The organism is Mesorhizobium sp. B3-2-1 (genome assembly GCF_006439515.1).
Taxonomy (GTDB): domain Bacteria; phylum Pseudomonadota; class Alphaproteobacteria; order Rhizobiales; family Rhizobiaceae; genus Mesorhizobium.
In genome coordinates this window covers 114542-160467 of record NZ_VFTI01000013.1, presented here as the reverse complement: position 1 = coordinate 160467, position 45926 = coordinate 114542, and the positions used below count along the sequence as shown (strand labels likewise).

Genomic DNA, 45926 nt, shown 5'->3' with positions numbered 1-45926 from the left:
CTCCGAATCATGGGACCCCCATGGAATCAGATCAGTCGCAATCCCCAAAGCGCGTTAACCCGAGTTCGCAGCCCTGCTTTTGGCCGGTTGGGACTTGAAACACCAGCCCGGATCGTTTATATCGACCTCAAATTCTTGGTCGGTATGACGAAGAGTGGGTCCACCCGGTCCCGCTCTTTTTTATTACCTGCCGATAGGTTCGAAACGAACGACAGGCAATTGATGACTGCAACGGCAAGCGAAGGTGACGACCGCATCATCCGCGAAAGCGGCATCGATGCGCGCATTGCGCTGATCGTCCAGCCGGTGCTGCGCGGCATCGGCTTTCGCCTCGTGCGCGTGCATCTGTCCGGCCAGAACGGGCTGACGCTGCAGATCATGGCCGAGCGCGAGGACGGCACCATGACCGTCGAGGATTGCGAAGAGGTCAGCCGCGCGGTGTCGCCGGCGCTCGATGTCGATGATCCGATCGAAAAGGCGTATCATCTCGAAGTTTCCTCGCCCGGTATCGATCGGCCCTTGGTGCGCAAATCGGATTTCGTGACCTGGACCGGTCATCTGGTGAAGATGGAGACGTCGGTCGTCGTCGCTGACCGCAAGCGCTTCAAGGGCAAGATCGCCGAGGCCGGTGAGAACGACGTGCTGATCGAGCGCGACAAGGCGGCCTATGGTGAGGAGCCGACGGTGCGCGTGCCCTACGATGCCATTGCCGATGTCCGGCTGATCCTGACCGACGACCTCATTCGCGAAGCGTTGTCGAAGGACAACCGGGCGCGTAAGGAAGCCAAGAAACGCCGCGGTGAACCGGACGACGATGTGTCCGAAGGTGCGGAGCCGGACGCCACGGAAGAACACGAACAGGAAATTTGATTGAGCTGCCGGGCGCAAAGGTCCGGCGAACAAGCTCGGGAGAAAGAACATGGTTGTAAGCGCCAACAGACTTGAACTGCTGCAGATTGCCGATGCGGTCGCGCGTGAAAAGTCGATCGACAAGTCGATCGTCCTCGCTGCCATGGCCGATGCGATCCAGAAGGCGGCGCGTTCGCGTTATGGCCAGGAGACCAACATCCGCGCCGACATCAACCCGAATACCGGCGAGATGAAGCTGCAGCGGCTGATGGAAGTGGTCGAGAAAGTCGACGACTACGCCACGCAGATCGCCATTTCCTCGGCCCGAGAGCGCAATCCCGACGCCCAGCTTGGCGATTTCATCGCCGAACAGCTGCCGCCGATGGATTTCGGCCGCATCGCCGCCCAGTCGGCCAAGCAGGTCATCGTCCAGAAAGTGCGCGAGGCCGAGCGTGACCGCCAGTATGACGAATACAAGGACCGCATCGGTGAAATCGTCAACGGCACCGTCAAGCGCGTCGAATATGGCAATGTCATCGTCGATCTCGGCCGTGGCGAGGCGATCATCCGCCGCGACGAGCTGATCCCGCGCGAAAACTACAAATACGGCGATCGCGTCCGCGCCTATGTCTACGATGTGCGTCGCGAGCAGCGCGGTCCGCAGATCTTCCTGTCGCGTACTCATCCGCAGTTCATGGCCAAGCTCTTCACCATGGAAGTGCCGGAGATCTATGACGGCATCATCGAGATCAAGTCGGTCGCCCGTGACCCGGGCTCGCGCGCCAAGATCGCCGTCATCTCGCGTGATAGCTCGATCGATCCGGTCGGCGCCTGCGTCGGTATGCGCGGCAGCCGCGTCCAGGCCGTCGTCGGCGAATTGCAGGGCGAGAAGATCGACATCATTCCGTGGTCGCCTTCGGCCGCCTCCTTCATCGTCAACGCGCTGCAGCCGGCGGAAGTCGCCAAGGTCGTGCTCGACGAGGATGCGGAGCGCATCGAAGTGGTGGTTCCCGACGATCAGCTGTCGCTGGCCATCGGCCGCCGCGGCCAGAATGTGCGCCTTGCCTCGCAGCTCACCGGGTGGGACATCGACATCCTGACCGAGGCCGAGGAATCCGAGCGCCGTCAGAAGGAATTCGTCGAGCGCTCCGCGCTGTTCATGGAAGCCCTCGATGTCGACGAGATGGTCGGCCAGGTGCTGGCCTCCGAAGGCTTCACCAGCGTCGAGGAAGTCGCCTATGTCGATGCCGGCGAAATCGCCTCGATCGACGGCTTCGATGAGGATACCGCCTCTGAAATCCAGACCCGCGCCCGCGAATATCTGGAGAAGATCGAAGCCGAGCATGACGAGAAGCGCAAGGCGCTGGGCGTTTCGGATGATCTGCGCGAAATTCCCGGCGTCACCACCGCCATGATGGTGACGCTCGGCGAGGACGGCGTGAAGACGATCGAGGATTTCGCCGGCTATGCCGCCGACGACCTCACCGGCTGGAAGGAACGCAAGGACGGCGAGACCAAGGTCTATCCCGGCGTGCTGGCCAATCACGGCGTTTCGCGCGCCGATGCCGAGCAGATGGTTCTGGCCGCTCGCCTCAAGGCCGGCTGGATCACAGAAGACGAGCTTGCGGCCGAAGAAACGGCTGACGAAGCCGTTGGTGCGTGAGGTGAAACCGCATCGCACACAACCCGCCCTTGGACGAGATGAACGATCGCACCTGCATCGTCACCCGAAAACAGGCCGAACCGGATGAACTGATCCGGTTCGTCGTCGGTCCGGATTCGGCCGTCGTTCCCGATCTCAAGAGAAATCTGCCCGGCCGTGGTTGCTGGGTGAGTGCCGACCGCCTACATATCGAGAAGGCGGCGGCCAAGAACCTTTTTGCCCGCGCCTTCAAGGCACAGGTGGTCGTGCCGGCCGATCTCGGCGGCATGGTCGACGGGTTGCTCTCCAGATCCGCTCTGGGCATGCTGGGCCTTGCCCGCAAGGCAGGCGCGATTTCGCTCGGCGCTACCAAGGTCGAGAGCGCGGTGCGCGGCGGGCTGGCGCTTTTCGTGCTCCACGCAACCGAAGCGTCCGAGGATGGCGTACGCAAGATCAGCCAGGCGCGGCGGGCGACCGTCCATATAGGCGGCCCTTCCATCCTTGCCTACAAACTTTTCTCCGAGGCCGAGTTGAGCTTGGCATTGGGGGGTACAAATGTGATACATGCTGCCGTCCTCGCGGGAGACGCGGGTAAGGCGGTCCAGAAGCGCATGGTTGCGCTCGACCGATATCGGGGCGGAACCCCGGACGATCTTGCAATGCTTGCGGCCGTTGCTGACGAAGATGATGCTGCAGAGGATATGGAATGAACGATACGAAATCGGGCGACGACAAGACGTTGAGTGTTACGCCGAAGAAGACCTTGACGCTGAAGCGCCCCGGCATGGAACAGGGCACTGTGCGCCAGAACTTCTCGCACGGCCGTACCAAGTCGGTCGTGGTCGAGACCAAGAAGCGCAAGTTCTCGCTGCCCGGCGACAAGCCGGAGCTGGCTGCGGCTCCGCCTGCGCCCGTCTTCACGCCGAAGCCGGCGGTCGTGGCGGCACCCGTCGTGCAGGAAGCGCCCAAGGCGCCTCCGCCTCCGCCGCCTCCGGTCGAGCGCAGCGGCATGGTGCTGAACGAACTGTCGCGCAGCGAAATGGAAGCGCGCCGCAGGGCGCTCGAGGGCTCGAAGGTCCGCGAGGTCGAAGACCGTCAGCGCGCCGCCGAAGAGGCCAAGCGCCGCGCCGAGGACGAAGAGCGCCGCAAGCGCGAACGCGAGGACTCCGCGCGCCGCCAGGCCGAGGAAGAGGCACGGTTGCAGACCGAGGCCGAATCGCGCCGTCGCGCCGAGGAAGAGGCACGCCGTCGCGCGCCGCAAGCCGCTGAGTTGGCGACCGCCGACGAGGAGGAAGAGGCCAAGCCGAAGCGGGCGACCGCCGGTGCGCCGGTGCGCCGCCTGGTCACGCCCGAAGTGGCGCGCCCGGCCAAGCCCACCAAGAGCGAGGAAGACCGCCGCCGTGGCAAGCTGACGCTGAATTCCGCGTTGTCCGACGAGGATGCGCGGGCCCGTTCGCTGTCGTCGATGCGTCGCCGCCAGGAAAAATTCAAGCGCGCGATGCACAACGAGCCGCGCGAGAAGGTCATGCGCGAAGTGATCCTGCCCGAGACCATCACCATCCAGGAACTGGCGCAGCGCATGTCCGAGCGTGCTGTCGACCTGGTCAAGTACTTCATGAAGCAGGGCCAGATCCTGAAGCCGGGCGACGTCATCGACGCCGACACGGCCGAACTGGTGGCCACCGAATTCGGCCACACGGTCCGCCGCGTCGCCGAGTCCGACATCGAGGAAGGCCTGTTCAACATCGCCGACCGTCCGGAAGACCTCGTGTCGCGTCCGCCGGTTGTCACCATCATGGGCCACGTCGACCACGGCAAGACGTCGCTGCTCGATGCCATCCGCAACGCCAATGTCGTTTCCGGCGAGGCGGGCGGCATCACCCAGCATATCGGCGCCTATCAGGTCGAGAAGAACGGTCAGAAGATCACCTTCATCGACACGCCCGGCCACGCCGCCTTCACGGCGATGCGCGCCCGTGGCGCCCAGGCGACCGACATCGCCATCCTGGTGGTGGCCGCCGACGACAGCGTCATGCCGCAGACAATCGAATCGATCAGCCATGCCAAGGCGGCCGGCGTTCCGATCATCGTGGCGATCAACAAGATCGACAAGCATGATGCCGATCCGCAGAAGGTGCGCTCGGAACTCTTGCGCCACGAGGTGTTCGTCGAATCGATGGGCGGTGAAGTGCTGGACGTCGAGGTGTCGGCGACCAAGGGCACCAATCTCGACAAGTTGCTCGAAGCGATCCTGCTGCAGGCCGAAATCCTCGATCTCAAGGCCAACCCCGACCGCACCGCCGAAGGCGTCGTCATCGAGGCGCAGCTCGACAAGGGTCGTGGTCCCGTCGCCACCGTGCTGGTGCAGACCGGCACCTTGATGCCGGGCGACATCCTTGTCGCCGGCAACGAATGGGGCCGTGTGCGCGCGCTGGTCAACGATCGCGGCGAGCAGATCAAGGAAGCGCCGCCGGCAATGCCGGTCGAGGTGCTCGGCCTTCAGGGAACCCCGCAGGCCGGCGACCGCTTCGCCGTGGTCAACAACGAGGCCCGCGCCCGCGAGATCACCGAATATCGCCAGCGTCTGGCACGCGAGAAGGCGGTGGCCAGGCATGCCGGCCAGCGCGGCTCTCTCGAACAGATGATGTCGCAGTTGCAGACGAGCGGGTTGAAGGAATTCCCGCTGGTGATCAAGGGCGACGTGCAGGGTTCGATCGAAGCGATCAATGCTGCCCTGGACAAGCTCGGCACGGACGAAGTGCGTGCGCGCATCGTCCATTCCGGCGCCGGCGCCATCACCGAAAGCGACGTCTCGCTGGCGGAAACGTCCGGCGCGGCGATCATCGGCTTCAACGTGCGCGCCAATGTGCAGGCGCGTGCCGCGGCCGCGGCCGCTGGCATCGAAATCCGCTACTACTCGATCATCTACAACCTTGTGGATGATGTGAAAGCGGCTCTGTCGGGCCTGCTGTCGCCGGAGCGTCGCGAGACCTTCATCGGCAATGCCGAGATCCTCGAGATCTTCGACATCACCAAGGTCGGCAAGATCGCCGGCTGCCGTGTCACCGAAGGCAAGGTCGAGCGTGGCGCGGGCGTGCGCCTGATCCGCGACAACGTCGTCATCCACGAAGGCACGCTGAAGACCCTGAAGCGCTTCAAGGACGAGGTTTCGGAAGTCCCCGGCGGCCAGGAGTGCGGCATGGCCTTCCAGAACTACGAGGACATGCGCGTCGGCGACGTCATCGAGTGCTTCCGCGTCGAGATGGTGACCCGCACGCTCTGAGTTCGAGTGGCTTGTCGATATCGGGCGGCGGTCGAACGACCGCCGCCCCAGTGCTATTGAGAATGACCGTTTGAGACATGCGGCACGGTCCTATCCCGCGCCTCACGCTTTCAGGATTGAGAACAATGCCCCGTTCCACGACATCAAGCCCATCCCAGCGCATGCTGCGCGTCGGCGAGCAGGTGCGTCATGCGCTCTCCGAAACCTTGCAGCGCGGCGAGATCATCGACCCGTTGATTGAAAACTCGGTCGTTTCGGTCTCCGAAGTGCGCATGTCGCCCGATCTCAAGATCGCCACCGCCTTTGTTTCGCCGCTCGGCGCCAAGGATGCCGACGCGGTAATCGAGGCGCTGAACAAGCATGCCAAGTTCGTGCGCGGCCGTGTCTCGGGCGCGCTCAGGCAGATGAAATACATGCCGGAGTTCCGCTTCCGGCTGGATACCTCCTTCGACAATTTCGCCAGGATCAACGACCTCTTGAAGTCGCCCGAAGTGGCGCGCGATCTGGATAGCGACGACAACAAGGAAGAAGAATAATGGCGCGTCGCGGCAAGAAGAAGGGCCGGCCAGTCTCCGGCTGGGTGGTGCTGGACAAGCCGGTCGGCATGGGCTCAACCGAGGCCGTCTCCAAGATCAAATGGCTGTTCCAGGCCGAAAAGGCCGGCCACGCCGGCACGCTGGACCCTCTTGCCTCCGGCATGCTGCCGATCGCGCTCGGCGAGGCCACCAAGACCGTGCCCTACGTGCAGGACGGCGCCAAGGTCTATCGTTTCACCGTTGCCTGGGGCGACGAGCGCTCCACCGACGATCTTGAAGGGCCGGTGACGAAGAGCTCCGACCTGCGTCCGGCGGAAGCCGAAGTGCGGGCGCTGCTGCCGAAATACACCGGCGTCATCATGCAGACGCCGCCGCAATTCTCGGCCATCAAGATTGCGGGTGAGCGCGCCTACGACCTCGCCCGCGAAGGCGAGACGGTCGACATACCCGCACGCGAGATCGAGATCGGCCGGCTCGATATTGTCGAGCACAAGCCGGACCAGACGATTTTCGAAGTCGAATGCGGCAAGGGCACCTATGTGCGTTCGCTGGCCCGCGACATGGGCCGCGACCTCGGCTGCTTCGGCCACATCAGCGAGCTGCGCCGGGTCGAAGTCGAGCCGTTCACGCCGGACGACTTCGTCACCATCGCCGAACTCGAGGCCGCCCGCTTCGGCGCCACTGGCGATGAGAATTTGGAAGCGGCCGACGAAGCCGACCCGGCTGACGCGGTGGCCAAGCCGATCGACTTCGGCGCCATCGACACGCTCCTAGTCGACACCTCGGCTGCTCTCGACTGCCTGCCGCAGATCGCCATAAGCGACGATGCGGCGACAAAGATCCGCCTCGGCAATCCGGTCATCATCCGTGGCCGTGACGCGCCGGTGGAGGCCGAAGAGGCCTGCGCGACGTCACGCGGCAAGCTGGTCGCCATCGGCGCCATCGAGCAAGGCATGTTCAAGCCCAAGCGGGTCTTTGCCGGGTGATGCCACTCATCTAGTGTCGGTGCGACATCGCGGCAGAGGGCTCCATGGCAAAGGCTGACACGGTCAAGAAACGCGCGCCGGTGAAGACGAGGCGGCCGCCTGTCGGCGCCTCGCCGGGCACGTTGATCGCCGACCCGGCGGCGCGGCGCTCCGAATTGCGGCTGACCCTGATCTCGCCGCAGAAGGTCAAGACCATCGAGAATGCCAGCATCGACGATGTCGCGGCCAATTGCCGGAAATGGCCGGTCATCTGGCTCGACTGCACAGGCCTCGCCAACATCCAGTTGATCGAGGAGATCGGCCGCATCTTCAGCCTGCATCCGCTGGCGCTGGAGGATGTCGTCAACACCGGCCAGCGGCCGAAGGTCGACTTCTTCGAGGATCATGCCTTCGTAGTCATGCGCATGATCGACGATGTCACGTCGCATCGCTACGAACAGATCGCTCTCTTCCTCGGCGAGAACTTCGTCGTCACCTTCCAGGAGCGCGAGGGCGATCCGTTCAATCCCGTGCGCAAGCGCATCGAGAGTTCGGCGCCCAACCGGTTGCGCACGCGCGGCGCCGACTATCTCGCCTACGCGCTGATCGACGCCATCGTCGACAGCTATTTTCCGCCGATCGAGGCCACCGGCGACCTTGTAGACAGCATCGAGGACGAGATGCTGCATTCGACGCACAAGCACCAGATGCGGCAGCTGCACGAATTGCGGCGCGACGCCAATGTCCTGAAAGGCGTGCTGTGGCCGATGCGCGATGCGCTGGCTACGCTGATCCGCAACGACGTGTCCTATGTCAGAGCCGAGACCAAGGTCTTCCTCAACGACACGCTCGACCATTCGCTCAGGCTGATCGAGTTGGTCGAGACCCAGCGCGACATGCTGACCGGCCTGATCGAAATGCACCTGTCGCTGAGCCAGGCCCGCACCAACGACGTCATCTCCTATCTCACCATCGTCTCGGTCATCTTCATGCCGCTCACCTTCCTGGTCGGCATCTGGGGCATGAACTTCGACCCCGCGAGTTCGCCGTGGAACATGCCGGAGTTGAAGGCGTACTACGGCTATCCCTTGTCGCTGCTGTTCATGGCTGCCATCGTTGTCGGACTGATTGCATTCTTCAAATGGAAGAAGTGGCTTTGACTGGGATTGAACCTGCCATTTGAGCGTCAAAAGCCGGCTTGTGAATTGGGCTGGTGTTTTTCGGGGAATTGCACTATATGCGCCGCAGCATTGCGCCTTGACGCTTTGCATGCACGGCCCCTGCTGGACGACATCCCGGCTGTGGGCGACCCGTTTCCTCAAACAGATAAGGAAAAACACGATGTCGATTACTGCCGAGCGCAAACAGGAATTGATGGGTGAATTCGCAACCGCCAAGGGCGATACCGGGTCTCCGGAAGTCCAGGTGGCCATCCTTTCCGAGCGCATCAAGAACCTGACCGACCATTTCAAGGACCACAAGAAGGATAACCATTCCCGCCGTGGTCTGCTCGCTCTCGTGTCCCAGCGCCGCAGCCTGCTTGATTATCTCAAGCGCAAGGACGACGCGCGCTATCAGACACTGATCGAGAAGCTCGGTCTGCGCCGTTGACGAATTGACCGGCGGACTTTCCCAGGGAAGTCCGCCGGTCACGCATTCTGCCAGTCATATCGGCTGGCCAGACCCGGTTTCGAGCGTGCAGAGGGCCACTCGAAACCGCCCATGGACGGTCATGGGGCAGGATTGCAGGACGCTCGTGCGCGCTCGTCGCGCCCAAATCACCCGAGCTTCCCGTTGTCTTGCCCGTGGCTGCCCGAGAAAGGAAGCCAGGGAAAGGGCATCCGCGCACCGTGAAACGGCGCGCCCCTTTCCGCTTATTAAGGACAAGACATGTTCAATCACCACAAAGTGGAAATCGAATGGGGCGGCCGTCCGCTCATCCTCGAAACCGGCAAGATCGCCCGCCAGGCCGACGGCGCAGTGCTCGCCACGTACGGCGAGACCAAGGTTCTGGCCACCGTCGTTTCGATGAAGGAGCCGAAGCCCGGCCTCGACTTCTTTCCGCTGACCGTCAACTACCAGGAAAAGACCTATGCCGCCGGCAAGATCCCGGGCGGCTATTTCAAGCGCGAAGGCCGTCCGAGCGAAAAGGAAACGCTGGTTTCCCGCCTCATCGACCGCCCGATCCGCCCACTCTTCGCAGCAGGCTACAAGAATGACACGCAGATCGTCGTCACCGTCGTCCAGCATGACCTCGAAAACGACCCGGACATCCTGTCGATCGTTGCCACCTCGGCCGCTCTGACGCTCTCCGGCGTTCCGTTCATGGGCCCGGTCGGCGGCGCCCGCGTCGGTTACATCAATGGCGAATATGTTCTGAACCCGCATGTCGACGAGATGCAGGAATCCAAGCTCGACCTCGTTGTCGCCGGCACCGCCGACGCCGTGCTGATGGTCGAGTCCGAAGCCAAGGAACTTGGCGAAGAGCTGATGCTCGGCGCCGTCATGTTCGGCCACAAGGGTTTCCAGCCGGTCATCGACGCCATCATAAAGCTGGCTGAAGTTGCGGCCAAGGAGCCGCGCGACTTCACCGCGCCGGATTATTCCGCGCTCGAGGCCGAGATGCTGAAGATCGTCGGCGACGAGCTCAGCGATGCCTACAAGAACGTCGACAAGCAGAAGCGTTACGCCGCGGTCGACGCTGTCAAGGCGAAGGTCAAGGCAGCGTTTGCCCCGGCCGAAGGCGAGGACGCAAAGTACACCTCCGAACAGATCGGCTCGGTATTCAAGGAACTCCAAGCCAAGGTCGTGCGCTGGAACATTCTCGACACCGGCTCGCGCATCGATGGCCGCGACCTGAAGACGGTTCGCAAGATCGTCTCCGAGGTCGGCGTCCTGCCGCGCACCCACGGCTCGGCGCTGTTCACCCGCGGCGAGACCCAAGCGCTGGTCGTTGCCACGCTCGGCACCGGCGAGGACGAGCAGTACGTCGATTCGCTGACCGGCATGTACAAGGAGAAGTTCCTCCTTCACTACAACTTCCCTCCCTACTCCGTTGGTGAGACCGGCCGCATGGGTTCGCCGGGCCGTCGCGAAATCGGCCACGGCAAGCTCGCCTGGCGCGCTATCCGTCCGATGCTGCCGACCTCCGACCAGTTCCCCTACACGCTGCGCGTCGTCTCGGAGATCACCGAGTCCAACGGCTCGTCGTCGATGGCCACGGTCTGCGGTACCTCGCTGGCGCTGATGGATGCCGGCGTGCCGCTGGCCAAGCCGGTCGCCGGCATCGCCATGGGCCTGATCAAGGAAGGTGAGCGCTTCGCCGTGCTCTCCGACATCCTTGGTGACGAGGATCACCTCGGCGACATGGACTTCAAGGTCGCCGGCACCGAAGGTGGCATCACCTCGCTGCAGATGGATATCAAGATCGACGGCATCACCGAGGAGATCATGAAGATCGCCCTTGGCCAGGCCAAGGACGGTCGCCTGCATATCCTCGGCGAAATGGGCCACGCGCTCTCCGGCGCGCGTTCGGAACTCGGTGAGTTCGCGCCGCGTATCGAGGTCATGCACATCCCGACCGACAAGATCCGCGACGTCATCGGTTCGGGCGGCAAGGTCATCCGCGAGATCGTCGAGAAGACCGGCGCCAAGATCAACATCGAGGACGACGGCACGGTCAAGATCGCTTCCTCGAACGCCAAGGAGATCGAGGCGGCGAAGAAGTGGATCCACACCATCGTCGCCGAGCCGGAAGTCGGCGAAATCTACGAAGGCACGGTCGTCAAGACCGCCGACTTCGGCGCCTTCGTCAACTTCTTCGGTCCGCGTGACGGCCTCGTCCACATCTCGCAGCTCGCCAACGACCGGGTCGCCAAGACCTCGGACGTCGTCAAGGAAGGCGACAAGGTCTGGGTCAAGCTGATGGGCTTCGACGAGCGCGGCAAGGTTCGTCTGTCGATGAAGGTCGTCGACCAGGCCACTGGCAAGGAAATCGCCCGCGACAAGAAGACCGAAGGCGAAGAAAACGCCGCCTGAGCGATCTGACTGAACAATAAGACGGGCGCGGCTTAGGTCGCGCCCGTTTTTGTTTATGGAGCACGGCTATGTCCGCTGAAGCGCTGAAGACGCTTTTTCACCCGTTCGAGGCCGAGGCTCTTTCCTTGCCGCGGAAGGGCGAGCGCGTTCTCTTCCTTGGCGCCGAACCCGGCCTGCGCCTGGCGCCGGCTTTCGAGGCGACGCTCGATCTCGTACAGGGCTTCCGGCCGCATTTCCGTGCATTGCAGGCGGCGGGCTTCACGGTCACGCCGCAATCGACCGGCGATGGTCTTGATGCCGCACTCGTGCTTGCCGGCCGCCATCGCGGCCAGAACGAACTGCGCATCGCCGAGGCCCTCGAGCGCGTGGCCGAGGGCGGATTGATCCTCATTGCCGGTGGCAAGGAGGATGGCATCGCCAGCCTGCGCAAGCGCGTCGGCGATCTCGTGCCGATCGAAGGCCACATGCCGAAATATCACGGCATTGCCTTCTGGCTGCGCCGCCCGGCCGCCATGCAAGCCGCGGCCGCGCTTCGCACCGCCAATCCCGCCTTGCTGGTCGGGGACCGGTTCCACACCGCACCCGGCATGTTCTCCTTCGACCGCATCGACGCCGGTTCGAAACTGCTGGTCGACAACCTGCCCGGCGACCTGCGTGGCAGTGCGGCCGATTTCTGCGCCGGCTGGGGCTATGTGGCGGCCGAGATGGCTGCCCGCTCGCCGGGCTTGTCGGCCCTTGATCTTTACGAGGCCGATTTCGATGCGCTGGAGGCAGCCAGGGGCAATCTCGGCAACACCGTGGCGCGGGGCTTCTTCTGGACGGATCTGCTCGCCGAGCCTGTCGAGCGCCGCTACGACGTCATCGCCATGAACCCGCCCTTCCATCGCAGCCGTGCGGCGGAGCCCGAGATCGGTGCCGGCATGATCCGCGCGGCCGCCAAGGCCCTGAAGCCCGGTGGACGCCTGTTCATGGTCGCCAACCGCCAGCTTCCTTATGAGCAGGTGCTGTCGGCCGCCTTTGCCAGTCATGCGGAGCTTGCCCGCGATGGCATGTTCAAGGTGTTTGTCGCGCGCCGGTAATACAGCGCCGCGGGTTATCAATGCAGATTGGCGACGCGCCTCATGTCGTTGGCGACATGCCCGTCACCAACGCCGATATCGAGCGGTGCTGGCCGGCCGAACAGGTAGCCTTGCACCACCTCGCAGCCGGCGGCCCGCAGCAGGGTCGCCTGGCTTTCGGTCTCGACGCCTTCGGCGATGATGCTGACGCCGAGCGCCCGCGACAGCCCGACAATGGTCGACACGACCGCGCCGGAGCTGGCATCGGTATCGATGCGGCTGACGAAGGAACGGTCGATTTTCAGCTTGCCGAACGAGAAGTCGATCAGATAGCTGAGGTTGGAATAGCCGGTGCCGAAATCATCGACGGCGACCGAGATGCCCATCTCGGCAAGCTCTTTCAGGATGGCGGCCGCGCGGTCGCGGTCCTGCATCATCGCCGTCTCGGTGACTTCCAGCTCCAGCCGTGACGGCTTGATGCCGGTGGCCCGCATCGTGTCGCGCACAATGCCGACGAAGTCCTTGGTCATGAACTGGACCGGCGAAATGTTGACGGCGACGAAGCAGTCGTCCGGCAGGTGGCGGGCATCGCTGCAGGCCTTGCGCAGAACCCATTCGCCGATCGGGTTGATCATGCCGGTCTCCTCGGCGATCTGGATGAACTCCATCGGCGGGATCATGCCGCGTTCGGGATGCTTCCAGCGGATCAACGCCTCGTAGCCGACGATGCGGCCGGTCGGGAGGTCGAGCTGCGGCTGATAGTGCAGGTCGAAATCGCCGCGTTCAAAGGCGCTATGCAGCTCGGCTTCGACCCATTGGCGATGGTCGGCCACGCGTCCCATCTCGCTGTCGAAGACCGACCAGTTGCCAACCCCCCTGGCACGCGCATTCTGCAGCGCCAGGTTGGAGCGCCGCAGGATGAGGACCGGATCGACACCGTCCTTGGGCATCGCCACGATGCCGACCGACAGGCTCACCGATTGCTGGTGACTGCTGAGCTCATACGGCTCCATCATCTCGTCGATGAGTCTCTCGACCATGCTTTCCAGGGTCCCCTGAATCAGATTGTCCGGGAGCAGCACCGCGAACTCGCCGGCCCCGATGCGGCCGATCAGGGCGCGGGCGGGCACGCAACTGCGCAGCCGCTTGGTGAAGGCGCGGATCAATTCATCGCCCTGGGTGTAGCCAATCGCGTCGTTGATCTGCTTGAACCGGTCGATGTCGATGTCGATCAGGAACACCGGTTCCCCGGTGCGGCTTGTCGCGCATGCCGCCTCGGCGATCTTGCCGACCATGGCCGGGCGTGCCAGCAGTCCGGTCAGCTTGTCGAAATGGGTTTCGTTGAAGACGAAATCCGCCGATTCATCGACGCCGGCGAAGAACGACATTGCCGCCACCGATGCCGCCAGCGCGCAAAGCGCGGCCATCACCGACACCATCATATCAGCCGATATGCCGGCAAACCCGTCGCCGAGACCGTGCTTCAGGCCCCAGATGCCGAGGACGAAACTGCCAATGCCCGAACTTGCTATCGTGAGCAGTCGGAACATAGGTGTTCGCTTCGGGTTGCTGACGGCAGGCATGACAAGGTCCCCCAGATCGGGGATCTCTATAGCGGAAACCTCCTTAAAATGAGTTTCCGCGAATGAATCCAATTTTACTGGAGAGGATTATTTTCTTTACTGGCAAAGACCCGGTTGGCGGACCCGCTTTTCAGTCGCGCCCGCCATCCGTCTGCTTCAACTCGTCGAGCGTCGGCATCGAGACGATATGGTAGCCGGAATCGACATAGTGGATTTCGCCGGTGACACCGGAAGCAAGGTCGGACAGGAGATAGAGCGAGGAGCCGCCGACCTCGTCGATCGTCACGGTCCGGCGCAATGGCGAGTTTCGCTGCTGGTAGGAGAACATGTGACGGGCGTCCGAAATGCCGGCGCCGGCCAGTGTGCGCACCGGACCGGCCGAGATGCCGTTGACGCGGATGCCGCGCGGACCGTAGTCGTTGGCGAGATAGCGCACGCTGGCCTCGAGCCCAGCCTTGGCGACGCCCATGACATTGTAGTTCGGCATGACGCGGACCGCGCCGGCATAGGTCAGCGTGATCATCGAGCCGCCATTGGTCATCAGCGGCGCGGCATTGCGGGCCACCTCGGTGAAGGAATAGCAGGAGATCACCATGGTGCGGACGAAATTGTCCCGGCTGGTGTCGGCGTAGAGGCCCTTCAACTCGTTCTTGTCTGAGAAACCGATGGCATGGACGACAAAGTCCAGGCCGCCCCAGGCCTTGCCAAGCGTCTCGAACGTGGCTGCGACCGAAGCGCTGTCCTCGACGTCGCAAGGAACGACCAGCGAAGCGCCAAGCTTGTCGGCGAGCGGCTTGACGCGGCGACCGAAAGCCTCGCCCTGGTAGGTGAAGGCGAGTTCCGCCCCATGTTCGGACAATTTCCGGGCGATGCCCCAGGCGATCGAATGATCGTTGGCGACACCCATGACAAGCCCGCGCTTGCCTTTCATCAATCCGTCCATGGCCGGCAAATCCTTGTATAAAAAACTTGGCCCTATGCGGAATAGCGCTGGAAAACGAGCGTTGCGTTGGTGCCGCCGAAACCGAAGGAATTCGACAGGACAGTGTCGATCCCTGCGTTGTCGATGCGCTTGCGCACGATCGGCATCCCCTCGAATTCCGGATCGAGCGTCTCGATATGGGCGCTTTCGCCGATGAAGCCGCCTTGCATCATCAGGATCGAATAGATGGATTCCTGCACGCCAGCCGCGCCCAGCGAATGGCCGGTCAGCGACTTGGTCGACGTGATGAACGGCATCTTCTCGCCGAACACTTCACGGATCGCGCCCATTTCCTTTGAATCCCCGACCGGCGTCGAGGTGCCGTGGGTGTTGATGTAGTCGACCGGCGTGGAGACCGTCGCCAGCGCCTGGCGCATGCAGCGGACCGCGCCTTCGCCCGAGGGCGCCACCATGTCGTAGCCGTCCGAGGTCGCGCCATAGCCGACGATCTCGGCGTAGATCTTGGCGCCGCGCGCCTTGGCATGCTCCAGCTCTTCCAGCACCAGCACGCCGGCGCCGCCGGCAATGACGAAGCCGTCGCGATTGGCGTCATAGGCGCGCGATGCGGTCGAGGCCCTGTCGTTGAACTTCGACGACATGGCGCCCATGGCATCGAACAGGTCCGACATTGTCCAATCGAGATCCTCGTGGCCGCCGGCAAAGACTATGTCCTGCTTGCCCCACTGGATCAACTCGTAGCCGTTGCCGATGCAATGCGCCGAGGTCGAGCAGGCCGACGAGATCGAATAGTTGACGCCATGGATCTTGAACCATGTGGCCAGCGTCGCCGACGCGGTCGACGACATAGCCTTCGGCACCGCGAAGGGACCGATGCGCTTGGGGCTGCCGTTCTTTAGCGTGGTTTCGGCCGCCTCGACGATGGTGCGGGTGGAGGGGCCGCCCGAACCCATGACGATGCCGGTGCGCTCGTTGGTGATGTCGCTTTCGTCAAGGCCGGCGTCCGCGATCGCCTGGTCCATGGCGACGTGATTCCAGGCCGCGCCCTGGCTCAGGAAGCGCATCGCGCGGCGGTCGATCATGGCGGTAGGGTCGAGCGTCGGCGCGCCCCAGACTTGGCAGCGGAAGCCATGCTCGGCAAAGGAATCGGAAAAGCTGATGCCGGATCTGGCGTCATGCAGCGAGGTCTGCACCTCGTTGGCATTGTTGCCGATCGACGACACGATGCCGAGGCCTGTGACTACGACACGTCTCATTCGCAACTCCTTCCAGGGATACTGGCCAATGGGCGGGCCAGGGCTGCGGTCAAGCGACCGCCGACTGCTTCGACAGGCCGACCTTCAGGTCTGTCGCCGCATATATGGGCTCGCCATCCGCCTTCATCCAGCCATCGGCGATGCCGAGCACCAGCCGGCCGCGCATCACACGCTTGAAATCCACGCCGTACTCGACCTTCTTGACCGACGGCGTGACCATGCCCTTGAACTTGACCTCTCCGGTCGACAGCGCCATTCCCTTGCCGGGTTCGCCTAGCCAGCCGAGATAAAAGCCCGTCAATTGCCACAGGGCGTCCAGGCCGAGGCACCCTGGCATGATCGGATTGCCGATGAAATGGCAGGCAAAGAACCACAGGTCGGGCTTGATATCGAATTCCGCGCGAATGAAACCCTTGTCGAAGGCACCGCCGGTCTCGCTGACCTCGGTGATACGGTCGAACATCAGCATCGGCGGGTAGGGCAACTGGGCATTGCCCTCTCCGAACAGCTCGCCGCGGGCGCAGGCCAGCAATTCTTCGTAGTCGTAGCTGGATTTCGAACCCGCCATCAATTTCTTCCCCATATCGTCCGGGCGGTAGCGCGCCCTTGTCGTTGGTGTCCTAACACAATCTGTTTCAGGCCGGAAACCGGCGTTTGCGCTTAACCCGCCAGTCTGCCCGGGTCAATGCGCGCTATTGATCGCATTCGGGCGACAGAATATATGTCAACAGGGGTCCGGTTTCGGCAGACATTCATTTTTTTGCCATTCTGGGCATGTCTTGAAGCGGGACTGTGAGCTTGGAAGACCAGATGGACCGGGGCTGCCGGAAGGAAAATGTCGCTGTGGACAAGCGGGTACGTGAAGCCGGCCTGAGGCCGACGCGTCAGCGTATTGCGCTGGCCGACCTGCTTTTCGCCAAGGGCGACCGCCATTTGTCGGCTGAGGAACTGCACGAGGAGGCGCAGGTCGCCGGCGTGCCGGTGTCGCTGGCCACCGTCTACAACGCGCTTCACCAGTTTACCCAGGCGGGGCTGCTGCGTATCCTCGCCGTCGAAGGTTCCAAGACCTATTTCGACACCAATACCTCCGACCACCATCATTTCTATATCGAAGGCGAAAACAGGATTTTCGACATCGCCGACGGTCCGGTAACGGTCTCCAATCTGCCGGACCCGCCCGAGGGTATGGAAATAGCCAATGTCGATATCGTGGTGAGGCTCCGTCCCAAGCGTCCGGAATGACCGGCGAGGCCGGAATAATTGGCCGGGGCCAGGGTAACCGGTCTGGCCCGAATAATCGGGCTGGGATAAAACCCCTCGATTGGATAGTCCGGCTCGAATGGGCCGTCGTGGCGGTTGCCGCAATCGTCTTCTATGGCGCGACAGGCGTCTCCTGGTGGTTCTTCGCATTGCTCATCCTGGCGCCGGACCTGTCGATGCTGGGTTATCTCGGTGGCCCGCGCCTCGGCGCCATTGCCTACAACGCCTTGCACACCCTGCTCGTACCGGTGCTTCTGCTGCTTGCCGGGCATCTCGCCGGCAGTGCGGTCGGCAGCGCCATCGCACTGATCTGGATCGCCCATATCGTGATCGACCGTGCACTCGGCTACGGCTTGAAGCTGTCGACGGGGTTTCAGGACACCCATCTTGGCCCCATCGGGCGCAAACGCGAGACGTTCAGTCCTTGACCCGCTCGCCCGGATAAGCACCCCAGACGACCGACTGGGCAAGCCAGCCGGTGTGGCCGTCGAGTGTCATTTCGCACCACTGGCCGTCGCAGGACTTGATCGTGCCCATCACGCCGGGTTCGACGATCGCCACCACCCTTGCATCCTTGTCGGGACCTTTCAGGAGATTGACCTGGCCGCCCTTGCCGCGCTGCCAGGGCGCGATGATCGCCGTGCGCCGGCCCGACAGCAGCGACTGGTTGATCCATCCTTCCGAGCCGTCGGCGTCGCGCACGCGCCGCCACGTGTCGAATTCCTGGATGATCTCCATCGGCAGGCCAGCCTTCATATACATCCAGTCGACGGAATAGTTGGCGCCGGGGCCGACGCGCGAGTTGACGCGGCCGGATTTCAGGCTGACGAATCGCGGCAGTGGCAGGCCGCTCGGTCCGAGCGTGATGGCGCTCTGGGCAGGGGCGGCCGCGCTCTGCGCGCCGGCAAGCGGAGAATAGAGGAAAGCGCCGAGAAATGCTGCGCTGAAGGCCAGGCGAAGCGACGCGAAACCAGACACTTTCGTTCCTTTCGGCGCCGGCCCGACGGCTGCGGCACCCCTTTTTCTTTGTCTTCGGCGGCACCGCTTGTTACATGGGTAAATCGGCTGCCGCGACCAGCTTTCAGTTTCGCCGGTCTTGGTTAAAGAGGTCTCAACGAGGGAAACAATGCCAGGCAAAAAGAAGCCTCTCGTGGTCATCACGCGAAAGCTGCCCGACCCGGTCGAGACCCGCATGCGCGAACTGTTCGACGCAAGGCTGAATGTCGAGGACAGGCCGATGACGCAGCCGGAACTGGTCGCAGCGGTCAAGGAAGCCGACGTGCTGGTACCGACCGTGACCGACCAGATCGATGCCGCGCTGATCGCCCAGGCCGGCGACAACCTCAAGCTGATCGCCAATTTCGGCAACGGCGTCGACAAGATCGACGTGACGGCGGCGGCCAAGAGAGGCATCACGGTCACCAACACGCCCAATGTGCTCACCGAAGATACCGCCGACATGACCATGGCGCTGATGCTTGCGGTGCCGCGCCGGTTGGCCGAAGGCGCCAGCGTGCTTACCGGCGACAAGAAATGGGCCGGCTGGTCGCCGACCTGGATGCTTGGCCGGCGCATCTGGGGCAAGCGGCTCGGCATTGTCGGCATGGGCCGCATCGGCACGGCCGTTGCCCGGCGGGCCAAGGCTTTTGGCCTGTCCATCCACTACCATAACCGCCACCGCGTGCTGCCGGCGGTCGAGGACGGTCTGGAGGCGACCTATTGGGAGAGTCTCGACCAGATGCTGGCCCGCATGGACATCATCTCGGTCAATTGTCCGTCGACGCCTGCGACCTTCCATCTTCTGTCGGCACGGCGGCTGGCGCTGCTGCAGCCCACCGCCTATATCGTCAACACCGCCCGCGGCGACATCATCGATGAAGAAGCGCTGGTCAAGCTGATCCAGGACGGCAAGATCGCCGGTGCCGGCCTCGACGTCTACGAACACGAGCCGGCCCTGAACGGCAAGCTCTTGAAGCTCGCCGCCAGGAACAAGGTCGTGCTTCTGCCGCATATGGGCTCGGCCACGCTCGAGGGCCGTATCGACATGGGCGAGAGGGTCATCATCAACATCCGCGCCTTCGTCGACGGCCATCGCCCGCCGGACCGCGTGCTGCCGCTCAGAACCTGAAACCTTCCAGGCTCAGCCGCCGTTTACGAGATCGTTTTGCGCATGGTGATGGACGTCGGCCTGTCATAGCCCTCATGCGCCGTCCGTTCGGTCTCATGAAAGCCGAGCCGTGCAAAGGCGGCATGGTTGGCGGTGAGCTCGATCCTAGTCTCGAGCTCGATGGCCGCCTTGCCGCGGCTGCGGGCCAGATCCTCGGCCGCTTGCATCAGCCGCCGGCCAATGCCTTGCCCCTGGAGGTCCGGGGCGACGGCGAGCTTGCCGACATAAAAACCGTCAGTCCTTTCGAGAGCAAAAACGCAGCCGACGATCCTGTCGCCGTCGAGTGCCAGAAAGCCTGTCTCCCGCAGGGCCTTGGCGCGCAGCGCATCGACTGTGAGCAGGTGAGCCGACGACGGCGGGTCGATGATGCCGTCCATGAAGGCGAAGGCACGCGTGATGACGGTAAGCACATCGCCCCAGCGGCCGAAATCGGCGGGGATCCGCGTGATCGAAACACGGCATTGTTCCAAGGTCAGCGTCTCTTGTAGCGGATCGTCTCGAAGCGCGCGGCCAGCGCATCATAGAGCAGCAGCCGGCCGATCAGCGGCTCGCCTATGCCGGTCACCAGCTTGATCGCCTCCATCGCCTGCAGCGTGCCGATGACCCCGGTCAACGCGCCCAGCACCCCGGCCTCGGCACAGGACGGCACCAGACCCGGCGGCGGGGCTTCGGGAAACAGATCTCGATAGCTCGGATTCGGCTTGCCGTCGTTGCCGTCCTCGAAAGGCTTCAGCACGGTCACCGAGCCGTCGAAACGTCCGACCGCTGCATGCACCAGCGGTCTCCCTTCGGCCGCGCAAGCATCGGCCACCACATAACGCGTCTCGAAATTGTCGGACCCATCGACGACGATATCGTACTTGGCGACCAGGGCGGGGGCGTTCTCCGCCGTCAGCCGGAATGTGTGCGTTTCGACTGATATGTTGGGATTGATACGGGCGATCGCCGCTCCGGCGCTCTGGGTTTTCGGCATGCCGATCGTATCGGTGCCATGGATGACCTGGCGTTGCAGGTTGGAGAGCGAAACTGTGTCGTCGTCGACAATGCCGAGCGTGCCGACACCGGCCGCAGCGAGATATTCAAGCACCGGCGCACCGAGCCCGCCGGCGCCGATCACCAGGACCCGCGCCTGCTTGAGCTTCTGCTGGCCCGCGCCGCCGACCTCCGGCAGCACGATGTGGCGGGCATAGCGTTCGATCTCGTCGGCGGTGAGCGCGTTGGTCATATCAGGACCATATAGCGGTCGAAAAACCTTGTCAGGGGTCTTCGGTTGGCCCAACCGTGCCATGGTCGACCGTGAGGAACTGCGCGCGGCCATGCAGGCTGGAAAACAGCGCCGCATCGGTTCCCGTCATGAAAGCCTGGCAGTTCAGGTCCTCCAGGATCGAGAACAGCGCCGCGCGCCGACCGCCATCGAGGTGCGCCGCGATCTCGTCGAGCAGCAGGATCGGCGTCAGGCCGGACATTTCGCCGGTCAGCCGGGCATGCGACAGCACGATGCCGACCAGCAGTGCCTTTTGTTCGCCGGTCGAGCAGAGTTCGGCCGGCATCGCCTTGGGCCGGTGCCGGACCATGAGGTCTGAGCGGTGCGGGCCTTCGAGGGTACGTCCGGCGGCGCGGTCACGGTCTCGGCCATCGGCAAGCGCCCGGCGAAACCGCTCCTCGACATCGACCGCCGGTGCACCGGCGATCTCGGCCTCCAGGTCACCCGAAAGGCCGATATCGGCCTGCGGAAACGGCCCCGTGTCGGGCAGCCTGTCGATCATGGCGGCCAGCAGCCGCACCATCTCGGCGCGCGCCGCGGCGATCGCCACGCCGGTCTCCGCCATCTGCATCTCTATCGCCTCGAACCAGCCGACATCGCGTGAGCCTTCCGTCAGCAGACGGTTACGGCCGCGCATCGCCTTCTCGTAGTCGAGCGCACGCTGGCCGTGTCCGGGATCGATCGCCAGCACCAGTCGGTCGAGAAAGCGCCGGCGATCCGCGGCCGGTCCGGTGAACAACGAATCCATCGTCGGCGTCAGCCATACGACCCGCAGCCATTCCAGCATGTCCTCGGCCCGGGCGGCGGCTCCGTTTATACGCACCCGCCTGCCGCTCTCCGCCGTGTCGCTCCCGGAGATGCCCGTGCCGATCTCGACCTCGCCGTCAGGTCCGTCGAGCCGGGCATGCAGGGCAAAACCGCCATCGCCACCCTCGCGTGCCACATCCCCGTAAGGTGCGCGGCGCAATCCGCGCCCCGGCGTCAAAAAGGAGATCGCTTCGAGGAGATTGGTCTTGCCGGCACCATTGTCGCCGGAAAAGACCACGGCGCCCGGAGCAACATCTATCGCCAGGGTCGCATAATTGCGAAAATTGGTAAGCGTAAGCTTACTTATGTGGGTTTGTGCCGGCAACCGCTATCCGCCTGTGGAAGTCACCGCAACCAATGCCCGCCGGCCGTATCGTTAGGCGACGCCGCGCCGGCTATACCCGCATCGGCATCAGCACGTAAAGCGCGGTCTCGTCGGCCATGTCGTGGATCAGCGTTGGCGAACCCGCATCGGCGAGCATGAATTTGGCTTCCGTGCCGGTCAGCTGCGCGGCGACATCGAGCAGATATTTCGCGTTGAATCCGATCTCGATCGGGTCGGACGAATAGTCGGCCGCCAGTTCTTCCGTCGCGCTGCCCGAATCCGGATTGTTGACGGCAAGCGTCACCTGGCCTTCGCTGATCGAGAGCTTCACAGCGCGGCCGCGTTCGGAAGAGATGGTCGAGACGCGGTCGACCGCGGCCGCGAAGCTCTGGCGGTCGAGGATCAGCTTCTTGTCGTTGCCGGTCGGAATGACCCGCTGATAGTCCGGGAAGGTGCCGTCGATCAGCTTCGAGGTCAGGACGACGCTGCCGATGGTGAAGCGGATCTTGGTGTCGGACAGTTCGGTCGTCACTGCGACATCCGGATCGTCGACCAGCTTCTGCAGTTCGCTCACCGTCTTGCGCGGAATGATGATGCCAGGCATGCCCTCGGAGCCAGCCGGCGCGTCGATCTCGGCTCGCGCCAGGCGATGGCCGTCGGTCGCCACCGAGCGCAGCTTCAGCTTGCCGCCGACTTCATGCGTGTGCAGGTAGATGCCGTTGAGATAGTAGCGCGTCTCCTCGGTGGAGATGGCGAACTGCGTCTTCTCGATCAGGCCCTTCAGCGCCACCGAGTCGAGACGGAAGATATGCGAGAAGGATCCGGCCGAAAGCTCGGGAAAGTCGGATTGCGGCAGGCACTGCAGGCGGAAGCTCGAGCGGCCCGACGTCACCGTCATGGCGTTGCCGTCCTCATCCGTCTTCAGCATCACCTCGGCGCCGTCGGAAAGCTTGCGCACGATGTCGTAGAGCAGGTGCGCGGGCACCGTCGTCGCGCCGCCGCGCTCGACCTTGGCGGGCGTCGCTTCCGTCACCTCCAGGTCGAGGTCGGTGGCCTTCATTTCGAGGCTGGCGCCTTCGGCGCTGAGCAGCACGTTGGACAGGATCGGTATGGTGTTGCGCCGTTCGACCACGCGGTGCACGTGGTTGAGCGACTTCAGGAGATTTGACCGTTCCAGGATAACACGCATGACGAAACAGGCTCGCTTGAATGAATGAACGGGTCTCCGGCTGACGGCGTCCCGCAAAAGGTCTGAACAGGCTTCAGAATCTACGCAAACTGACAGGAAAAAACCAGTGAACGCAAGCCCGCGCCACCGGTTCGGGCCGGTTACGCGGGCTTTCTGGGGATAAAGCTGGCCAACCCTGCAAGCGGGCCGTTTCTGGCCGGTCAGGCCTGGTCGTTGATCAGCCTTCTCAGCAATTCCAGTTCCTGTGCCAGTGTGTTGTCGGCGCCGGAAAGGTCTTCGATCTTGCGCACGGCGTGCAGCACCGTCGTGTGGTCGCGGCCGCCGAAGCGCCGCCCGATCTCCGGCAGCGAGCGCGGCGTCATCACCTTTGACAGGTACATGGCGACCTGCCGCGGCTTGACGATGGTGCGCGTGCGCCGGTTGGACAAGAGTTCCGTCTTCGAGACGTTGTAGTGGCGCGCCACGATGCGCTGGATGTCCTCGATGCGGACCCGCTTCGGTTCGCCCGTGCGATAGATGTGGCCGAGGATCTCGTCGATGCGGTCGATGGTGATCTGCGGCTCGAACGACTGGCGAAACAAGAGTTGGTTGAAGGCGCCTTCCAGTTCACGTCCGCTGCCCGTCACGGTGCGGGCAACGTGGTTGAGGATCTCTTCGGAAATGTCGAGCGACGCATCGTCGACCCTGGCTGTGGCCAAGCGCAGTTTGAGCATGCCGAGCCGCATGGCGAAATCGGGTGCCGACATTTCGAGCGCGACGCCGCCATTGAGGCGCGAACGGACCCGCGGTTCGAGCGATTCCAGCTCCGACGGTGGCCGGTCGGCCGCGACGACGACCTGCTTGGCGCTGTCGAGCAGCATGTTGATCAGATGGCAGAATTCGTGCTGGATCGACTTGCCCTGCAGGAACTGCATGTCATCGATGATCAGGAGGTCGATGTCGCGCAGCTGCTCCTTGAGCGTCAATGCATTGTTGTCGCGGATCGCGGTGGCGAAGCGCCACATGAAATACTCGGCGGTGAGATAGACGACGCGCGACTTCGGATTCTGCTTCAGCGATTCGGCGGCGATGGCCTGCAAGAGATGCGTCTTGCCGAGCCCGACGGTGGCATGCAGGAAAAGCGGATTGAAGCGCACCGCGCTCGATTGAGATTCCGCCACGGCCTTGGCGGCGGCGAAAGCCACGCGGTTCGAGGGCCCTTCGATGAAGGAGCCGAACGTGTAACGCGGATCAAGCGGTGACCCCAGCACATTGTGGCGGAACTCGCTCTCGACCGGCGCACCCGGACGCGGCACGGGAGACCGCTCGACCCTGCCTGGGCTGACGGTGCCGGCGGCCAGCGCCGTCTGCGTCTGCCGCGTCATCTTGCGCGCCGGCGCCAATTCCGGTTCGGGCTGGCTGCGCCCCTGACGGGTCGCGGTGCGCACGACGATTTCGATCTTGAGAAGCTCGGGATCCTCGTGCTTCCACAGCTCGGAAATGAGATCGTGATAGTGGCCGTTGATCCACGAGCGCAGGAACGCGGTGGGCACGGAGATGCGGACAATGCCCTTGGAAGCTTCCGCGACCTTCATGCGGCCGAACCAGCTTGAATAGACTTCGGTTCCCAGGCGCGCCTTCAACTGGGCCTTGACCCGGTCGAACTTCTGTTCCGCGTCGCTGGAGACCGCCATCTCGTTTGCTCCGACCAAAGTTCCAGGAAATGGGAGGTCGCCCGTAAGCTCCCTTTCGATGCCGCTCTGCATGATCGAGTTCCTTGCCTTTCTGTACCTGTTTTTCGCCGGCGATGCGCCTCCTGCATCTTCTTCCAGCGACCGTGTCTTCGCTACGATGCCCGTTGCCGCCGCCGGCAATGAACGTCGCCCACCATCCAAGGGAACCGGTGCCGGCCCATGGAAGCCAGTCCGCGTTGGGTATGTCAGGGCAATACGACACCGTCCGGCGAAAGAGCGCCGGCGCGCCGTCTACCTGCCATGTCTAGTTACGCCAGTCCCCTACCGTATCGAAAAAGAGCAAACCATACCCGTCCGCGGACTTGATCCGCGTCGCAAATCCCGCCAATTTAAGCTTGCCGCGTCAGGCTGGGTTAGGGCCAGAGGCCCGTCCCTTTCGATAGATCGACATTACCGAAATCGCTGTGGATAGGGCAAGGCCACGTCTAACGGATTTTTAAGGAATCTGGTTACCTCGGGCGCGTCGGAGCGCCATGCCGCAGTGGCGTATTTTGACAAAGCCATTGTGATTCAAACCCTTTTCCGACGAATATGAAAAAGCCGGGCCGGCGTGAAATTTTCTGAAATAATTCTCTTGACAGCCGGTTGTCCTCCCGTCCCTTCGGCGCGTTGTGGACAAGTTGTGGATGACTGTCGCTAACCATTTGAAAAGCTGCAGCTATTTCTGCAGGGCATGGTTTTTTAAGTCGACGCTTTTCATGCGTATCGATCATCAGTGGGCATGAATGTGCCGGCAAACCATTTCAAACTGTTGAATCTGCATTTGCAGCTGTTTTCGGCTATTCTTTTTAAGTACTTGCCGGCAAACGAAAAAACCCGGCACGATCGGCCGGGTTCGAAGAAGATCGTCCTGAGAAGGCGATGTCAGGCCGACAGCACCTTGAGGCGCTGGGCGAGACGCGACACCTTGCGTGAGGCCGTGTTCTTGTGGATCACGCCCTTGGTCGCGGCGCGCATCAATTCCGGCTCGGCTGCCTTGAAGGCGGCCTGTGCGGCAGCCTTGTCGCCCGAGGCGAGTGCCTCCTCGACCTGGCGGACGTAGGTGCGGACGCGCGAGCGGCGGTTCTTGTTGATCGCTGCGCGGCGAGCGATCTTGCGCGTTGCCTTTTTGGCCGAGGATGTGTTGGCCATGATGCCTCTCTTCTGATCTGGTCGGCGCACGCGGCGTGCCGCAGGGCGCAAAAAACAAACGGGCAGCCACGGGGCCGCCTCGGTTGGTGCGGCTTATAGTTCAGCTTTTCCGGCGCGTCAACGCCGCCTGGCGTTCTTTTTGGCCGATGCCACGGGTTTCGGTCGCTGGCCCGCAATGCCCTACCGGTTGGTGAAATTCGGCTTCCGTTTTTCGGCGAACGCCGCCATGCCTTCCTTCTGGTCTTCGAGCGCGAAAAGCGAATGGAAAAGGCGGCGTTCGAATCGCAATCCCTCGGCAAGCGTCGTCTCATAGGCCCGGTTGACGGCTTCCTTGGCCATCATCACCGAAGGCAGCGAGAAATCGGCGATTTTGGCCGCCGCCTTGACCGCCTCCTCGACCAGTTCGCCGGCCGGGACGACCCGCGACACGAGGCCCGAACGTTCGGCCTCGGCGGCATCCATCATCCGTCCGGTCAGGCACATGTCCATCGCCTTCGATTTGCCGACGAACCGGGTCAGGCGTTGCGACCCACCCATGCCGGGAATGACACCGAGCGTGATCTCGGGCTGGCCGAATTTCGCCGTGTCGGCGGCAATGATGAAATCGCACATCATGGCGAGTTCGCAGCCGCCACCGAGCGCATAACCGGCCACCGCCGCGATGATCGGCTTTCGCGCCCGCGTGAACTCTTCCCAGCCGACGAAGAAGTCCAGGCTGTAGGCATCCGCGTAGGAGATTGCCTGCATTTCCTTGATGTCGGCACCGGCGGCAAAGGCCTTGTCGGAACCGGTAACGACCATGGCGCCGATGCCAGGATCGGCGCAGAAAACGTTCACGGCTGCGACGAGTTCGGCAAGAATCTGGGAATTCAACGCGTTGAGCGCCTTTGGCCGGTTCAGCGTGATCAACCCGACCTTGCCGCGCCTCTCGATGATGATCGTCTCATAGGCCATTGGCTGTTCCTCCTTGCTCGACATCGGTCTAGCTCACGCCTGACACGTCCGGCAATAGAAGGTCGAGCGCCCGCTCTGCACGATCCGTTCGACATGGCCGCCGCAGCCGCGCTTCGGGCAAGGCTCGCCTTCGCGGTCGTAGACGGCGAAGGAATGCTGGAAATAACCCAGCGATCCATCGGTGTGCACGTAGTCGCGCAGCGAAGAACCGCCTGCCGCGATGGCATCTGATATGACCGAGCGGATCGCCTCGGCGAGGCGTTCGCTTTGTTCCCTGGCCTTCTTGCCCGGCCTGGCGATGGTGCCCGCCTCGCGCAGCGGTGACAGGCCGGCGCGCCAGAGTGCCTCCGAGACATATATATTGCCTAGACCGGCGATCAGCCTCTGGTCGAGAAGCGCTGCCTTGAGCGGCGACCTGCGGCCTTTCAGCAACGAGGCAAGCAGAACGCCGTCCAGCGCATTGCCGGTGGGTTCGACGCCCAGTCCGGCGAGCATCGGATGCGTCTCCGGCGGCTCTTCACCAAACAGCATGAAGCCGAAGCGGCGCGGGTCGTTGAAGATCACACGTGACCGCCCGCCGGCCGCGGAAACGACATGGAACACGACATGATCGTGCGCCGCGCTCTTCGAGCGTTCATGGTGGAACGCGCCCGGTGTCTCGCCGTCGTCGCCGGTCTCGATGCGAAAGGAGCCGGACATGCCGAGATGGCAGATCAGCACCGGACCGCCCTGAATATGCATGGTCAGGTATTTGGCCCGCCGTCCAAGCGCCGTGATCGTCCTGCCGGTCAGACGCTCCGAAAACCGATCGGGGAAGGGGAAGCGCAGATCGGGCCGTCTCATCTCGACCTTGGCCAGATGGGCACCTTCCAGGACCGGCTGCAGACCGCGCCGGACCGTTTCGACTTCGGGTAGTTCAGGCATGGCCGCCAATCGAGGCATGGAAGGATATGCCGTTGCGGCCGCGCCTCAGCGCGAGATGTTCGGCAATCGTCTCGCCGATATCGGCGAATGTCGCCCTAAGCCCTATGTCGCCGCCTTTGAGGCCAGGTCCAGTGCCGATGACCGGAATGCGTTCGCGGGTATGATCGGTGCCGCGCCAGGTCGGATCGTTGCCATGATCGGCGGTCAGGATGAGAAGGTCGCCCTGCTTCAGCTTCGCAAATGCCTCCGGAAGCCTCCGGTCGAAGGCCTCGAGCGCGGCGGCATAACCGGCGACGTCGCGGCGATGGCCGAATTCGGTATCGAAATCGACGAAATTGGCGAAGACGAGGTCGCCGTCGCCGGCCTCGTCCATGGCGAGCAGCGCTTGGTCGAACATGGCCATGTTGCCCGCAGCCTTGCGGACTTGCGAGATCCCGCGATGAGCGAAGATGTCGCCGACCTTGCCGACGGCGATGACGCGGCTGCCGCGCGCCGTCACCCGGTCGAGCAATGTCGGCTCGGGTGGCGGCACGGCGTAGTCGCGGCGGTTGTACGTCCGCTCGAAGGTGGCTGATGTCTCGCCGACGAACGGACGTGCGATCACCCGTCCGATCCTCAGCGGGTCGACCAGCCGGCGCACCACCTGGCAGAATTCATAGAGCCGCTCCAGACCGAAATGGGTCTCATGCGCGGCGATCTGCAGGACGGAATCGACCGACGTGTAGCAAATCGGCTTGCCGGTGCGGATGTGTTCCTCGCCGAAGCGCTCGATGATCTCGGTTCCTGGAGCATGGCAATTGCCGAGGATGCCGGGCACCTTGCCCTCGCGGATGATCGCCTCGGTCAGGTCGGCCGGAAAGGCGGGAACCGTGTCGGGGAAATAGCCCCAGTCGAAGCGCACCGGCAGGCCTGCGATCTCCCAGTGGCCGGAGGGCGTGTCCTTGCCTGTCGAAATCTCTTGCGCCGCGCCATGGAAGGCATTGGCGAGCAGGTCCGTCCCGAAATGCGTAAAACCCAGTCCTGTCGCCGTCTCGGCTGCCTTGCCAAGTCCCAGCGATGCCATATGGGGGACGAACAGTGGTCCCTGACGGAGCCCTTCGCGATCCGCGCGCCCTTCCGCGCAAGCTTCGGCGATGTGCGCCAGCGTGTTGGCGCCGGCGTCGCCATAGCTTTCGGCGTCGGCCGCGCCGCCGATGCCGAAGGAATCCAGGACAAAGAGAAAAGCACGCGCCATCGGGTCGTTTGTTGCCAGTGTGGACGCCCAGACATAGGGTTCCACGGCGGCCTTGGCAATTCGGAAACCAAACGGCAACGGCTTGGCGCGATAGTCAAGTCCATGTCGCCCAAAAGTGTCGCCCAAAAGTGCGCGGCGGTTTGGGATAACGAGATACAGGCACGAAAGATCAGGTGTCGCGACGAGTTGGGCATGTCCATGGACGGAACAAACGGCAAAGGCGGTTCTGTCATGAAGGCTGCGCTCAAGGCATGGATTGCCCTCATGGCTGTGAACGGCGCGTTCTGGTGTGGACCGGCATGGGCGGACTGGCGCGACGATATCGGCACATTTCGCATCGGCATCGTCGCCGAGCCTGGCGCTGGCAACACCGTTCCGGGGCTGGCGGTGTTGACGCAAGCCTTTACCAATGCACTCGGCATGAAGGTCGAATTCGTCGTTGCCCGCGATTATGCGGCACTGATCGAGGGACAGGCCAATGCGCGGATCGAATACGCCATCTATTCGGCGACCGCCTACGCCACGGCGCTGCAACGCTGCGGATGCATCGAGCCGCTCGTGGCTCCGGTCGATTCCGACGGTGCGGCCGGCATCCGCTCGGTGCTGCTGACCAGGAATGGCAAACTGCCCGGCCTGGCCGGCATGGCGACCCACCGGATCGCCATGGCGCCGCCGGACAGCGTCGGCGGTTCGCTTCTGCCCTTGGCCGGCTTGGCCGCCGAGCACGTCGAGATCGCCGAAGATGCACCGTTCCTTGTCCAGGCCCCCTCGGCGTCGGCGGCCGAAACCATGCTCGTCGACGGTCAAGCCGACGCCATGTTCGGCTGGGTGAAGGCAGCGGCCGACGGACAGCCGCGAGTGGCCGGGGGCACGCAGGCAAGGCTCGAGGCATCAGGCCTTTCGGCCCTTCAGGTGGTGTGGATATCGGCTCTGCTGAGATACGGTCCCCATGCAGTGCGCAGCGATCTCGATCCGGAAGCCAAGCGTCGGCTGACCGTGTTTCTCACCAACCTCAAATCGACGACGCCGGATGTCTACGATCTTCTGGAATCGAAGCATACCGGCGGCTTTATGCCCGTGGCTTCAAAGGATTATGCGACGGCGGAAGCCATCGTGCGCCTGGTGTCGGCCGATGGCGGTCGGCGATAAGGTTTTCAGCAGTCGCTGCAAGGAATCGTGGCGCTCCTGCGGGGGCGCAGATAATAGGTTTCGCCCATCGGGATCGTCGTTGTGAGAGATGGGGTCATTCCAAGCTTCTGCGGGCTGTCCGTCGTCCAGCCGATGATCGGCGTATAGTTCAGATTGCTTTCCACGCGGATCAGGAAGGTCCCGGCTACCGTGAGGGTTGCCGGAACCGTGGTAGCGGTGCCGGCGGTGGCTCCGACGCCGTTCACACCGTTGACCACCTTGCGCGACCACACCACCAGCACCCTCGGCGTGGCATCGGTGGTGACCTGTATGGCCGTGATGGTGATGTTCGGCGTCGAGCGGTTGTAGGGTTGAAGGGTTACGCTGCCGATCTTCATGATGGCATCGAGGTCCGCCTTGACGATCGTCGGCTGTTGCGTCACGAGATCGGCGACCATGCTGCCGACGCGGCTGACCTTCTTGCTCGTCTCTATGGCCTGCGAAGCCTCCATGGTCATGAAATACATGACCAGCAGGATAGGCGCGATAAGCGCGAACTCGACCGCCGCGACGCCGCGGCGATTGGACCAGAACCGGACCGATTTGCCCCAGAGCCCTGCAATTCCCAGATGTGCCCCCGCACGCATCATACTCATTGCCTTTTTTCTTGTTGTTGCTTCCGTGGTGGTCTCAATTGTCGAACGGCTCGTTCTGCCAGGTCACCGAAGCGAAATGCAGGGTCTTGTTGCCTCCCATCGACTGCGCCATCAAATCGGTCATGATGGGCCATTTGTAAAAGACCCGCAGCATGTTCCTTGATTCCGCCGCACCCCGCGTGACGGTAAAGGGCACATCGGCGCCGTTCTTCGTCAGCTTGATGTCACCGGCCTGAATCCTGAAGCCGGCCAGGGCCGCGTCGGCGAATGTCGTGTATTGGCGAAGATCGACGCTCAACTGATTGGGACAATCCTGGGAAACGATGATTTCCAGCTTGTCGCAGATCATGTTCTTCAAATTGTCTCCTGCGACGTCGGCGGCCGTCAACTGACCGGTGCGCAGCCGGCGCGCGACATCGTCGGTGATGTTGGCCATCACCTCCTGGCTGGCAAACGAGATGCAGCTTTCGAGGATGGCGAAAACGAGGAGCGCAAATGGCATGGCAAGCAGCGCGAACTCCAGCGCCGTACTGCCGCGCCGGTCGCGCACGAAGCGTTGAAAAGACCTGGCGCGCTCCACCTTGTGCTGACCTGTAGAGCTGAACTGCTTGCTCATGCGATGTTCCTGCCATCCCTGGACGGTGCTGACAGGTGTGTTAGCGCAAACCAATTGAGGTCCGGTTTGAATGATCGTTAAAGTCGGCGCGGGCGTTTTAACCAGGCGGTAACCTGGGCCATGGCGCGCTCCGTGCAACCTATTTGCTGGCGCTCATCTCGGCTTCGGACGATTTCTCCGCCTCGCTCTTGTAGGAGCTTTCGCAATAGGGCGTGCACGACATGGTCTGGACTTCCGCGCGCCGGTAAATGCGAACCGACGAGGCTGCCTGGCGGACCACGGTTACCTGTGCGTCGACGATCGGGCTGCCGTCCTGGTCGAGAACGACGAGATTGGTGACACCGAAACCCTTGCCGGTGAGCACGACCGTCGAGGCATCCTGGACGGAAGCATCGGCGATTGCCGGGTTGCCCACGACGATCGTGTCGGCGGGGCGTGACAGTTTCACGATCTTGGCCTGATTCATGGTGACCTCGATGTCGGCGCCAGCCCTGGCGGGTGTAATCGAGCTGGCGGCGGCAAGAAGCGCGGCAATCAGGATTGAGGATCTCGGCACGGCCATCAAGGCGCTCCACGCAAGCGGACTGTTCAACGGAACATGAACGAGATTGGTGAACCAACGGTTAAGTCGGCTCGTCGCCGCCGTATGTAGTGGTCGGCATGGCTGCCCGCATGGCCGGATCCACGCAGTGGGCTCAAGCTTTCCCAAGCCCTTGCCTTTTACGGCGTTTCCCCGCGAAACGGGATATTAGCCAGCGCTTAGTATGGAGTTAACCACGCACTTGGTTCGAGCCGGGAAAGGAATCGGTAAGGCTGTTTATTAAGCCGATCGAAAGAGCTTCTCCCTAGATTGGCAGCATCCGATCAACCATCACAGAAGTTGACGGAAGTGCTGTAACACGTGGAGTAGGAGCTCTCGAATGTCTAACCTTTTTGCACGTTTCGTGAAAGACGAATCCGGCGCGACCGCTATCGAATATGGTCTGATCGCCGCTCTCATCGCGCTCGCCATCATCACCGGCGCCGGCGCACTCGGCAATGCCATCAACGCCAAGTTCACTTCGATCGGAAGCACGCTGAACAGCAGCGGCAGCTAATCTGCTTATTGCTGATCGCTCGGATTGCATTCTGGACAGGGGCCGCCCCAGGGCGGCCCCTGTTTTGTTTTACCTGTCTCGGGGGCGCAGCGGAAACGGTCGTCTTTTCACTACGGACCTCATCAATCGTTAATCGAACCAGCCTAGATTGAGTTTCTGTGGAATCCGCACAATAGGCACAATCGCCGATGCTTGAAGCCCTGATCTTCGTCGTCTTTCCGTTCTGCATGCTGTTTGCCGCGATTTCCGACATGCTGTCGATGACGATCGCCAATCGCGTGCCAGTGCTGCTTGTCGTCGTCTTCGCGCTGGTGGCGCCACTGACGGGCATGGAATGGGCGGCCTACGGCTGGCATTTCGCCGCCGGCGCCATCGTCCTGGCCGTGACGTTCGGTCTGTTCGCCTTAGGTGGCATGGGCGGTGGCGATGCCAAGCTGCTGGCAGCCACGGCCGTTTGGATGGGGTTCAACGTAAATCTCGTCGAATATCTTGTCGCCTCGACAATCATCGGCGGCCTTCTGACAATCGCGATCCTGCTTTACCGGAAATCGCCGCTGGCGGTTTTCACCGGACGCAATCCATTCCTGCGTCATTTCGCGGAAGAGTCAGCCGGTGTTCCCTACGGGATCGCGCTGGGCCTGGGTGGCCTGCTGACCTACCCGGATTCGCCTTTGATGGTGTGGGCGCTGGCAAGGCTGGCGAGCTGAATTCATTAAATTTCTTCGGCTGACATGCCTTGGACGCCGGCTTTGCGGAGCGGCAGCCCAGCTTTTCCGCGCCTCGCGGCGCGATCCATTCTAATTTATATAAACCTTAAATTAATCACGATCGTAAGCATTGCATTAACCTTGTTTTGACGATTGCCGCTGCAAAGTCCGGCTTGGCTAGGTGGTTTGCCAAGGGCGAGGGTTCGGACAGATGCCAGCATCCCGATTGATTATTCTGAGCGTGGCGGTGGCCGCGGCGGGCGGTGCCGGCTATGTCGCGAAAAACATGGTCGCTCCGCCGCCCCAGGTCGTCGTCGATGCTGGCCCACAGGCGCCCGCGGTGTCCCTGCAGGACGTGCTTGTGCTCTCGGGCGATGTCGCAATGGGCAACGCGCTCGAGAACAACATAACCTGGCAATCCTGGCCCGCTGACGGCATCAACGCGAATTTCATCACCAAGGCCACCGCCCCCGACGCTTTGGAGAAACTGAAGGGGTCGATTGCCCGCGTGGCGATGTATGCGGGCGAGCCCGTGCGGCGCTCCAAGCTGATCGGCGAGGGACAAAGCTTCATGTCGTCCATCCTGCCTTCCGGCATGCGGGCGGTCGCAACGACGATATCGGCGGACACTTCGGCCGGCGGCTTCATTCTTCCAAACGATTTCGTCGACGTCATCATGACCCGCAGGGCCGATGCCAACAGCGGCGGCGCCGGCTTCAACACCGAGACCATCCTCAAGAATATCCGCGTCCTGGCAATCGACCAGACCATCCAGGAGGACGAGGAGGGCAAGAAGACCAAGGTGGGCCAGACAGCCACGTTGGAGCTGACGCCCAAACAGGCGGAGATCATCACCGTCGCCCAGCAGATGGCGGATCGCCTGACACTGGCGCTGCGGGCGATTACGGACACCCAGGAAAAGAATGTGGGCGAGGCCGACTATCTCGTTTCCGGCAATGGCCGCAAGGGGACAGTGAGATTGATCAAGTCGGGCGAAGTCTCCGAAGTAGGGGCAAGGAAATGAGGCTAATCGCTAAACTGCCGGCAATCGTCGCCACGGCATTCGGCCTGCTGCTCGTTGGAGCGAATGTGCAGGGCGTCGAGGCGAAGAGCACGCAGGTATCGGCTACGACAGCCACCCAGCGCGTCAAGCTCGGCCTCAACAAATCGGTGGTCATAGACCTGCCGAGCGATGCCTATGACATTCTTGTCGCCAACCCCTCCGTTGCTGACGCGGTGACCCGCACCGCAAGGCGTATCTACCTCTTCGGCAAGGCCGTCGGCGAAACCAACATCTTCGTCTTTGGGCCGAACGGCGAACAGATCGCCAGCCTGGACCTGGCCATCGAGCGCGACGTCGCCGGCCTGGAGGATTATATCAAGCGCTTCCTTCCGACCTCGGCCGTCAAGGTGGAACTGCTGAATGACAACGTTATCCTGACCGGCACCGTCGACACGCCGCTTGACGCGAAACGCGCCGTCGACCTGGCGACGATCTTCGTCTCGGGCGGTGAAGCGACGACAGGACAATATTCGCAGACCGCTGCCGGCGGCTCAGCCCAGAGTGGCGTCGACATCAACAACCCGGACCAGCAGCGCCGTACCTCGAAGATTGTCAATCTCTTGCAGATCATCGGCGACGATCAGGTAACGCTCAAGGTGACAGTGGCCGAAGTCAGCCGTTCCGTGATGAAGCAGCTCGGCGTCAACTTGATCGGCAACGGCGGCAGCAATGGCATCAGCTATGGTGCGATCAGCGACAATTTCTCGGGATTGGGTAAGCAGCTGTCGCATTCAGGCCTCAGCATCGGCAACTCGGCACTGATGGCCTATATCAACGCCATGGAGGAGTCCGGGGTCATGAAGACGCTGGCTGAGCCAACCTTGACCGCCGTATCCGGCGAGAAGGCGACCTTCAAGGTCGGTGGCGAATACAACATGGTGACCGGGGTCTCCCAGAACGTATCCACCGACAACCAGACTGGCCTGACAACCTATTCCATCGACAAGATCGAGTATGGCATCGGCCTGGAATTCCAGCCGGTCGTGCTGTCTCCCGGCCGCATCAGCCTGAAGGTCAGAACCTCGGTTTCGGAGCCAACGACTGAAGGATCCGTGCCGCTTTCCAATGGTGTGACGAGCCCAGGTACGAATCTCCTATCGCTGCGCAAGCGCCTTGCCGATACGACGGTCGAACTGCCCTCAGGCGGTTCCATGATGATCGCCGGCTTGGTTCGCGACGATGTCAGGCAGGCCGTCAACGGCTTGCCCGGGTTGACAAAGATTCCCGTCCTTGGGGCGCTCTTCCGCAGCAGGGACTTCGTCCGCAACGAAAGCGAGCTCGTCATCATCATCACGCCCTATCTGGCTCGGCCGGTAGCACGCAATGATCTCGCCAAGCCGGACGACAATTTCAACCCGCCGAGCGACGGCGCCGGCATGTTCTTGGGCAAGGTCAATCGCGTCTACGGCACCATGCAGACCGACAGGCCCAACGGCCGCTATCACGGCGTTGTCGGCTTCATCTACAAGTGAACGGGAAAGCACACATGTCTCAGTCAGCATTGAAGGCAAGGACCATGGCGATGTGCTCCGGCCGTTCTCGGAGCCTGCGGGCGCTTCCGATCATGGCGGTGGCGCTGTCGGCTCTGCTGGCCGGTTGTGCCCAGCGCGACAGCGTTACCGTCGGCGCCATCCCCGATGACTATCGCACCAATCATCCGATCGTCATCGCGGAGAAGAACCAGAAGATCGATCTTCCTGTCGGCGCCGGCGACCGTGGCATGACCGGCTCGCAGCGCGACACGCTTCTTGGCTTCCTCGATGGCTACGACAAGAGCGCGGCTCCGGCATTGACGATCCAGGTTCCAAGCGGGTCGGCCAATGAGGTCGCCGCGACAGCGGCCGGCCGTGATTTCGCCCGGCTCGCGGTCGCCGCCGGCGTCAAGCGCAACCGGATCGTCGTGGTCCCCTATCAGGCTGGATCGAGCGAGGCATCGGCCCCCGTTCGCGTCTCTTATATCGCGGTGAGGGCACAGACCGACAAATGCGGACGCTGGCCCGCTGACCTGGTGGAAACGTCTGAGAACAAGCACTACGCCGACTTCGGCTGCTCCTACCAGAACAATCTTGCCGCCCAGATGGCCAATCCAAATGATCTTCTCGGGCCCCGCAAGCAGACCACCATCGACGCGGAAAATCGTGGTGCGGTTATAGACGTGTACCGAAGCAGGGGCATTTCGACTGAATTCCTCGGCAACTCGGAAGTGACTTACTAAGCCGCCCTCGGAAAGAAGCGACGCCACGAACAGGCCACGGAAAGAGCATGACCATGAGCAACCTTGCCTATGACGCCACCGTGGAGGGCGGTGATACCTCGCTGCAGGACGTCGCCGCGATGCAGGCATTGCGGCCGGTTCCACGTATTTCGATCCAGGCATTCTGCGAAACGGAGGGCGTTGCCAATCCGGTCCAGCGCGCCGGCGAGGACCGCCGCATGACCAAGGCGCATCTCAAGGTTCATATGGGCGGTGTTCCCACCGCCATCGAGTTCTACCAGTCGGCGCCGACACCGAACCTGATTCTGCTGGAATCACGCAGCGAACCCAAGCAACTGCTGGAGCAACTCGCCCAGCTCTCGGAATATTGCGATCCATCCTCGAAAGTGGTGGTGATCGGCCACTACAACGACGTTGGTCTCTATCGCGAACTCATCCGCTCCGGCATCTCGGAATATGTCATCGCGCCGGTGTCGATGGCCGACGTCGTCAGTGTCGTGTCGTCGATCTTCGTCGATCCGGAAGCTGAACCGCTCGGCCGCTCGGTCGCCTTCGTCGGCGCCAAGGGCGGCGTCGGCTCTTCCACGATCGCCCACAATGTCGCCTGGGCAATGTCCTCCCTGTTCAAATCCGAGGTCGTTGTGGCCGACCTCGATCTCGCCTTCGGCACCGCCAACATCAATTTCGATCAGGATCCGGCGCAGGGCATCGCCGAGGCTGTGTTCTCGCCCGAGCGCATCGACGAAGTCTATCTCGACCGGCTGCTGACCCAATGCGCCGAGCATCTGTCGCTGCTCGCGGCGCCCTCCACGCTGGATCGCGTCTACGATTTCGATCCCGATGCCTTCGTGCAACTTGTCGATACCGCGCAGCGCAGCGTGCCGCTCCTTGTGCTCGACGTTCCCCATATCTGGACCGGGTGGGCCAAGAACACGCTGGTCAAGGCCGACGAGATCGTCATCACGGCAACGCCGGAACTGGCCAATCTGCGCAACACCAAGAACCTGGTCGACATGTTGAAGCGGCTTCGCCCGAACGACCCGCCGCCGAAATTGATCATCAACCAGGCCGGCGTGCCCAAGCGGCCGGAGATATCGCCATCCGATTTCGCCGAGCCGCTCGGCCTGACACCGATATCGGTCATCGGCTTTGATCCCGTGCTGTTCGGCAATGCCGCGAACAACGGACGCATGCTGGGCGAGATGGATGCCAAGAACCCGGTTGTGGCCACCATCAACGAAATTGCTCATGTGCTGACCGGCCGCAGCGAAATCCGGGCGAAAAAGAAAGCTGGCCTGGGCAGTCTGCTCGGCAAGCTCTCGCGCAACAAGAAGTGACGCAATGGGGTCGGTAGTCGGTCATGTTCGGTAAAAGAGGCAACGACGACGGCAACCGGTTCACGCCGGAATTTCGCCAGCCGGCACCGGTCGCGCCGGCCGCCGCGGTTTCGGCGGACACCGCGGTTCTTGCCCGGCCCGCGCCCACGCCTCAGCCGAGCGCGCCTGTCGCGCCACCAGCCAGGCGCGCGGTCGAGGCGCCACCGATGGCGCCGGAACCAAGGAAAGGCCGCGAAAAGAGCGAAACCTACTACGATACCAAGAGCCAGGTTTTCTCGGCCCTCATCGATACGATCGACCTGTCGCAACTCGCCAAGCTCGATCCCGAAACCGCCCGCGAGGAAATCCGCGACATCGTCAACGACATCATCGCGATCAAGAACTTCGCGATGTCGATCGCCGAGCAGGAAGAACTGCTCGAGGACATCTGCAATGACGTGCTTGGCTATGGGCCGCTCGAGCCGTTGCTCGCGCGCGACGACATCGCCGACATCATGGTCAACGGGTCCAAGAACGTCTACATCGAAGTCAACGGCAAGGTCGAACAGACCAGCATCCGCTTCCGCGACAACCAGCAGCTGCTCAACATCTGCCAGCGCATCGTCAGCCAGGTCGGCCGCCGCGTCGACGAATCCAGCCCGATCTGCGACGCCCGTCTTCCCGACGGGTCGCGCGTCAACGTCATTGCGCCGCCGCTGGCCATCGACGGCACCGCGCTCACCATCCGCAAATTCAAGAAGGACAAGCTGACGCTCGATCAGCTGGTCAAGTTCGGCGCCATCTCTCCGCAAGGGGCCGAAGTTCTCAAGATCATCGGCCGTGTTCGCTGCAACATCGTCATCTCGGGCGGCACCGGCTCCGGCAAGACGACGTTGCTCAACTGCCTGACCAACTACATCGACCGTGACGAGCGCGTCATCACCTGCGAGGATTCGGCTGAACTGCAGCTGCAGCAGCCGCATGTCGTGCGCCTGGAAACGCGTCCGCCCAACCTCGAGGGCGAGGGCGAGGTGACGATGCGCGACCTGGTCAAGAACTGCCTGCGCATGCGGCCCGAACGCATCATCGTCGGCGAAGTGCGCGGACCCGAGGTCTTCGACCTTCTGCAGGCGATGAATACCGGCCATGACGGCTCGATGGGGACGATCCACTCCAACAGCCCGCGCGAATGCCTGAACCGTATCGAATCCATGATCGCCATGGGCGGCTATTCGCTGCCGCAGAAAACGGTGCGCGAAATCGTCGTCGGCTCCATCGACGTGATCATCCAGGCGGCGCGCCTGCGCGATGGGTCGCGCCGCATCACCCATATCACCGAAGTGATCGGGATGGAGGGCGACGTCATCATCACGCAGGATATCGTCCTCTACAATATCAAGGGCGAAGACGCCAACGGCAGGCTGCTGGGTGAGCACGTCTCGACCGGCATCGGCCGCCCCCATTTCTGGGAGCGGGCTCGATACTATGGCGAGGAGCAGCGTCTCGCCACAGCGCTCGAGGCTATGGAGAAACGTGCTGACTGACGCATCCGCAGGCGTGAAGGTTCTGGTCGATGTTTGGAATTGACGGCACCGTATTGGCGTTTGTCGTGCTCGCCGGCTTCAGCGCCGGCGCGGTCGCCTATGCATTCCTGTTCACCCAGATCAGCAATGAGAAACAGGCCGGAAAGCGGCTTGAAACGATCAAGGCCGCCGAGACGGACCGTTCTGTCGTCAAGGCGACGCGTGACCGCGCGGCGGACGCGGCCAAGCGCCGTAAATCGGTGCAGGATTCGCTGAAGGAACTCGACGAGAAGCAGAAGACCAAGGACAACGCCGTCAAGAAGCCGCCGCTGAAAGCCCAGCTTCGCCAGGCTGGGATGAAGGTGCCGATCGAGCGGTTCTATATCTATTCGGCCATATGCGGCCTCGCGCTGGCAATCGTCGCGTTCGTGGCTGGTGCGCCGATGATTGTCTTGCCGGGTGTGCTGCTCGCCGGAGCGCTCGGCCTGCCGCGTTGGTTCGTTTCTTTTCGTCGCATTCGCCGCGTCAAGGCATTCCTCAACGAATTTCCAAATGCGCTCGACATCATCGTGCGGGCGGTCAAGTCCGGCCTGCCGCTGAACGACGCCATACGCCTGATCGCCAATGAATCGCCTGAGCCCGTGAAGACCGAGTTTCGCCGGATAGTCGATTCGCAGCAGATGGGAATGTCGATCCCCGACGCGACCTTGCGCATGCCCGAAACCATGCCATGCACAGAGGCGAGTTTCTTCGGCATCGTCATCCAGATCCAGTCGCAGGCCGGCGGCAATCTCTCCGAGGCGCTGGGCAACCTTTCGCGCGTGTTACGCGACCGCAAGAAGATGAAGGCCAAGGTCGCGGCACTGTCGATGGAAGCGAAAGCATCCGCCGCCATCATCGGCGCCTTGCCTTTCATCGTCGCCTTTCTCGTCTATCTCTCCAGTCCCAACTATCTGATGCCGCTGTTCACGACCAGCGTCGGCCATTTGATACTCGGTTTCGCCGCCGTCTGGATGTCGATCGGCATCTTCGTGATGCGCAAGATGATGAACTTTGAAGTCTAGGGCCGTGGCATGACCGAACAAGCCATCAAATCACTGACGGATCCCAGCTTCCTGATTGCGCTGCTGGTTGCCATCGCCGTGTTCGCAACCGTCTTTACGTTGCTGCCGGCGTTTGGCGGAAACCCGCTCAAGGCGCGCATGAAGTCGGTCGCGCTGGAGCGTGATGAGCTTCGCGCCAAGCAGCGCGCGCGGCTAGCGACCGAGGCCGATCGCCGCCGCAAGGGTCTGCGCGAGCAACAGTCGGTCGGCATGCGCAACATTGTCGACCGGCTCGATCTACGGCGTGCGTTGGCCGACGAGGCCACCTTGCAGAAGCTCAAGGTTGCCGGCTTTCGCGGACAGAACCCTCTGACGCGTTTTCTGTTCTTCCGCCTGGTGCTTCCTTTTGTCGGCTTCGCGCTCGGTCTGATCTATATTTTCGTGCTCGGAGGATTGCCCGACAAGCCGTTGGTGGTCCGGCTGTTCGTATGCATTCTGGTTGCCTATGGCGGCTTCTACACGCCGGTCCTCTACGTCAACAACCGTGCGACCAAGCGCAAGCAGTCGATCCAGATGGCGTGGCCGGATGCGCTCGACCTGATGCTGATCTGCGTGGAGTCCGGCATGTCGGTGGAAGCCGCGCTGCGCAAGGTCGCCGACGAGATCGGCGCGCAGTCGGTGGCCCTGGCGGAAGAATTCATCCTGACCAATGCCGAGCTCTCCTATCTGCAGGAGCGCAAGCAGGCTTATGAAAACCTGGCCAGTCGCACGGGGCTGGAATCGGTCAAGTCGGTATCGCAGGCGCTTGTCCAGGCCGAGCGCTACGGCACGCCGGTGGCGCACGCGCTGCGCGTGCTTGCCGCGGAAAGCCGCGACATGCGCATGAACGCCGCCGAGAAAAAGGCGGCCGCCCTGCCGCCCAAACTCACCGTGCCGATGATCTTGTTCTTCCTGCCGGTGCTGTTCGCCATCATCCTGGGGCCGGCGGGCATCCAGGTCAGCCAGCGCGGGATCTTCGGCGATCATTCCGGGGCGGCCGCGTCGACCAGCCAGTAAACCAACGCAGAATCCGTCCGCGGAAACAAAAGCCGAGCTGCTATCGAGCGCGGCTTTTTACGATTTACGGCAAGCGCGGCGATCAGTTGGTGGCGGTTTTCGCCGGTTTCGCCTTGTCCTGATCCTTCAGCTGGCTCCAGGCGTTCTGCTGGGCCAGCATCTGCCTGAGATAGGCGACGTTGGCCTGTGCCTGATCGGGCGAAAGTTCCTGCGAGGCGATCTTTTCGGCTTCGTCGAAACGGCCCTGCAGGCCGACGACGAGCGCCAGGTTCTGGCGCACCCGGCTATCGGCGTTCGGCTGCTGGGCCGCCGACCGCATATAGGTTTCGGCGGTGCGCAGATCCCCTTCCAGCACATAGGACATGCCGAGATTGGAAAGGATCGAAGGCTCGTTGGGCTTGAGTTCGAGGGCCTTGCGGTAAAGCTGGCGCGCTTCATCCTTCTGGTTGAGCTGATCAAGTATGGCTCCTTCGGCGGAGACCAGCCTCCAGTCGGGATATTCCGGCGTCTGTGCGCGGCGCACCGCATCGAGCGCCGCCTCGAACTGGCCGTTGGCGGCCAGTGCCTTGCCGTAGGCGGCGAGTACGTCGCGGTCCTTGGGATAGGCGATCGCCAGCTTGCGCATCACGGCGAGTGACTGGTCGGCATCGCCATCCATCTGCAGCGCGGCCGCGAAGTTGGTCGCGATACGCTTGTCGTTGGGACTCCTGGCGTAGGATTGGCCGAGTGCTGCCGTGGCATTGTGTAGTTCTCCCGCCGACATCGTCTCCAGCGGCTTGCCGCTGGTGCGTCCGATCGAGCCGGTGGTGAGCTTGTCGGTTGCGCACCCCGCGACACCTGCCGCGAGCGCCAGCATGAACGCCGTGGTGATGAGCCGCTTTCCCCGGATGTTTATCGTGCGGTTGGTCGGCATCGGCACCCTGGGCCTCCATTCATACGTGTGGCCATTGCGTGGCCATCTTCCCTCCAGCAGAAATATTCTGTTAACCCTAACGGAGGGTTAAGAAGCGCCGACTCGGGCGAGCTCGGCAGGAGAAACATCTGATGTCCGTAGAACTGGTCGAGAACAAGCTGAAGAACCCGCTGCCGATCCATCTGGTCGCCAGGGACGGCCTGGAGGTGGCCGGTCTGTCGCCGTCCATTGTCGCCTGGGCCAAGGCAAACGGCTTTTCCGGCGAGGCCGGCAGGACGCTGGTCGTGCCCGGTGAGAACGGAGTGCTCGCGGGCGCCCTGTTCGGTCTTGGTGACGGCGAGGGCGCGCTTGCCATCGGCGCCCTGGCGAAAACCTTGCCGGAGGGCGACTGGCATTTCGCGTCCAAGCCGGCCCAGCCGGAATTGGCGGCTCTTGCAATCGTGCTCGGCGGTTATGTCTTTACCCGCTACGGCAAGAAGCCGGGCAAGGCGCTGCGCTTCGACCTGCCTGCCGGCGCCGACGCAAAACGTGTTCGTAGTATAGCCGACGGCGTCTTCCTGGCTCGCGACCTTGTCAACACGCCGACCAGCGACATGGGGCCGGACGATCTGGAGAGGGCGGTGCGGACCCTGGCTGGGACCCACAAGGCCGAAGTCTCCGTCATCAAGGGCGACGACCTGCTCACACAGAATTTCCCGATGATTCACGCCGTCGGTCGCGCCTCGTCCGATGCGCCGCGCCTGATCGACATGACATGGGGGCAGCAAGGCGCGCCGAAGGTGACGCTGGTCGGCAAGGGTGTCTGCTTCGACACGGGCGGCCTCGACATCAAGCCTTCTTCGGGCATGCTGCTGATGAAGAAGGACATGGGCGGCGCGGCCAATGTGCTTGGCCTGGCCTCGATGATCATGGCGGCTGGGCTCAAGGTGCGGCTGCGGGTGCTGATCCCCGCGGTCGAGAATTCGATTGCCGGCAACGCCTTTCGCCCGGGCGACGTGCTGGCGAGCCGAAAGGGCATCTCGGTCGAGATCGGCAATACGGACGCGGAAGGGAGGCTGGTGCTGGGCGATGCGCTGGCGCTGGCCGACGAGGAGGAACCGCGGCTTCTGATCGACATGGCGACCCTGACCGGAGCAGCCCGCGTCGCGCTTGGCCCCGACCTGCCGCCCTTCTACACCGATGACGAGGCGCTTGCCTCGGAGCTGGCAGCGGCATCGCTGGCAGTCGAGGATCCGCTGTGGCGCATGCCGCTATGGCGGCCCTACGATGCGAAATTGTCGTCGAAGATCGCCGACATCAACAACGTTACCACGGATGGTTTCGCCGGCTCGATCACCGCAGCGCTGTTCCTCAAGCGCTTCGTCGAAAAGTCGGCAAGCTGGGCGCATTTCGACATCTTTGCCTGGAACCCCGCCGATCGCCCCTACGGCCCCGCCGGTGGCGAGGCGCAAGGGATTCGGGCGCTGGAGCGGACCATCTCGACGCGCCATGGCTGATGCGCAAGCAGAGCCGGCAAATTGCAGAAACTGAAACGGAACCGAAACAATTTGCCGTCATCATGGCGCGATGTCGATTGCGATGCGCCCGAGCCAAGCCTTGCGACTGTGGCAGCAGGTGATGCTGTCGCAGGTTCGCGAGGACGCGCCTGATCTCACCATGCGCCAGACGGCGATCCTGTTCACCATCTATCTCGATCCGCCGCCGCACACCGTACGCGGGCTTGCCGCCCGCCTCAACGTCACCAAGCCGGTCATCACGCGCGCGCTCGACACGATGGGCGCGCTGAAACTGGTGTCGCGCCATCGCGACGAGCTCGACAAGCGCAATGTCCTGATCAAGCGCACCGTCGAAGGCGCGCTCTTTGTCGAGCGCTTCGGCGATGGTATCATTGCCAAGGCCCACGACCTGCCGATCTGACTGTAGTGCCCATTCAACAAGGTTGCCGATTTGACCGCCCACGACGCACGCCTTCATGCCTTCCGCTCCGATCTGGCCGATGCCAGGTTGAAAGGAGAGGTCGTTGCCGACCGTTTCGTAGCGGGTCGGCCAGCGCGGATTTCGGTCCCGGTGGCCGATATCCGCAAGGCGCCGACGCTGGATTCGGGCATCAACACGCAAGCTCTGTTCGGCGACGATGTCCTGGTTTTCGAGGATCGAGAAGGCTGGGCGTGGATCCAGGCCGAGCGAGACGGCTATGTCGGCTATGTCGCCGACGTTATGCTGGGCAGGCGGGACCGTGCGCCCACCCATATCGTCTCGGTGCCGCGTACGTTCCTTTATCCCGGCCCGGATCTGCGCTTTCCGATCGCCGGGCAACTGTCGATGGGATCGGCGGTAACCGTGACAGGTGCCGCTGAAACACGCGGCACGCACTATGCGCTGCTGCCCTCCGGTGAAGCCGTGATCGCTGGCCATCTGCGGCCGATCGGCGAAATGGCCGGCGACTATGTGTCTGTGGCCGAGACATTTCTCGGCACGCCCTATCTGTGGGGCGGTGTTTCCGGCTTCGGCATCGATTGCTCCGGCCTGGTGCAACTGGCCATGCGCATGACCGGCAGGGAGGTGCTGCGCGATTCCGACATGCAAGCCGCGTCGATCGGCGAGCCGCTCGAGCCAAGTCCCGATTTTTCGGGGCTGCGACGTCGTGACCTGGTGTTCTGGGAAGGTCACGTCGCCATCATGACCGACGCCGAAACCATGATCCACGCCAACGGCCACACCATGTTGGTGTCGCGCGAAGGGCTGAAGGAAGCCATCGCCCGCATCGGCTATCTCTATGGCGCGCCGACGGGGTTCCGGCGCCCGTAAGGCTTTTCGGTCCCCTTTTGTTCCGATTCCGCTTGGCGATTGCCTGCCGCCGCGCTACCTCTGACGCGTGACCGAGCTGCCTCGCCTCGCCGACCAGAATGCCGCCGTCGTCCTGCCCGAGCCATTCGTAAAATGGTTCGGCGAGAAAGGCTGGTCGCCGCGCGCCCATCAGATCGAACTCCTGGCGAAGGCCCAAGCCGGGCAATCGGTGCTGTTGATCGCGCCGACCGGCGCCGGCAAGACGCTGGCCGGCTTCCTGCCGTCGCTGACCGAACTGGCCGTCAGGCCAAGGCGAAAACCAGGCCAGGCGCGGCGCGGCATCCACACGCTGTACATTTCGCCGTTGAAGGCACTGGCCGTCGACATCGAGCGCAATCTCGGCAAGCCGGTCGAGGAGATCGGCCTGCCCGTGTCCATCGAAACACGCACCGGCGACACCCCCGCCCACAAGCGCCAGCGCCAGAAACTTGCGCCGCCCGATATCCTGCTCACCACGCCCGAGCAACTGGCGCTGCTGATCGCGGCAGGCGATGCCAGACGCTTCTTCGAGGATCTGCGCTATGTCGTGCTCGACGAATTGCATTCGCTGGTGACATCGAAGCGCGGCCATCTGCTGGCGCTTGGGTTGGCGCGGCTGCGCAGCTTTG

At 62.8% G+C, this 45926-nt stretch carries 45 protein-coding genes (1 of these 45 cut by a window edge); 27 read left to right on the top strand and 18 right to left on the bottom strand.

Annotation, left to right across the window (positions count from 1 at the left end):
• The first annotated feature begins 222 nt into the window (after positions 1 to 222).
• The 10 genes from rimP (at position 223) to FJW08_RS15810 (ending at position 12392) form a co-directional block, all read left to right on the top strand.
• Complete coding sequence (gene rimP / locus FJW08_RS15855; protein ID WP_140757883.1) at positions 223 to 870, top strand: ribosome maturation factor RimP; 648 nt, start codon at positions 223 to 225, stop codon at positions 868 to 870.
• Between the two features lie 49 nt (positions 871 to 919).
• Complete coding sequence (gene nusA / locus FJW08_RS15850) at positions 920 to 2512, top strand: transcription termination factor NusA (RefSeq protein ID WP_140757882.1); 1593 nt, start codon at positions 920 to 922, stop codon at positions 2510 to 2512.
• Between the two features lie 38 nt (positions 2513 to 2550).
• Entirely contained in the window at positions 2551 to 3201 is a 651-nt protein-coding gene (locus FJW08_RS15845) for an RNA-binding protein (RefSeq protein ID WP_140757881.1), read from the top strand.
• Positions 3198 to 5774, top strand: a complete 2577-nt coding sequence (gene infB / locus FJW08_RS15840; RefSeq protein WP_140757880.1) for a translation initiation factor IF-2 — start codon at positions 3198 to 3200, stop codon at positions 5772 to 5774. The genes FJW08_RS15845 and infB overlap by 4 nt, the downstream gene beginning before the upstream one ends.
• 125 nt (positions 5775 to 5899) lie before the next feature.
• Positions 5900 to 6310: a 30S ribosome-binding factor RbfA gene (rbfA, locus tag FJW08_RS15835; RefSeq protein ID WP_027142034.1), complete on the top strand. Its 411-nt coding sequence runs from the start codon at positions 5900 to 5902 to the stop codon at positions 6308 to 6310.
• Positions 6310 to 7296: a tRNA pseudouridine(55) synthase TruB gene (gene truB / locus FJW08_RS15830; RefSeq protein WP_140757879.1), complete on the top strand. Its 987-nt coding sequence runs from the start codon at positions 6310 to 6312 to the stop codon at positions 7294 to 7296. Before rbfA ends, truB begins: the two co-directional genes overlap by 1 nt.
• A 44-nt stretch (positions 7297 to 7340) precedes the next feature.
• Complete coding sequence (gene corA, locus FJW08_RS15825; protein WP_140757878.1) at positions 7341 to 8435, top strand: magnesium/cobalt transporter CorA; 1095 nt, start codon at positions 7341 to 7343, stop codon at positions 8433 to 8435.
• Between the two features lie 181 nt (positions 8436 to 8616).
• Positions 8617 to 8886, top strand: coding sequence for a 30S ribosomal protein S15 (gene rpsO / locus FJW08_RS15820; RefSeq protein WP_006202929.1), 270 nt, complete (start codon positions 8617 to 8619; stop codon positions 8884 to 8886).
• 279 nt (positions 8887 to 9165) lie between these two features.
• Positions 9166 to 11313, top strand: a complete 2148-nt coding sequence (pnp, locus tag FJW08_RS15815; protein WP_140757877.1) for a polyribonucleotide nucleotidyltransferase — start codon at positions 9166 to 9168, stop codon at positions 11311 to 11313.
• 68 nt (positions 11314 to 11381) lie between these two features.
• Positions 11382 to 12392: a class I SAM-dependent methyltransferase gene (locus FJW08_RS15810; RefSeq protein ID WP_140811367.1), complete on the top strand. Its 1011-nt coding sequence runs from the start codon at positions 11382 to 11384 to the stop codon at positions 12390 to 12392.
• A gap of 17 nt (positions 12393 to 12409) precedes the next feature.
• Here FJW08_RS15810 and FJW08_RS15805 read toward each other — a convergent pair whose 3' ends face one another.
• The 4 genes from FJW08_RS15805 to fabA all read right to left on the bottom strand — a co-directional run bounded on the left by FJW08_RS15805 (position 12410) and on the right by fabA (position 16718).
• Entirely contained in the window at positions 12410 to 13954 is a 1545-nt protein-coding gene (locus FJW08_RS15805) for a bifunctional diguanylate cyclase/phosphodiesterase (RefSeq protein WP_140811366.1), read from the bottom strand.
• 130 nt (positions 13955 to 14084) lie between these two features.
• Positions 14085 to 14897, bottom strand: coding sequence for an enoyl-ACP reductase FabI (gene fabI, locus FJW08_RS15800; protein WP_140757874.1), 813 nt, complete (start codon positions 14895 to 14897; stop codon positions 14085 to 14087).
• Between the two features lie 32 nt (positions 14898 to 14929).
• Entirely contained in the window at positions 14930 to 16150 is a 1221-nt protein-coding gene (gene fabB, locus FJW08_RS15795; RefSeq protein ID WP_140757873.1) for a beta-ketoacyl-ACP synthase I, read from the bottom strand.
• 49 nt (positions 16151 to 16199) lie between these two features.
• On the bottom strand, positions 16200 to 16718 hold the full coding sequence (gene fabA, locus FJW08_RS15790) for a 3-hydroxyacyl-[acyl-carrier-protein] dehydratase FabA (protein ID WP_127276870.1): 519 nt from the start codon (positions 16716 to 16718) through the stop codon (positions 16200 to 16202).
• A 242-nt stretch (positions 16719 to 16960) separates the two neighbouring features.
• Between fabA and irrA the strand changes: the two genes are divergently transcribed.
• Entirely contained in the window at positions 16961 to 17392 is a 432-nt protein-coding gene (gene irrA / locus FJW08_RS15785; protein ID WP_181182938.1) for an iron response transcriptional regulator IrrA, read from the top strand.
• Positions 17393 to 17457: 65 nt separating this feature from the next.
• On the top strand, positions 17458 to 17838 hold the full coding sequence (locus FJW08_RS15780) for a DUF4260 domain-containing protein (protein WP_246682360.1): 381 nt from the start codon (positions 17458 to 17460) through the stop codon (positions 17836 to 17838).
• Here the strand turns inward: FJW08_RS15780 and FJW08_RS15775 are convergent.
• The gene (locus FJW08_RS15775) at positions 17828 to 18388 is read right to left on the bottom strand and encodes an SH3 domain-containing protein (RefSeq protein ID WP_140757870.1); all 561 of its coding nucleotides are present in this window, start codon (positions 18386 to 18388) and stop codon (positions 17828 to 17830) included. The two genes, FJW08_RS15780 and FJW08_RS15775, sit on opposite strands and share 11 nt — an antisense overlap.
• A gap of 148 nt (positions 18389 to 18536) precedes the next feature.
• Here FJW08_RS15775 and FJW08_RS15770 point away from each other — a divergent pair, with 148 nt between their 5' ends.
• Entirely contained in the window at positions 18537 to 19538 is a 1002-nt protein-coding gene (locus FJW08_RS15770; RefSeq protein WP_140811364.1) for a D-glycerate dehydrogenase, read from the top strand.
• A gap of 23 nt (positions 19539 to 19561) precedes the next feature.
• Here FJW08_RS15770 and FJW08_RS15765 read toward each other — a convergent pair whose 3' ends face one another.
• The 9 genes from FJW08_RS15765 to FJW08_RS15725 form a co-directional block, all read right to left on the bottom strand.
• A complete protein-coding gene (locus FJW08_RS15765; protein WP_140811362.1) occupies positions 19562 to 20047 on the bottom strand; it encodes a GNAT family N-acetyltransferase in 486 nt (161 codons plus the stop codon).
• A gap of 2 nt (positions 20048 to 20049) precedes the next feature.
• Positions 20050 to 20802 carry a molybdopterin-synthase adenylyltransferase MoeB gene (locus FJW08_RS15760; RefSeq protein ID WP_140811361.1) on the bottom strand — a complete coding sequence of 251 codons (753 nt, stop codon included), beginning with the start codon at positions 20800 to 20802 and terminating at the stop codon, positions 20050 to 20052.
• A gap of 31 nt (positions 20803 to 20833) precedes the next feature.
• Positions 20834 to 21973: a DNA replication/repair protein RecF gene (gene recF, locus FJW08_RS15755; RefSeq protein WP_140811360.1), complete on the bottom strand. Its 1140-nt coding sequence runs from the start codon at positions 21971 to 21973 to the stop codon at positions 20834 to 20836.
• A 70-nt stretch (positions 21974 to 22043) separates the two neighbouring features.
• A complete protein-coding gene (gene dnaN / locus FJW08_RS15750; RefSeq protein WP_010913340.1) occupies positions 22044 to 23162 on the bottom strand; it encodes a DNA polymerase III subunit beta in 1119 nt (372 codons plus the stop codon).
• A gap of 200 nt (positions 23163 to 23362) precedes the next feature.
• Entirely contained in the window at positions 23363 to 24907 is a 1545-nt protein-coding gene (gene dnaA, locus FJW08_RS15745; protein ID WP_140757865.1) for a chromosomal replication initiator protein DnaA, read from the bottom strand.
• Positions 24908 to 25759: 852 nt separating this feature from the next.
• Positions 25760 to 26026 (bottom strand): 30S ribosomal protein S20, encoded by a 267-nt coding sequence (rpsT, locus tag FJW08_RS15740; protein ID WP_027026587.1) that lies wholly within the window; start codon positions 26024 to 26026, stop codon positions 25760 to 25762.
• Between the two features lie 180 nt (positions 26027 to 26206).
• Complete coding sequence (locus tag FJW08_RS15735) at positions 26207 to 26980, bottom strand: enoyl-CoA hydratase (RefSeq protein WP_140811359.1); 774 nt, start codon at positions 26978 to 26980, stop codon at positions 26207 to 26209.
• 33 nt (positions 26981 to 27013) lie between these two features.
• The gene (gene mutM, locus FJW08_RS15730; protein ID WP_140811358.1) at positions 27014 to 27904 is read right to left on the bottom strand and encodes a bifunctional DNA-formamidopyrimidine glycosylase/DNA-(apurinic or apyrimidinic site) lyase; all 891 of its coding nucleotides are present in this window, start codon (positions 27902 to 27904) and stop codon (positions 27014 to 27016) included.
• Positions 27897 to 29138: a phosphopentomutase gene (locus FJW08_RS15725; protein ID WP_140811357.1), complete on the bottom strand. Its 1242-nt coding sequence runs from the start codon at positions 29136 to 29138 to the stop codon at positions 27897 to 27899. The genes mutM and FJW08_RS15725 overlap by 8 nt, the downstream gene beginning before the upstream one ends.
• Positions 29139 to 29369: 231 nt before the next feature.
• Here FJW08_RS15725 and FJW08_RS15720 point away from each other — a divergent pair, with 231 nt between their 5' ends.
• On the top strand, positions 29370 to 30287 hold the full coding sequence (locus tag FJW08_RS15720; RefSeq protein ID WP_181182936.1) for a phosphate/phosphite/phosphonate ABC transporter substrate-binding protein: 918 nt from the start codon (positions 29370 to 29372) through the stop codon (positions 30285 to 30287).
• Positions 30288 to 30292: 5 nt separating this feature from the next.
• On the opposite strand, the gene FJW08_RS15715 is transcribed toward FJW08_RS15720, so the two are convergent.
• The 3 genes from FJW08_RS15715 to FJW08_RS15705 form a co-directional block, all read right to left on the bottom strand.
• Positions 30293 to 30916: a TadE/TadG family type IV pilus assembly protein gene (locus FJW08_RS15715; RefSeq protein WP_140757996.1), complete on the bottom strand. Its 624-nt coding sequence runs from the start codon at positions 30914 to 30916 to the stop codon at positions 30293 to 30295.
• A 40-nt stretch (positions 30917 to 30956) separates the two neighbouring features.
• Positions 30957 to 31538, bottom strand: a complete 582-nt coding sequence (locus FJW08_RS15710) for a TadE/TadG family type IV pilus assembly protein (protein WP_140757860.1) — start codon at positions 31536 to 31538, stop codon at positions 30957 to 30959.
• Positions 31539 to 31677: 139 nt separating this feature from the next.
• The gene (locus FJW08_RS15705; protein WP_140757859.1) at positions 31678 to 32100 is read right to left on the bottom strand and encodes a pilus assembly protein N-terminal domain-containing protein; all 423 of its coding nucleotides are present in this window, start codon (positions 32098 to 32100) and stop codon (positions 31678 to 31680) included.
• Between the two features lie 358 nt (positions 32101 to 32458).
• Here FJW08_RS15705 and FJW08_RS15700 point away from each other — a divergent pair, with 358 nt between their 5' ends.
• The 9 genes from FJW08_RS15700 to FJW08_RS15660 all read left to right on the top strand — a co-directional run bounded on the left by FJW08_RS15700 (position 32459) and on the right by FJW08_RS15660 (position 41558).
• Positions 32459 to 32635, top strand: a complete 177-nt coding sequence (locus FJW08_RS15700) for a Flp family type IVb pilin (RefSeq protein WP_056569967.1) — start codon at positions 32459 to 32461, stop codon at positions 32633 to 32635.
• Positions 32636 to 32823: 188 nt separating this feature from the next.
• Complete coding sequence (locus FJW08_RS15695; RefSeq protein WP_140757858.1) at positions 32824 to 33342, top strand: prepilin peptidase; 519 nt, start codon at positions 32824 to 32826, stop codon at positions 33340 to 33342.
• 211 nt (positions 33343 to 33553) lie between these two features.
• The gene (gene cpaB, locus FJW08_RS15690; protein ID WP_140757857.1) at positions 33554 to 34366 is read left to right on the top strand and encodes a Flp pilus assembly protein CpaB; all 813 of its coding nucleotides are present in this window, start codon (positions 33554 to 33556) and stop codon (positions 34364 to 34366) included.
• A complete protein-coding gene (locus FJW08_RS15685) occupies positions 34363 to 35877 on the top strand; it encodes a type II and III secretion system protein family protein (protein WP_140757856.1) in 1515 nt (504 codons plus the stop codon). Before cpaB ends, FJW08_RS15685 begins: the two co-directional genes overlap by 4 nt.
• A gap of 14 nt (positions 35878 to 35891) precedes the next feature.
• Entirely contained in the window at positions 35892 to 36620 is a 729-nt protein-coding gene (locus FJW08_RS15680) for a CpaD family pilus assembly protein (RefSeq protein ID WP_140757855.1), read from the top strand.
• A 47-nt stretch (positions 36621 to 36667) separates the two neighbouring features.
• Positions 36668 to 37957 (top strand): CpaE family protein, encoded by a 1290-nt coding sequence (locus FJW08_RS15675; protein WP_140811355.1) that lies wholly within the window; start codon positions 36668 to 36670, stop codon positions 37955 to 37957.
• 23 nt (positions 37958 to 37980) lie between these two features.
• Entirely contained in the window at positions 37981 to 39480 is a 1500-nt protein-coding gene (locus tag FJW08_RS15670; RefSeq protein WP_140811354.1) for a CpaF family protein, read from the top strand.
• A 29-nt stretch (positions 39481 to 39509) separates the two neighbouring features.
• Positions 39510 to 40523 carry a type II secretion system F family protein gene (locus FJW08_RS15665; protein WP_140757852.1) on the top strand — a complete coding sequence of 338 codons (1014 nt, stop codon included), beginning with the start codon at positions 39510 to 39512 and terminating at the stop codon, positions 40521 to 40523.
• Positions 40524 to 40532: 9 nt separating this feature from the next.
• Positions 40533 to 41558: a type II secretion system F family protein gene (locus tag FJW08_RS15660; protein WP_140757851.1), complete on the top strand. Its 1026-nt coding sequence runs from the start codon at positions 40533 to 40535 to the stop codon at positions 41556 to 41558.
• A gap of 82 nt (positions 41559 to 41640) precedes the next feature.
• On the opposite strand, the gene FJW08_RS15655 is transcribed toward FJW08_RS15660, so the two are convergent.
• A complete protein-coding gene (locus tag FJW08_RS15655; protein WP_140757995.1) occupies positions 41641 to 42471 on the bottom strand; it encodes a tetratricopeptide repeat protein in 831 nt (276 codons plus the stop codon).
• Positions 42472 to 42602: 131 nt separating this feature from the next.
• On the opposite strand from FJW08_RS15655, the gene FJW08_RS15650 reads away from it, so the two are divergent.
• From FJW08_RS15650 to FJW08_RS15635, 4 genes are all read left to right on the top strand, one after another.
• The gene (locus tag FJW08_RS15650) at positions 42603 to 43967 is read left to right on the top strand and encodes a leucyl aminopeptidase family protein (protein ID WP_140811353.1); all 1365 of its coding nucleotides are present in this window, start codon (positions 42603 to 42605) and stop codon (positions 43965 to 43967) included.
• Positions 43968 to 44037: 70 nt separating this feature from the next.
• A complete protein-coding gene (locus FJW08_RS15645; RefSeq protein ID WP_140507608.1) occupies positions 44038 to 44388 on the top strand; it encodes a MarR family winged helix-turn-helix transcriptional regulator in 351 nt (116 codons plus the stop codon).
• Between the two features lie 30 nt (positions 44389 to 44418).
• Positions 44419 to 45279: an NlpC/P60 family protein gene (locus FJW08_RS15640; RefSeq protein ID WP_140811352.1), complete on the top strand. Its 861-nt coding sequence runs from the start codon at positions 44419 to 44421 to the stop codon at positions 45277 to 45279.
• A 67-nt stretch (positions 45280 to 45346) separates the two neighbouring features.
• Positions 45347 to 45926: the start of a ligase-associated DNA damage response DEXH box helicase gene (locus FJW08_RS15635; protein WP_140811351.1), read on the top strand. It continues 1955 nt past the right edge of the window; the window shows 580 of its 2535 coding nt (coding positions 1-580); the start codon lies at positions 45347 to 45349; its stop codon lies off the right edge, out of view.

What these genes read in the sequence shown, in the direction of transcription:
- rimP (WP_140757883.1), top strand. Translation starts at nt 223, where the DNA reads ATGACTGCAACGGCAAGCGAAGGTGACGACCGCATCATCCGCGAAAGC.
- nusA (WP_140757882.1), top strand. Translation starts at nt 920, where the DNA reads ATGGTTGTAAGCGCCAACAGACTTGAACTGCTGCAGATTGCCGATGCG.
- FJW08_RS15845 (WP_140757881.1), top strand. Translation starts at nt 2,551, where the DNA reads ATGAACGATCGCACCTGCATCGTCACCCGAAAACAGGCCGAACCGGAT.
- infB (WP_140757880.1), top strand. Translation starts at nt 3,198, where the DNA reads ATGAACGATACGAAATCGGGCGACGACAAGACGTTGAGTGTTACGCCG.
- rbfA (WP_027142034.1), top strand. Translation starts at nt 5,900, where the DNA reads ATGCCCCGTTCCACGACATCAAGCCCATCCCAGCGCATGCTGCGCGTC.
- truB (WP_140757879.1), top strand. Translation starts at nt 6,310, where the DNA reads ATGGCGCGTCGCGGCAAGAAGAAGGGCCGGCCAGTCTCCGGCTGGGTG.
- corA (WP_140757878.1), top strand. Translation starts at nt 7,341, where the DNA reads ATGGCAAAGGCTGACACGGTCAAGAAACGCGCGCCGGTGAAGACGAGG.
- rpsO (WP_006202929.1), top strand. Translation starts at nt 8,617, where the DNA reads ATGTCGATTACTGCCGAGCGCAAACAGGAATTGATGGGTGAATTCGCA.
- pnp (WP_140757877.1), top strand. Translation starts at nt 9,166, where the DNA reads ATGTTCAATCACCACAAAGTGGAAATCGAATGGGGCGGCCGTCCGCTC.
- FJW08_RS15810 (WP_140811367.1), top strand. Translation starts at nt 11,382, where the DNA reads ATGTCCGCTGAAGCGCTGAAGACGCTTTTTCACCCGTTCGAGGCCGAG.
- FJW08_RS15805 (WP_140811366.1), bottom strand. Translation starts at nt 13,954, where the DNA reads ATGCCTGCCGTCAGCAACCCGAAGCGAACACCTATGTTCCGACTGCTC.
- fabI (WP_140757874.1), bottom strand. Translation starts at nt 14,897, where the DNA reads ATGGACGGATTGATGAAAGGCAAGCGCGGGCTTGTCATGGGTGTCGCC.
- fabB (WP_140757873.1), bottom strand. Translation starts at nt 16,150, where the DNA reads ATGAGACGTGTCGTAGTCACAGGCCTCGGCATCGTGTCGTCGATCGGC.
- fabA (WP_127276870.1), bottom strand. Translation starts at nt 16,718, where the DNA reads ATGGCGGGTTCGAAATCCAGCTACGACTACGAAGAATTGCTGGCCTGC.
- irrA (WP_181182938.1), top strand. Translation starts at nt 16,961, where the DNA reads ATGGACCGGGGCTGCCGGAAGGAAAATGTCGCTGTGGACAAGCGGGTA.
- FJW08_RS15770 (WP_140811364.1), top strand. Translation starts at nt 18,537, where the DNA reads ATGCCAGGCAAAAAGAAGCCTCTCGTGGTCATCACGCGAAAGCTGCCC.
- FJW08_RS15760 (WP_140811361.1), bottom strand. Translation starts at nt 20,802, where the DNA reads ATGACCAACGCGCTCACCGCCGACGAGATCGAACGCTATGCCCGCCAC.
- dnaN (WP_010913340.1), bottom strand. Translation starts at nt 23,162, where the DNA reads ATGCGTGTTATCCTGGAACGGTCAAATCTCCTGAAGTCGCTCAACCAC.
- dnaA (WP_140757865.1), bottom strand. Translation starts at nt 24,907, where the DNA reads ATGCAGAGCGGCATCGAAAGGGAGCTTACGGGCGACCTCCCATTTCCT.
- rpsT (WP_027026587.1), bottom strand. Translation starts at nt 26,026, where the DNA reads ATGGCCAACACATCCTCGGCCAAAAAGGCAACGCGCAAGATCGCTCGC.
- FJW08_RS15735 (WP_140811359.1), bottom strand. Translation starts at nt 26,980, where the DNA reads ATGGCCTATGAGACGATCATCATCGAGAGGCGCGGCAAGGTCGGGTTG.
- mutM (WP_140811358.1), bottom strand. Translation starts at nt 27,904, where the DNA reads ATGCCTGAACTACCCGAAGTCGAAACGGTCCGGCGCGGTCTGCAGCCG.
- FJW08_RS15725 (WP_140811357.1), bottom strand. Translation starts at nt 29,138, where the DNA reads ATGGCGCGTGCTTTTCTCTTTGTCCTGGATTCCTTCGGCATCGGCGGC.
- FJW08_RS15720 (WP_181182936.1), top strand. Translation starts at nt 29,370, where the DNA reads ATGAAGGCTGCGCTCAAGGCATGGATTGCCCTCATGGCTGTGAACGGC.
- FJW08_RS15715 (WP_140757996.1), bottom strand. Translation starts at nt 30,916, where the DNA reads ATGATGCGTGCGGGGGCACATCTGGGAATTGCAGGGCTCTGGGGCAAA.
- FJW08_RS15710 (WP_140757860.1), bottom strand. Translation starts at nt 31,538, where the DNA reads ATGAGCAAGCAGTTCAGCTCTACAGGTCAGCACAAGGTGGAGCGCGCC.
- FJW08_RS15705 (WP_140757859.1), bottom strand. Translation starts at nt 32,100, where the DNA reads ATGGCCGTGCCGAGATCCTCAATCCTGATTGCCGCGCTTCTTGCCGCC.
- FJW08_RS15700 (WP_056569967.1), top strand. Translation starts at nt 32,459, where the DNA reads ATGTCTAACCTTTTTGCACGTTTCGTGAAAGACGAATCCGGCGCGACC.
- FJW08_RS15695 (WP_140757858.1), top strand. Translation starts at nt 32,824, where the DNA reads ATGCTTGAAGCCCTGATCTTCGTCGTCTTTCCGTTCTGCATGCTGTTT.
- cpaB (WP_140757857.1), top strand. Translation starts at nt 33,554, where the DNA reads ATGCCAGCATCCCGATTGATTATTCTGAGCGTGGCGGTGGCCGCGGCG.
- FJW08_RS15685 (WP_140757856.1), top strand. Translation starts at nt 34,363, where the DNA reads ATGAGGCTAATCGCTAAACTGCCGGCAATCGTCGCCACGGCATTCGGC.
- FJW08_RS15680 (WP_140757855.1), top strand. Translation starts at nt 35,892, where the DNA reads ATGTCTCAGTCAGCATTGAAGGCAAGGACCATGGCGATGTGCTCCGGC.
- FJW08_RS15675 (WP_140811355.1), top strand. Translation starts at nt 36,668, where the DNA reads ATGACCATGAGCAACCTTGCCTATGACGCCACCGTGGAGGGCGGTGAT.
- FJW08_RS15670 (WP_140811354.1), top strand. Translation starts at nt 37,981, where the DNA reads ATGTTCGGTAAAAGAGGCAACGACGACGGCAACCGGTTCACGCCGGAA.
- FJW08_RS15665 (WP_140757852.1), top strand. Translation starts at nt 39,510, where the DNA reads ATGTTTGGAATTGACGGCACCGTATTGGCGTTTGTCGTGCTCGCCGGC.
- FJW08_RS15660 (WP_140757851.1), top strand. Translation starts at nt 40,533, where the DNA reads ATGACCGAACAAGCCATCAAATCACTGACGGATCCCAGCTTCCTGATT.
- FJW08_RS15655 (WP_140757995.1), bottom strand. Translation starts at nt 42,471, where the DNA reads ATGCCGACCAACCGCACGATAAACATCCGGGGAAAGCGGCTCATCACC.
- FJW08_RS15650 (WP_140811353.1), top strand. Translation starts at nt 42,603, where the DNA reads ATGTCCGTAGAACTGGTCGAGAACAAGCTGAAGAACCCGCTGCCGATC.
- FJW08_RS15645 (WP_140507608.1), top strand. Translation starts at nt 44,038, where the DNA reads ATGTCGATTGCGATGCGCCCGAGCCAAGCCTTGCGACTGTGGCAGCAG.